A 57,671-nucleotide genomic window follows, 5' to 3' on the forward strand; every position below is an offset into this window, starting at 1 on the left:
CGGGGGGGGGGGTGGGGGGGGCGGGGGCCGCCCCGGGGGGGGGGGCCCCCCCCCCCCCCCCCGGGGGGGGGCCCCCCCCCCCCCCCCCCCGCCGCGGTGTTGGGATTGATGACGCAGATGCGCATCGTGTGTCGTACTCCTAGAGGGCCGACGGCTCGAGCTTGCCGTCTTTCGCGGTGGAGAGCACCGGCGGCTCTTCGCCGGTGTCGTAGATGAAGCTCTTGGGCGCGAAGGTCATGCCCAGCCAGTAGACGACCGCCCCGGCCGCGGCGCCCATGAACCAGGTGAAGCTGGCCTGATACGCGGTGCCCCAGATGACGAAGCTGATCGGCAGGATGGACGCGACGACGACCGAGATGATCGCCACCGGGTTCCATCCGTTGCGGTAGGAGTAGGACTTGCCGGGGTCCATGCTGAAGAGGTCGTCGACTTCGATCTTCTGTTTCTTGATGAGATAGAAGTCGACGATCAGGATGCCGAACAGCGGGCCGATCACCGCTCCCAGGGTGTCCATCGTGTAATGAATTGCCGTCGGGTTGTTGAACAGGTTCCAGGGGGTGATCAGGACCGACCCGACTGCGGCGATCATGCCGCCGGTGCGCCAGGAGATCTTGGTGGGGGCCACATTCGAGAAGTCGAAGGCGGGCGAGACGAAGTTGGCCACGATGTTGATTCCGATCGTGGCGATGGCGAAGGTCAGCACACCCAGGACCGCGGCGGTGGTGTTGTCGATCCGGTCGACGATGTGCACGGGATCGGTGATGATGTTGCCGTCGTCGTCACGGCCGATCACGGTGGCGCCCGCCGAGACGGTGCACACAACCAGGATCGAGAAGAACAGGAAGTTGACCGGCAGACCCCAGAAGTTGCCCTTCTTGACCTCGCTGAACGTCTTGCCGTAGCGAGAGAAGTCACCGAAGTTCAGCATGGGCCCGGAGAAGTAGGAGACCACCAGTGCGATGGCGCTGATCATCTGGGTGACCGACGACCAGCCGGACAGACCGGGGCCGGTCGACAGATCGAAACTCACATTGTCCCAACCCGCCTCGACGATCAGGTAAGCCGCGAGCGCGATCATCACCACATAGACGGCCGGACCGCAGAAGTCGATGAATTTGCGGATGGTGTCCATTCCGTTCCAGAACACGAACGCCTGCAGAATCCACATCAAGATGAAGCCGGCCCAGCCGAGAATGCTCAGACCCAGGAAGCCATGCTGATCGACATCACCCCAGGGTTCCAGGCCCGGCCAGAACTTGAGCGCGAGCAGACCGAATGCGACCGATGCCAGATATGTCTGAATTCCGTACCAGACCACCGCGATACATCCGCGGATGATGGCCGGTATGTTGGCGCCCTTGACCCCGAACGAGACGCGTGTGGTGACCGGGTAGGGGACCCCGGCGAGTTGCGACGGTTTCGCGACGAGGTTGCACAGGACATTGACGATGACGATGCCGACCACCAGGGCGACGAGCACCTGCCAGGCAGCGATTCCCAACGCGAACAGACTGCCGGCGAAGACATATCCACCGACACTGTGCACATCCGACATCCAGAAGGCAAAGATGTTGTACCAGGTCCACTTCTGTGCTTTCAGTGGCGCGAGGTCGGAATTGGTGAGGTTCTGGTGATACCCGAGTTTGATGACGCTCTCACCGGCCGCGCTTTCATGCGCGGTCACGGTGTCGGCAGATGGTGCTGACATGTGCAATCTCCCTGATGGTGACCGTCAGCGCGGGTCGGGGATGCGCTGATGAGTAAGAAGTTAGGAACGCATTGTTACCCGGCAATTAACGAAGGGATATATTTTCTCCGGTTGGTCCGGCTCTGCCGGAGTGAGGTTCCATGGAGCCTTCCGCTACCGTCCGTAGTCGCGATCTGTGCCGCTCAAAGCGAAATTGTGTGCCACAACGGCGCCGTCCCAACTGGTGGCGACCGTCGTCGATGAGCAAGTCCGTGCCATGCCGACGGCCAATTTGTTCCGACGGTGACTCGACATCAAGATCCACGTCGACGGTGCCTCGGGCGCCATGATCGCACCGTTCTGCCAGCCCGAACTCGAGTGGGACTTCCGTGTGCCACGGGTGGTGTCGATCAACACCTCCGGCCACAAGTACGGGCTGGTCTATCCCGGCCTGGGGTGGATCATCTGGCGCGACAAGGCGGCGCTGCCGGAGAGCATGATCTTTCACTGCAGCTACCTGGGTGGCGACATGCCCACCCTGGCGTTGAACTTCTCCCGCCCCGGTGCGCAGGCGCTGCTGCAGTACTACCAGTTCCTGCGGCTGGGCCGGGAAGGATATCGCCAGGTGCAGCAAGGCTCCCTCGACGTCGCGCAGTACCTGTCGTCCGCGATCGCCGAGATCGGCCCCTTCGAACTGGTCAGCAAAGGCGACACCATCCCGGTCTTCGCGTGGAAGTTGAAGGCCGACCACACCGACAAGTGGACGCTGTATGACCTCTCGGATCGGCTGCGGATGAAGGGGTGGCTGGTGCCGGCCTATCCGATGGCCGACGATCTCGCGGACCTGACCCTGCAGCGCATCGTCGTTCGGGCCGGCCTGAGCCGCGACCTGGCCGATGCACTGTTGCGCGATCTCGAAAGTGAGGTCGCGTTCCTGGACAATCTCTCGGCGCCGATGCCGAGCGAGGGGACCGGGTCACACTTTCATCACTGAGCTGGACGTCGGCGCGACCCGGAGCCTGTCCCGGTCGCGCCGACGACTCTTCGACGGAGGAGACCGCCGATGCATCCTCGACACCGCTGCCGACCCCGGGCGACGCGGTTCTTCACCGGTGCCGCGTTCATCCAACTCGTCACCAGCGGGCCGGTCACCGTGGCGGTCGGATATGCGCCGGGAACGATGGTCCGGGCCCAGTGGCTGGCGGCAGCGACTCAGTTCGTCGGGACTTTGCTGTTCAACGTCAGCACCGGGGCGGCGCTCGCCGCGCACTCGATTGCCGCGCAGAAGCATTTGGTGTGGACCCCGAACGCGGAGGGTTCGGTGGCGTTCCTCATCAGCGGGTTCTTCGTGCTGATCGCCTACTCGCACACCGACCGGGCCTGGGCACCGCGCAAGCGCGACTGGTGGTCGGGTCAGATCAACATGTTGGGCTGCATCGCTTTCGGGGTGTCGGCGGTCGGCGCCTACATAACCACGAACGGCGTCACCGTGGACGCAGTGCTGGCGAACCTCGGTACGTTCATCGGCGCGATCTGCTTCTTTGTCGCGTCCGCAATCGTGCTGCCGGAGGCGGACGACACATGACCGATGTCGCCGCAGAACAGGACCAAAGTCCATGTCTGTGTCCACGTCGCGATGGGAGGATCAGACGTCGGTCGGGGACCCGTGAGAAAGGCCGCATGTGACGTGACGGGCTCTGGACTCGACCCAGCGGTCGTCGATCGTTGGCGCCGACTGAACGGACCAGCACACGAATTGGGGAGTCTGCGTTCCCGCCAGGTCCGTACTCGCGGTCGGCACGGCATCGACGCCTATGCCGATCTCGTCGAACTGGAAGCCGACGATCCCGACGAGTTCGAGCAGTTGGCCCTGTGGCGTCCGTTCTCGAAGATCATCGCCTTCAGCATTCTGCAGACGGCCGCGCGGACACGACGTACCAGCGCACGGATTCGTGAGTATCCATCGAACTTTCTGATCGTGGCGTGTCAGACGATCGGACGCACCACCGGGGACGCCAACGGCCACCGGGTGTCGGCCGAACCCGGTCAGATGTCGATCACCGATAGCCGACGGCCGTATGACCTGCGCACCCACGGGGTGACCGATGCCACCGGGATCTGGGTGCCCACAGAGCTGATGGGCGCCGAGATCGCGGGTGGCGCAACAGTATCGCCGATCGCACCCGACACGGTGCTGAGCCGGTCGTGCGCTTCGCTGGTCGTCCGGTTGGCCCGCGATGCCGCCTTCGGTGGCGCCGACATCGACCTCGACACCGAACTCGCGGCCATCGAAGTCGTGCGCGCGACGCTCGAACAGGAGCACGCCGGTGACGATCTACGCGGCAATCCGCTGTTCTTGCGGGAGGCGGTCATCGACCTGATCGAGCGCAACTTCCGCGACCCGGATTTCGGGGTGGACGCCATCGCCCGCCACCTTCACATCAGCAAACGACACCTCTACCGCGGGCTCGAGGGACAGGGACTCTCGCTGCCGGAGATGATCGCCGATCGTCGGCTGGACTGGGCGTGTACGTTGCTTGCGCAACCCGCACGGGTCCGACTCGACGGGGTCGCGCAGGCGGCGGGGTTCACCTCCGCGGCCACCCTGCGCAACAGATTTCGGGCGAAGTTCGGCGTCGGTCCCGCGACATATCGGCGACAGCTGCAGTCAGGTGCACTCGACGGTGGCGAGGTGGATCGATGACCCAGGGGTGTACCGATGACCGGGGCGTACCGATGACCGGGGCGTACAGATGACCGAGGTCTGCGCGGGACCGCGTGGCCACATCGTGCCCGTCGGCTCGCTTCCGCCGTACTTCGCGGATTCGGGCGCCCTCGGGGTGGCACAGCCATCAGGAATTGACCGCGATCGGGTGGATCGCTGGCGATCGGCAGCAGGAGCAGACGATCCCGGTGTGACGATTCGCCGTTTCCGGGGCCGCCGCGGTCTGGCTGAGTTCCTGGGTCCGCTGCGGGTCGTATCGAGGAGTGCCGACGGCTTCGAGGCACTGGTCAGAGTCCATCAGGTGGGTGCGATCACCATTGTCGACGCGCTCGCGATGCCGTGTTCGGTGATTCGCTCGCGGCGTGAAGTCGACCCGGCCGTGGATGCCGAACTCGTGTTGCTGATCACGTCCGCCCCGGGCCGGTTGTCGCTGGCCGGGCGACCCGAGGAAGATTTTCGGGCCGGGCAGCTCATCATTCTCAGCACCGCGGAGCCGGCGACGATGACGGTGGACGACATCTGCGAGACTGTCCAGCTCACGGTGAAGGCCTCCGTGCTCGGTCGGGATGTCGTGCAGGCGTTGCGCCGGTCGCGCCCGGTCTCGCCGGACACGGCACTGGTTCGGGCCGCGACCACTTTTCTCCGACGGTTCGGACAGACCGCAGCAGCAGGGACATCGACCGAGGCCACCGATGTCCTCGCCCAAAGCGCAGCCGTCGGGCTACTGAGATCGGTTCTGGCGCAGCAGGCCTACCGCACGCACAGCGTAGACGACACGAGCCGATCGGTTCGTGAACGCACCCTGCAACTGGTGGAACGACGCTTCGCCGACCCGGACTTCGCGGTGGCGGATGTGGCCCGCGAGCTGCACGTGAGCCGGCGTCAGCTGTATCGCCACTTCGCCGATTCCGGCGAATCGTTGGCGGCGGTTATCGCCGAGCGACGACTCGAGGAGGTGCGGATCCTGCTTGACGCACGGCCGGAGTTGCGCCTCACCGACGTCGCGGCCCGGTCGGGCTTCTCGTCGTCGGCGACGATGCGCAACCGTTTTCGCGCAGCGTTCGGCGTGACGCCGACCGAATACCGGGCCGGGCACACCATCGCAGGTGCCCCGGCCGGCCGTTTCGGTCCCGGCGAGGTGGCCGACCTCTGAGGCTCTCGCCCACCAGCGTCCCGGAGTGATTCAGTCGCCGCCCTGACGGTCACCCGTCGTGGCGGACGTCCAGCGACGCGGCGGTCTCGATGACCGCACTCTCCAGACGCCGATGATGTGTTTGCGCCACCTCCAGCACTGCTTCGGTGTCGCCGGCGACGAACCCCTCGAGCATGTTCGCGTGATCGGTGTTGAGTGCTTCCTGGACGGTGGTGCCCACCGAGCGCATCACCTGGAAGGGCTCGGTGAGATTCCAGGTCGCCTCGAACATGTTGAGCAGACGCGGCATCGCGCACGGTGCGGTCAACTCGCGATGGAACTCGCGCGAGATGTCGTGGAAGGCCTTGCGATCGCTGTATTTGACCGCGGTGACCAGTTCGTCGTGATGGCGTCGGGCACGCTCGATGCCGGCGGCGTCTATACGCGACACGGCTTGTGCCAGTGCAGCCTGCTCGAGAGTGCCCCGCACGAAGTAGATCTCGCGCAGCTCGTCGATGGACAGCTGGCTCACGCGATATCCGGCGTTGCGCTGATGTACCACGAGGCCCTCACCCACCAAGGTCTTGAGGGCCTCGCGCACCGGGATCGGACTCACCTGGAAGGCGTCGGCGAGCTCGCCGGGCGGGAGTTGGATGCCCGGTGGCGCGCCGCCGGACAGGATCAGCCGACGCAGCTCTTCGAGGACGTTCGCACGCGCACTGTCCGAACGGGTTTCGACGAGTTGTGCGATCAGCCGTTCGGTCATCCGGGAGGTCATCGGCGGGCTCCGGTGGCGCGCGAGGGATGTGCGTGAATCCATCCGGCCACGGCTTCGGTGAGGATCTGTTGGTTGTGCCGTTTGACGATCTCGTGCCCTTCGTCGTTGAACAGCAACAGCTCGGCGACCGCGCCGCGCGCACGCAGCTCGTCGACCATCTGTTGGGATTCACTGACCGGGACGTTGGTGTCGTGCGCCCCGTGGATGACCAGCAGGGGTGCGCGGACGTCGTCGATCCGGTGGATCGGGGAGAGGTCGGCGAGCAGTTCGCGGTCGGACTCGGGGTGCCCGTACTTGGTGTAGGCGGCCACCGCGATCCACGGTTCGGTGTTGCGGAAGAACGACTCCAGATCACTCATGCCGCAAATCGCGATCCCGGCGGCGAACATGTCGGGATGAAAGGTCAGACACGCCAGGGTGAGATAGCCACCGTAACTGCGTCCCGCGCAGTACACCGCGTCGGGATCGGCGATGCCGTGGTCGATCAGATATTCGGCACAGTCTGCCGCGTCGTCGATGCCGGCGTAGCGCCCGTAACGGTCGTCGGCGTGAGAGAACAGTCGGCCGTAGCCCGACGATCCGCGCACGTTGGGGGCAAACACGGTGATGCCGGCGTCGACGAGCGGTCCGAACAGGAAGTTGTACTCGGGCCGGGTCTGGCCCTCGGGACCGCCGTGGAAGTACACCAGCGTCGGACCGGGGCCCGATCCGTCGTTCGGTGTTGCCCGAAACAGCCATCCGGACAGAGGCATACCGTCCCGTGCGGAGAACTGCACGAGTTCGGGCCGCAACGCGGCCGACGGTCCGTCGCCGGCGACCACGTCGTCGCGGACCGCAACCACATCGCGGCTGATCGTGTTGATCAGGTGGACGAGTGGAGAGCGCTGCGGGCTGGAGACGGTGACCGCGACGAGTTTGCCGGCGGCGCTGATGGACAGCTCGTGCGCCACCTCGCCGGGCAATCGGATCGGTTCGTGCAGCGTCTGATCGGGCAGGGTGAGGATCTGAAGTTCACTGCGGCCGGCATGATTCCACAGGAGCGCGACGGTGGACTGGTCATGCGACACGGCGAACTCGTCGACGCCGACGTCCGGCCGTTGGGCCAACACCCGGAACCGCACCCCGCGATCGGCCACTTCCACGCCGAGCAGACGCGGGAATTTGGCGTCGAAGTCGCTGACTACCAACGCCTGCACACTGTCGAGATCGCGTTGTTCGTCCTGCGGCGGACCCACGAACACCAGGGACGGATGGTCGAAACCCTGATCGAGGATGTAGCCCTGATCGGTGACCGAGCCGGGATCGTTCGGCAGCAGCGGCGTCATGGCGATGGCGTCCTCGACGGTGTCGATCCGGCGACGGATGAGGACGATGTCGCGATACCCCCGGGGGCCGACCCGCACGAGTGTTGCGCCCTTCCACGAGTCGATGAGGGCCCCGCCGACGCGGACGTCGAGGGTCATCGTCGTGCCCGTACCGGGGTGCACCCGCAGACTGTGGGCGGTGCCATCGGGTTCGGTGGCGGTGATCAGCACCCAATCGGTGTCCCAGCCGACCAGCGACACAGTTCCGAACGAGCGTCCGTCAGGCCTGGTGGCGCCGACCCGATAGGCGGTGTCGTCCTCGGCGTCGGTGGTGACCACCCACACCTGGTGATGCTCGCCGCCGCTGGGTGCGATCTCCACGGCCAGCCAGCGGCTGTCGGTGGAGTGGATCACCCGGCGCACCGGGCCGTTGGCACGAAGTCGCACCCAGCGGAGTTCGCCGACGCCGTCGGTGGACAACGACCGCTGGGCCGCGCGTGGATAGCCGTCGCCGTCGTCGACGATGTAGGCGAAAGCCGACCCGTCCGGAGAGACCGATGCGCCATAGGTGTGCCAGCCCCGGTCGTCGAACCGGACCCGACTGGTCGGTGCGGTGGCCCGCGGGTCGATGGTGGGGCCTGACGCGAACGGCTCGCGAGCGGTCATCGAGCGGTGATCGCTTCCATACTCTGCAACCACATCTCCAGCAGCGCGACCTGCCAGAGTTCGTTGCCGTCGAGGGTGGTACGGATTCCGTTGGGGTCGGCGAAGAGTCGGTCGAGGGCCGCCGGCCGGTACAGACCGCGGTCCACTGCCGAGCTCGACCGCAGCGTGTCGGTGACCAGGTCGAGCAGTCCGCCGTCGAGATGGCGGATTCCCGGTACCGGGAAATAGCCCTTGGTGCGGTCGATCACCGCAGCGGGCAGCAGGGATCGGCTGGCCTGCTTCAGAACTCCCTTTCCGCCGTGGGCCAGCTTGAGGTCGGGCGGACAGGTCGCGGCCAGCTCCACGAACTCGTGATCGAGGAACGGCACTCGGGCCTCCAGACCCCACGCCATCGTCATCGTGTCGACGCGCTTGACCGGGTCGTCGACCAGCATCACGGTGGTGTCGAGCCGCAGTGCGGCGTCGACGGCCGTACGCGCGCCCGGCGCGGACTGGTGGGCCAGCGCGAACTCCCAACTCGGGTCGTAGTCGGCGTCAACGTGATAGCGCTCGTCGAGGATGTCCAGGACAGCGCGATGGCCGCGGTCGAAGAATGCGTTGGCGTAGGCCTTGGTGGTGTCGGAGCGTGGGGTGTCACGCAAAGGTGGATACCAGGAGTATCCGCCCAGGATCTCGTCGGCGCCCTGCCCGGATTGCACCACCTTGATCGACTTGCTGACCTCCTCGGAGAGCAGGTAGAAGGCAACACAATCGTGGCTGACCATCGGCTCGCCCATCGCGGCGACGGTGTCGGGGACCGCCGGCAGCAGGCGGTCGGTGCCGATGTGGATCTTGTTGTGATCGGTGGCGAAGGTGTCGGCGATCAGATCGGAGTAGGCGTACTCGTCGCCGGATTCTCCTCCGGCCGAATCGAACCCGATGCTGAAGGTGGCCAGATCGTGCTGCCCCTGCTCGGCCAGCAGCGCCACCACCAGCGAGGAGTCGACCCCTCCGGACAGCAGGACGCCCACCGGGACGTCGGCGACCATGCGGCGCCGGACCGACGTGCGCAGCGACTCCAGGATCTCGTGCTGCCAGCGCCGTTCGTCCCAGTCGGCTCGATCCGGATGCGGTTCGAAACTCGGTTCCCAGTAGCGTCGTTCGGTGCTGCGCCCGTCCGGTGTGATGGTGCGCACCGTGGCCGGAGGCAGTTTCCGGATGCCGTTGTAGATGGTGTGCGGTGCGGGCACCACCGCGTGGAAGCTGAAGTAGTGATGGAGTGCGACTCGGTCGATCGAGGTATCGACATCACCGGCACGTAACAGCGCTTGCACCGACGAGGCGAACCGTAGCCGTCCGGGGGTCTCGGCGATGTAGAGCGGCTTGATGCCGAGGCGGTCGCGCGCCAGGGTCACCGTGCCGCTGTCGGTGTCGACGACGGCGAAGGCGAACATTCCGATGAGATGGTCGACGCAGTCGGGGCCCCACGCATGGAAGGCCTTGAGGATCACCTCGCTGTCGGCATGGGAGAAGAAGCGGTAGCCCTTGGCCTCGAGTTCGCCGCGTAGTTCGCGATGGTTGTAGATGCAGCCGTTGAACACCAGTGCCAGGGCCAGTTCCGGGTCGACCATCGGCTGGCCGCCGCGTTCGGTGAGGTCGATGATCTTCAACCGCCGATGGCCCAGTGCAACCGAGCCCTTGGCGAACACGCCGGAGCCGTCGGGGCCGCGTCGGGTCATCTCGCAGGTCATCGCGTCAACCGCCGAGATGTCCGGAGAAGTTGCGTCGAACCGGATCTCACCACATACGCCGCACATTTCTGAGTCCTCTCCCATTGCCCCGTCGCCAGGCGCCCTCGCCTGCACAGCCGCCGGTGCGACGTGTCCACTGCGCATCCCCGCCGTCTCAGCCTAGAAGTATGTGGCGGGGGTGGCAGAGTGAACGATCAGTTGTGCGGCGTGACCCATGTGGTGATGTCGCAATGCACCGCCTCGGTGCCGTGCTTGTCGAGCACTCGGACATCGATCACCACATCGGTCCCCTCGACGATGCTCGCGAAGTCAACGTCGGCGGGCAGGGTTGCCTCAGCGGTCAGCCGCGTGGTGGCCTTGGCGAGGTAGCGGGTGGACATCGCCTTGGGTATCCACCGATGGGTGGTCGGGGTGCTGGCCTCCATGAGCATTCCCATCGCCGCCTCGGCGAGGTTGCAGGCGGCGATCGCGTGGAACGTGCCGAGATGGTTGTGCACGCCGAACCAGTTCGGGCCGGTGACCCGGCAGTAGCCGGGTCGCATGTCGGTGACGTAGGGCAGCACCGTGCCGAAGTAGGGCACCCGGGCGACCATGCCCAGCGAGAACAGGGTGTGGCCGACGACGTTGTCGGGCAGCCGGCGACGGAGGCTGTAGGTCGGGGAGTGGGTCATGGAGCTACCTTACCCGTGGGTAAGGTGCAGTTCTGTTCGCCGACAGAACCCTGTTTCGCGTCGACAGAACCCTTTTTCGCGTCGACAGAACCCGGAATCTCGCCGAGCGAACCTTCAGGGGGGCCGGGTCTGGTGGTGGTTGGGGCGGTTCTCTCGGCGAGATTCCGGGTTCTGTCGACCGCCGTGCCAAGGCCTGGTGAGTCGGGTTCCGGAGTGGATTTGAATCTGCGCCCCGGGGTGGTGCATACTGTTCGGGTTGCCTTGACCGGCGGACGCAGGATCACTGCGGCCTCGATCAGGTGAATGACTCCCAGGCCCCGGATTCCGGGCCAGGGCGTGTAACGCGTGCGCTGAATCAGGCGTACGGACACGACACGCCCGACCGCGGGTGCCGGAGCACAGCCGGTTCGCTCAAGTGGCGAGCCAACGTACAACGATAGATGAACAGCGTCGATCCCCGAATCTCACGCGGGTGGTCATGTGTCCAGCGGCGAATTGCGCCGGCTTGTCCTTCGGGGCGGCATCAGGTCACGCGGTGTTTGTCTGTCGAGAACAACTGACGGAAGAGGACACAGCGTGGCGGGACAGAAGATCCGCATCAGGCTCAAGGCCTACGACCACGAGGCGATCGACGCTTCGGCGCGCAAGATCGTGGAAACCGTGACCCGCACCGGGGCACGGGTGGTCGGCCCGGTGCCGTTGCCCACCGAGAAGAACGTCTACTGCGTCATCCGTTCGCCGCACAAGTACAAGGACAGCCGCGAACACTTCGAGATGCGCACCCACAAACGACTCATCGACATCCTCGACCCGACGCCGAAGACGGTCGACGCGCTGATGCGCATCGACCTGCCGGCCAGCGTCGACGTCAACATCCAGTAGGCGGGGGGCGAGAAGAAATCATGAGCAATCAGAGCGCGACCAACCATCAAAGTGCCACACGGGGAATTCTGGGCACCAAGCTCGGGATGACCCAGGTCTTCGACGAGAACAACCGTGTCGTCCCGGTGACGGTCATCCAGGCCGGACCGAACGTCATCACCCAGCTCCGGACCGCCGACCGCGACGGCTACACCGCCGTGCAGCTGGCCTACGGCGCCATCGACCCGCGCAAGGTCAACAAGCCCGTCGCCGGCCAGTACGCCAAGGCCGGTGTCACCCCGCGCCGTCATCTCGCCGAGATCCGCATCGCGGACGTCTCGGAACTCGAGATCGGCCAGGAGCTGACCGCCGAGATCTTCGAGAACGGCACCAAGGTCGACGTCACCGGCACCTCCAAGGGCAAGGGATTCGCCGGCGCGATGAAGCGCCACGGCTTCTCCGGTCTCGGTGCCAGCCACGGCGCGCACCGCGTGCACCGTGCACCCGGCTCGATCGGTGGCTGTGCCACCCCGGGTCGCGTGTTCAAGGGCATGCGGATGGCCGGCCGGATGGGTAACGACACCGTGACCACACAGAACCTGACCGTGCATGCGGTGGACGCCGAAGCCGGTCTGCTGTTGATCAAGGGCGCGATCCCCGGCCGCAAGGGCGGCATCGTGGTGATCCGCGACGCAGTGAAGGGTGGTGCGACCAAGTGAGCACCGAGACAACGACAAAGCTGACGCTGGACGTGAAGACGGCCGACGGCACGACCAACGGCACCGTTGATCTGCCCGCCGAGCTGTTCGACGCACCGGCCAACATCTCGCTGATGCACCAGGTGGTCGTGGCCCAGCAGGCCGCAGGCCGTCAGGGCACCCATGCGACCAAGACCCGTGGTGCGGTCTCCGGCGGCGGCGCCAAGCCGTACCGCCAAAAGGGCACCGGTCGCGCCCGACAGGGTTCGACCCGCGCACCGCAGTTCGCCGGCGGTGGCACCGTGCACGGTCCGCAGCCGCGTGACTACAGCCAGCGCACGCCCAAGAAGATGAAGGCCGCCGCCCTGCGTGGCGCCCTCTCGGACCGGGCCCGCAACGAGCGTATCCACGTGATCACCGAACTGGTGGCCGGGCAGACCCCGTCGACCAAGTCGGCACGTCTGTTCCTCGAGGCACTGAGCGACCGTCGCAAGTTCCTGGTGGTCCTCGGTCGTGAGGACGTGACCGCCTGGAAGAGCGTCGCGAACCTGCAGAACGTTCTGCCGATCGCACCGGATCAGCTCAACACCTACGACGTCCTGGACTCGGACGAGGTGGTGTTCAGCGTCGAGACGCTCAACGCGTTCATCGAGCAGAACACCCAGAAGAAGGAGGCCTGAGATGGCTACGCAGGCAGACCCGCGTGACATCATCCTGGGGCCGGTGATCTCCGAGAAGTCCTACGGGCTCATGGAGGACAACGTGTACACCTTCCTGGTGCACCCGGAGTCGAACAAGACCGAGATCAAGATCGCGGTCGAGAAGATCTTCGACGTCACGGTCACCAGCGTGAACACCGCCAACCGGCAGGGCAAGCGCAAGCGCACCCGCTTCGGCTACGGCAAGCGCAAGGACACCAAGCGCGCGATCGTGACCCTGGCCGCCGACAGCAAGCCCATCGAGATCTTCGGAGGACCGGTCGGCTGACCGGGACTCGCAGAACTGAGGGACTAGAACATGGCTATTCGTAGATACAAGCCGACGACCCCGGGTCGTCGTGGTGCCAGTGGCGCCGACTTCGCCGAGGTCACCCGTGACCATCCGGAGAAGTCGCTGGTTCGCCCGTTGCACGGTCACGGTGGACGTAACGCCCACGGCCGCATCACCACCCGGCACAAGGGTGGCGGTCACAAGCGCGCCTACCGCGTCATCGACTTCCGTCGCAACGACAAAGACGGCATCGACGCCAAGGTCGCACACATCGAGTACGACCCGAACCGCACCGCGCGGATCGCGTTGCTGCACTACGTGGACGGCGAGAAGCGCTACATCATCGCCCCGCGCGGCCTGAACCAGGGCGACGTGGTGGAAAGCGGTGCCGGCGCCGACATCAAGCCCGGCAACAACCTGCCGCTGCGCAACATCCCGACCGGTACCCAGATCCACGCCGTGGAGCTGCGTCCGGGTGGTGGCGCGAAGATGGCCCGTAGCGCCGGTGCCGCCATCCAGCTGCTCGGTAAGGAGGGCACCTACGCGACCCTGCGTATGCCGTCCGGCGAGATCCGTCGTGTCGACGTGCGCTGCCGCGCCACCGTCGGTGAGGTCGGCAACGCCGAGCAGAGCAACATCAACTGGGGCAAGGCCGGCCGTATGCGTTGGAAGGGCAAGCGCCCGACCGTGCGTGGCGTCGTGATGAACCCGGTCGACCACCCGCATGGTGGCGGCGAGGGCAAGACCTCGGGTGGTCGTCACCCGGTGAGCCCGTGGGGCCAGCCTGAGGGCCGGACCCGTAAGAACAAGGCCAGCGACCAGCTGATCGTTCGGCGTCGTCGCACCGGCAAGAACAAGCGATAAGCACAGGAGGGAGTTAGAGAATGCCACGCAGCCTCAAGAAGGGCCCGTTCGTCGACGACCACCTGCTTGCCAAGGTGGACACGCAGAACGAGAAGGGCACCAAGCAGGTCATCAAGACCTGGTCGCGCCGTTCGACCATCATCCCCGACTTCATCGGTCACACCTTCGCCGTCCACGACGGACGCAAGCACGTGCCGGTGTTCGTCTCGGAGTCCATGGTCGGGCACAAGCTGGGCGAGTTCGCCCCCACCCGTACCTTCAAGGGTCACATCAAGGATGACCGGAAAGCGAAGCGCCGGTAATGACTACGCAGACCGATAATCCCACGGCCAAGGCCACCGCACGGTTCGTGCGCGTCACCCCGATGAAGGCACGCCGGGTGCTGGACCTGATCCGCGGCAAGAACGTGGACGAGGCCCTCGACATCCTGCGGTTCGCTCCGCAGTCGGCCTCCGAGCCGGTGTACAAGGTGCTCGCCAGCGCCGTCGCCAACGCGGAGAACAACCTGGACCTCGATCGCCGGAGTCTCGTGGTTGCGACCGCGTTCGCCGACGAGGGCCCCACGCTCAAGCGGTTCCAGCCGCGTGCGCAGGGCCGTGCGTTCCGCATCCGCAAGCGCACCAGCCACATCACCGTCGTCGTCGAGAGCCTTCCCGAGAAGGCCCCCGCCGGCCGCGGACGCTCACGTCAGCCGAAGAAGGGAGCTCAGTAGTGGGCCAGAAAATCAACCCGCACGGCTTCCGTCTGGGCATCACCACCGACTGGAGTTCGCGGTGGTACGCCGACAAGCAGTACGCGGACTACGTGAAAGAGGATGTCGCCATCCGCAAGCTCCTGTCCACGGGACTCGAGCGCGCCGGCATCGCCAAGGTGGAGATCGAGCGCACCCGTGACCGGGTCCGCGTCGACATCCACACCGCCCGTCCGGGCATCGTCATCGGTCGCCGCGGCGCCGAGGCCGACCGGATCCGTGGTGACCTGGAGAAGCTGACCGGCAAGCAGGTACAGCTGAACATCCTCGAGGTGAAGAACGCAGAGTCCGAGGCCCAGCTGGTGGCCCAGGGCGTCGCCGAGCAGCTGAGCAACCGTGTGGCCTTCCGACGCGCGATGCGCAAGGCGATCCAGTCGGCGATGCGTCAGCCGAACGTGAAGGGCATCCGGGTCCAGTGCTCGGGTCGCCTGGGTGGCGCAGAGATGAGCCGCAGTGAGTTCTACCGCGAAGGTCGGGTGCCGCTGCACACGCTGCGCGCCGACATCGACTACGGACTCTATGAAGCCAAGACCACCTTCGGCCGCATCGGCGTGAAGGTGTGGATCTACAAGGGCGACATCGTCGGCGGCAAGCGCGAGCTCAGTGCAGCTGCGCCGGCCACCGAGGACCGTCGTCCCCGCCGGCCCAGCCGGCCCCGTCGCAGCGGTGCTTCGGGCACCACTGCCACGAGCACCGACGCGGGACGCGCGGCGGAGGCTCCGGCAGAGGCGACCGCGGGTGCTGGTGCGGCCACCGAGAAGCAGGAGGGCTGATCATGCTGATCCCCCGTCGGGTCAAGCACCGCAAGCAGCATCACCCCAGCCTGAAGGGCCAGGCCAAGGGCGGCACCAAGGTGACGTTCGGCGATTACGGCATCCAGGCTCTCGAGGGTGCGTACATCACCAACCGGCAGATCGAGTCCGCTCGTATCGCCATCAACCGGCACATCAAGCGTGGCGGCAAGGTGTGGATCAACATCTTCCCGGACCGTCCGCTGACCAAGAAGCCTGCCGAGACCCGTATGGGTTCGGGTAAGGGTTCGCCGGAATGGTGGGTGGCCCCGGTCAAGCCGGGCCGCGTGCTGTTCGAGATGACCTACCCCAACGAGGAGACCGCTCGCGAGGCTTTGCGTCGCGCGCAGCACAAGCTCCCGATCAAGACCCGCATCGTGACCAGAGAGGAGCAGTTCTGATGGCACTCGGAGTGGCTGCGTCTGAGCTGCGCGAGCTCAATGACACCGATCTGGTCGATCGTCTGCGTGAGTCGAAGGAAGAGCTGTTCAACCTTCGTTTCCAGATGGCCACCGGCCAGCTCGACAACAACCGTCGTCTGCGGACCGTGCGTCGCGAGATCGCGCGGATCTACACGGTGATGCGTGAGCGTGAGCTGGGTCTGGCGTCGGGACCGGATGGTGATGACGCATGAGTGAGGACCAGACAGTGAGCGCAAGCCAGAACGTCGCGAGCAACCCGCGTGCGAGCCGCAAAGAGCGGATCGGCTATGTGGTGAGCGACAAGATGCAGAAGACCATCGTGGTCGAGCTGGAAGATCGTACGCGGCATCCGCTGTACGGCAAGATCATCCGGACCACGAGCAAGGTCAAGGCACACGACGAGAACGAGATCGCCGGTATCGGCGACCGCGTGCGGATCATGGAGACCCGCCCGCTGTCGGCGACCAAGCACTGGCGCATCGTCGAGGTGCTGGAGAAGGCCAAGTAGGCCGTTCTCCGACGCGAGACGTACACGCGGCCCGTTCCCCGATGGGGGACGGGCCGCTGTCGTGTTCGGACACCGCTGTGACGCGCGGACCCGCAGAGTCCGCCGGGGTGCGGCATAATCCCGACCATGCTCATCGGCCGGACCGCGGGTGTGTGATGACCGATTCCGCGGTTGCCGTCATCTGTGTGCTGGTGCTGCTGTGGGCGGTGCTGTCGCGGGTGCTGACCCGCCACGACGTCACCGGGCCGCTGCTGTTCGTGCTCGCCGGGTACCTGCTCGCCAACCCGGAGTGGGGTGTGTTGGCGGTCGATGTGGACACCTCCATCGTGCACATCCTGGCCGAGCTGACCCTGGGCCTGGTGCTGTTCACCGACGCCTCCCGCGTCGACGTGGGCCGACTGCGCCGGGCGATACGACTACCGGCGCGGCTGTTGCTGGTGGGTCTGCCGCTGACGATCGCGCTGGGCACCCTCGGCGCCGAAGTCATCTTCGGCGAGTTCGGCTGGGGATTGGCGTTGTTCGTCGGTGCCGCCCTCGCTCCCACGGACGCGGCGCTGAGCGTGCAGGTGATCGACGACGACCGCATCCCACGCCGACTGCGGTTGTCGCTGAACGTGGAGAGCGGACTCAACGACGGGATCGCGACGCCGGTGGTGACCCTGGCCATCGCACTGGGGGCGACGGCGCTCGGCGTCGGTGGTGCCGAGGGCATCACCCTGGGCCAGGCCGGCATCGAGTTGGCGGTCGGGGTGGCCACCGGGGCCGTGGTCGGCGGCATCGCCGCGTGGGCGATCAACGTCTCGGCGCTGCGCGACCTCTCGTCGCCCAAGACCCGGCAGATCGCCGCACTGGCGACCGCGGTCGGCGTGTTCGCGCTGGCGGTCACGATCGATGGCAACGGTTTCATCGCTGCATTCGTTGCGGGAATGACGTTCGGTCATGTGCTCGACCGCGATCGGGCGGAGAGCAGCGCAGACCCTTCCACGCAGGAGTTGGGCCGCCGTCGCAACGAGGACTCCACCGTGCTGGAGGTGCTGCCCGAGCTCGGTGGCGAACTCCTCGCGCTGGTGGTGTGGTTCCTGTTCGGCGCCATTCTGATGCCGCTGGCCTTTCACGTGGTGGAGGCGGGCGATCTCGCACTCATGGCCGGCTACGCGATACTGAGCCTCACCGTGTTCCGCATGATCCCGGTCGCGGTGTCCCTGTGGGGGAGCGGTCTGCCGACCCGCGATGTGCTGATCGTGGGCTGGTTCGGTCCGCGCGGCCTGGCATCGGTGGTGTTCGCACTCCTCGGTGTCGAACAACTCGGCACCGACGGCGGCGCCGGTCCCGCCGTCGCCGCGATCGCGGTGACCGTGCTCGCCAGCGTGGTCCTACACGGAGCGACCGCCGGTCCGGTGGCCCGCCGATACCCTCACGACGGTGGCGCTGACGCATCCGACGCAGGACATGTGCGGCTGCGGCCCAGCGGTGTGCACCGGTGGCGTCGATGACGGATCGACCAGCCGATATCGGCCCTCGTCGGCTCCCGCCGTCCCCGTTGATCTACGAGATCAACACCTGGGTGTGGCTCGCCGAGCTGTCCGACCGAATCGGCTGCACGGGCGCGAGCGAACCGATCACGCTCGCCGACGTCCCGCACGCCACCTGGGACGCCATCGCGGAGTACGGCTTCGACGCCGTCTGGCTGATGGGGGTGTGGCGGCGCAGTGCGGCCGGCGCCCGGATCGCGCGTGGCGATCGCGCCTTGATGGAGTCGTTCGCCGAAGCGGTAGGGGACCTGCAGTCGCAGGACGTCGTCGGCTCACCGTATGCCGTGCGCGACTACACCGTCGATGACCATCTCGGCGGGCCCGCCGGGTTGGTGGCGGCACGGCGCGCACTCGCCGACCGGGGAGTGGCGCTGATCCTGGACTACGTGCCCAATCACGTCGCACTCGACCACCCGTGGGTCGGCACGCATCCGACTTGGTTCATCGGCGGGGATCGGGCCGACCTCGCCGCCGACGACGCGTCGTTCACCGAGATCGACGGCCGGGTCATCGCACACGGCCGCGACCCGTACTTCCCGGCGTGGACCGATGTGGCGCAACTCAACGCGTTCGACCCGGACCTGCGCGCGGCCACCGACGCCGAGCTGTCCCGGATCGCGACGCAATGCGACGGCGTGCGCTGCGACATGGCGATGTTGGTGATGAACGAGGTCTTCGCGTGGACCTGGGGTAACCGAGCGGGCCCGGTGCCCACCGACGACTTCTGGCCCGACATCATCGCCTCGGTGCGCGCCCGACACCCGGGGTTCGTGTTCATCGCCGAGGCCTACTGGGGCACCGAGTCCGCGCTGATCGATCAGGGTTTCGACCACTGTTACGACAAAACGCTCTACGACACACTGCGAGATGAACCGGGCACGCTGGCCCACCGCCCGAACGCCGACGATGGAGATCCCCACACAGGCGTGCGTTTCATCGAGAACCACGACGAGCCGCGCGCTCCGGAGGCCTTCGGCGAACGCGACCGGCAGGCCGCGGTGGTGATCCTCACCGTGCCGGGAGCCCGGTTGATCCACCACGGGCAGCTCACCGGCCGCCGACGTCGCCTTCCCGTCCAACTCGGTTGCAGCCCTGACGAACCGGTCGACGGTGACCGCGCGGTGTTCTACCGTGCCCTGCTCGGCGTCGTCGACGACGACGCGTTCCGGTCGGGCGGGCAACGGTGGTGCGACACCCGGTCTGCACCCGCTCTGCTCGCCTGGACACGGGGCGCACGACGGTGGCTCATCGTGATGAACACTGCGGGTACGGCGACGGCAGGGCGCATCCGGCCGGACTGGTCCGATCCCGATGAGGCGCACCCGGCCGGACAACCCGCACCGGGCACCCGGCTGGTCGACGCGCTCTCCGGCCAACCGCTGCACATCTGCGGCGACGGAGCCGTCGACGTGCGGCTGGGGCCATGGGGGTGGTTGGTGCTGCGCCTCATCGACACCGACACCGACCGCGCTGATGTCGGGTGGGTGCCGTGACGGCGGCAAAGCGTGGCAAGGTCGTCACCGAACCACAGGACCGGGCGACGAGGTGGCCACGGCAATGACGATCGTCTCCACGCCGAAACGCAGGGCATGGTTGCATGCCTGGCGCTTGCGGCTGATCGGGCCGACCGACGACTCCGATCTGGCTCGCATCCGCCGATTCGGCGCCCGGTTCGTCGGTACCGGACTACTGATCTTCCCGGTCGCACTGACGCCGCTGATCGCCTCGGAGTCCGCGTTGACCGACCGGTGGTGGCCACCGGTGAGCGTCCTGCTCGTGACGGTGCCGGCCATGGTCGTCATCATCGCCACCTACCGTCGGCGACCGACCGGACTCACCGTTCTGGCGACGGCCTGCTGCGCCGGCCTGCTGCTGGCCACCCTGTTGTGGTTCGGCGCCTGGACGGGAGCGGTCGCATCCGAGGACACCACCTGGAGCGTGTGGTTGGTGCAGTTCCCCGGGGTGCCGGGTCTACTCCTCGGGCTCAGTGGCCACCCGCGTCTCGCGTTGGCGTACATCGTCATCGCGACGCTGGTGACCCAAACCGCCAATCAACTCGGGCTGGACGGTCAGATCCGCCCGGAGTTGTACCTGGGTTCCCTGCTCACCATCGCGCTGACCGCAGTGTTCCTGGCGGTCGCAGTGGTCACTGTCCGGACGGCGCAGGTCCTCGACGAGACCCGAGCAACGGCGATCGAGGCGGCGGCCGCGTCGTCGGCGGCGGCCGCCGAGGACGCCGAACGCACCCGGTTCGCCACGCTGATCCATGACAAGGTGCTGGCCATCCTGCTCGCCATCGACGTCGGTCGACCATCGTCGGCGCTTGCGGCGCAGGCGTCCTCGGCCGTCCATGAGCTCGACCGTCGCGGCGAGCACCCGACGGCCGGCCCGCTCGACGCCGACGAGTTCGCGCGGCGCATCCGGTTGGCGATCCGATCGACCGGGGTCGAGGTGGACCGTGAGCTGTCGATCGACCCCGACGCGAGTCGGCGCTATCCCGCCGAGGTCGCTGCGGCCCTGATCGATGCGATGGGCGAGGCCATCCGCAACCAGGCGCGCCACGCCGGCGACGACGCCTCCTGCCTGGTCGTAGGTGACCTCGGGGACGCATCGATCAGCCTCGCCGTCGTCGACGACGGCCGGGGATTCGACGAGGCGGATGTGCGACCGGAAAGGTTGGGGTTGGCGATCGGTATCCGCCGGCGGATGGCCTCGGTTCCCGGTGGTTCGGCCGAGGTACGCAGCACGCCTGGACACGGCACCACGGTGATCCTGCGGTGGACCGACGAACCGACCACACACGCGCCGGTGGCGATCGCGGTGCCGGATGGACGGGCCTGACGTGGCGGCCGACGAGGTCGACCCGGCGATCGAGGACACCACCGACCTGTTCGGTCTGCGCTCGCCGTTGGTGGTGCGCGCACTGCTCGCCCTGGCTGTGATCTACCTGGTCGTCACGATCGGCTCCGGCGTCAACATCACGTCGGTGTGGAGCTGGGTCGGCTTCGCCGGTGCCTTCGGGTTGCTGGCCGTCGACCTGGCCGTGCTGACCCGGCTGCGAGGCGACCCGCTACCCGCGCGGGCAGCGGTGGTCGCCGCAGGATTGCTGCTCGCCGGGACCGCACTCGCGTGGTGGTCGGTGCCGGCCGCGACTTTCGCGCCGGTCCAGTGTCTGCCGGCGGCCATCGCGGGCATCGTCGCCCTGGCATTGCTGGTGGTCCGCGGACGGATCGGCACGGCATGGGTCGGTGCCGTCGCGATGAGTCTGTCTGCTGCGACTTGGGCGGCGGCGCGCGGACTCGGATTCACCGCCGGTCTGGTCTTCACCTCGTGGGTCTATCCGGTGATGCTGTTCGCATCGCTGTTCGGCGTGATGCTGCGGCCCATCGCCGAGACGATTGGCACGCTGCGCGCCCGGGCGGTCCGGGACGCGTCGGATTCGGCGGCGACGGTGGCCGCCGCCGAGGAGCGGGAGCGCCAGGTGGCGCTGCTCGACCGGCAGGCGCGACCCCTGCTCATGCAGGTAGCTGCCGAGCACGCATTCACCGTCAACGAGGTGAGGGATGCGCGTCTGGTCGAAGCCGGATTGCGTGACGGCATCCGGGCACCGGCCTGGCAGGCGGCCGCGGTGCGTGCGGCGGTGTGGCAGGCACGACGACGCGGGGTCACGGTGGTGTTGTTCGACGATGGCGGCACGGCCGAGGTCCCGGCCGTGCAGGCGCACCTCGACGACCTGCTCGTGGCCGAACTCGGAGCGATGCGGACCGGCCGGGTGACCGCGCGGGTGATGCCACCCGGGCGACCCACCCGCGCCAGTATCGTGCTCGCTCGCGCAGACGGCGTGCGACGCTACGACTGTGCCCACAACGGACAGATCACCGGCGGGGATGTCGAAAGCCGATGAGGACGGCCGTGCGGTGAACGGCATCGCTCGACTGCAGACCGCCACCCACGGGGTCGGCCGCGGCCAACTGCGCGCCGACGACTCCGACCTGGCGCGGCTCGAACGCGTGGGCACCCGGTTCGTGGGCTGCGGGCTGCTGGCGTTCAGCCTGCTGATGGCGCCGGTCGCGGTGCGCACCATGCACCTCACCGACCTGTGGTGGACGGTACTCAGCGTCGTACTCGTGGTGGGTCCGGCGGTCGCACTCGTGGCGATGTCGTTCCGCGACGAACCCGGCAGGCTCGACTGGCCGGTGGGCGCCTGCGCCGTGGGTTACGTGTTGTCGACGCTGCTGTGGTTCGTGGCGTGGCGGGGCGTACCCGACGGCACCGACCGCTACACCATTTGGCTGATCCAGTTCCCGTCGGTAGCCGCCATCGCGCTGGTGTTGATCGGCCGGACCCGGTGGGCAATCACGCATCTCGTCGTCGCGACGACCCTGGTACATGCGGCCAATCAGATCGGGCTCGACGGTGCGGTGACGCCGCGTGAGTTGTTGAGTGCGCCACTGACCATGGCGCTCAGTGGGGTGTTCATGGCGGTCGCGTACGCGACCGCGCGCAACGTCCGGTCGTTGGACACCCGTCGGGCCGCCACCATCACCGCGGCAGCCGCCACTGCAGCGATGGTGGCGCGCGAATCCGAGCGCGCTCGATTCGCCGCGGTGATCCACGATCGGGTGATCGCCGCGCTGCTGGCGGTCGGGGTGGGGAAGCCCGATCGGCGCCTCGCCGCCCAGGCGGCATCGGCGTTGGCCGAACTCGACCTGGGCGACGAGCGGGACAGTGCCGAGGTGCCCGCGTCGCTGTTCGCGCACCGACTGCAGGCCCTCGCCGACGAGGTGGGGGACGGGGTGGTGGTCGAGTTACGGGTCGTGGACAACGCGGTTGCGTACCCCGCCGAGGCGTTCACCGCGATCAGTGGTGCGGTGGGTGAGGCCTTGCGCAACTGGCGACGACACGCCGGGGTGGGCAGTCGGTGCGTCGTCGACGGTGAGCTGGCCGGCGACGCGGTCTCGATCACCGTGCGCGACGACGGCGTCGGCTTCGACCCGACCGCGTTGGGCAATGAGCGATACGGGGTCGCGGTCGGCATCCGCGGCCGGATGGAGGCCGTGGCCGGTGGGTCGGTCGACGTCGCGGCAGCGCCGGGCGACGGTACCCGCATCCACGTGGGCTGGCGCCGCTCATGACCGGACGCGATGGCGGGTTGCGCGGTGGTCGCCGGACGCCGAAAGGTACCGGAGATCACGACGACGAGCACCCGGCCGATCCCGCCGCAGTCGATCTGTTCGGCCTCGGTTCGGCTGCGGTGATCTGGTCGTTGGGGATATTCGCCTTGGCCTATGTGGTGGTGGCGGTAGGTGCGGGTTGGGAGATCCGGTCGTGGGTGAGCTGGGTCGGTGCGGCGGCGGGACTGGCGGCGTTCGGCGTTGCGGCGGCGTTCGTCGTCGGAGGCCGCGGAGCGCGGACGCCGGCACCGGTCGCCGTGGCGGTGACCGGATTGGTGGTGGGTGCGCTGGCGCTGTCGTTGTGGAGTCTTCCGGTGGAGACCTACCGCACGTTGCAGACGTCGCCACCGGTGTCGGCGCTGACCGTGGTGGCGACGATGCTCGCACTGCATCGGCGCCCGGTGTTCGCCTGGGTGGGTGCGGTGTGCGCCAGTGTGGTCGCCGGGGTGTGGGGTGTCGCGCAGGGGTTCGGCTATCCGGCCGGCGCCGAGATCACGTTCTTCTGTTTCCCGGTGCTGGTGATGGCCACCTTGTTCGTGTTGATGGCACCGCCGATGGAGGTCCGCATCCGAGCGCTGCGCGAGCGGGAGATCGCGCAGGCGCAGACGGAGGCCGCCGCGAGAGCCGGGGCTGCCGAACGTCATGATCAGTTACGTCGTCTCGACCGCGGTGCCCGCCCGATCCTGCAGCGGATGGTCGACCGGCATGCCTTCGGCCCGGACGAGGTGATCGACGCCCGGCTGACCGAGGCACAACTGCGTGACGGCATCCGGGCGCGGGCCTGGGAGTCCGAGGAGGTGCGCAGCGCCGCGTGGCAGGCGCGGCGGCGCGGAGTGACGGTACTGCTGCTCGACGACGGGGCGCTGGACGCGCGCGGCGATACGGAGACCGCCCGCCGACTGCGGCGGCTGCTGGTCGCCGAGCTCCGAGCAGCTCGCGACGGTCAGATCACCGCCCGGGTGCTCCCGCCGGGACGCGAGGTGATCGCATCGGTGGTGGTGAACTCCAGCACCGGGGTCAGTCGTACCGAGTGCCGGTTCGACGGCGCCGTGTGCGTGTTTCCGGGAACCCTCAGCTGAGTTCGGCGTCGAGCCACCTCAGGATGTCCGGCGTGGGCTTGCGTGCGGCGTCGGCGTATTCGGGATGTTTGCCGAGATAGGCCGCCACCATCGGGCACACGCCGACGATGACGATGCCTTCGGCGCGGGTCTGGTCGAGGGCGTGTCGGATCAGGATCGTGCCGAGTCCGCGGCCTCCGAACTCCTCGGCCACCTCGGTGTGGAAGAACACCCGTTGCCGACTGTCGCCGTCAGCGCGATCGCGGTAGGCGGTGAATCCCGCCGGGGCCGGTTCGGATGCGGTGTCGGCGACCGCGATCTCGAAGCGCTGCACGTCAGGCTCGTGGGTGACGGTGACCGCGGCCCCGGTCTTGTCGGTCGTCATGGTGACGACCTTACGGCCTGGCAGTGGGAGGACCGGCCGAAGACGGCCGGTCCGCCGCCCGGAGTTCTCGCCAGGGGCACAGCCGGCACGTGCTCGCGGCGATGACGTGCACCCGCGTGGGGCGACGCGGGCGTCTGGGCCGATTGTCGTCACCGGTACCATCGGGTCCACTGACCTCGATGCGCACCATCCGGGTCCGGGGACGTTGCGGCGCGCCTGCCGCGGGCGCCCAGGGCAACGGATGCACTACCCACACGAGAGGAACGACAGAGCAGATGACCAATCCGTTCGACGACGAGAACGGGCGTTTCTACGTCCTGGTGAACGACGAGAACCAGCATTCGCTGTGGCCGACCTTCGCCGACATCCCGGCAGGCTGGACCGCGGTGTTCGGCGAGGACAGCCGGGCGGCGTGTCTGGAGTATGTCGAGAAGAACTGGACCGATCTGCGTCCGAAGAGCTTGATCGACGCCATGGAGGCCGACCGCGCCGAGCGCGCCGCCGAGTGACACGCCGGTAAGGGCAGCCAAACCAGTAGAAATCCACCGTGCCCCGGTGACATTCGGGGCGTGAGCTGTCATCATTTCCTCAACAGGGAACTGGTCGGGTCTGGAATCGGTGGTTCTCAGGTGCTGCGGAAGCAGGTGAGACATGGTCGGCGAATACGGACCGTGGGAGGCCGCACGTTTGCGTGCGACCAGTGACGAGATCGCGCGCAGGGCTCAAGTCACCCCGACGCTCACAGCGGTGCGGGTGCATGGCGAGTCCGCCACCTACCGCGAGCTCGCCGGTGCACTGGTCCGCTACGGCCGGGTGTCCGACCTCAACGGGCTCGGGGTGGGCTCCACGATCGCTGCGGCGATCCTGCACTGTCTGCCCCGCATCGGCCGACTCGGCGAACCGATGGCGGTGGTACACACCGTGCGTCAGGTGCTCGATTGGCTGGCGCGTGACCTCGACGAAGGTTTCGGCGGTCTTCGCGCCATCGGCTGATGCGATCGGTGGGCCGGGCGACCCGGCGTCGGAAACCGCGCCGGCGTCACCGCGCGGTCGCCGCCTTTCGGTAGCCGCGCAGGGCCGGGTACACGCAGACGGCGATGATCCCGACGGTCCAGATCGTCACCTTGATCAGGTTCTCGGCGATCGGACCGCCGGCCGCCAACGAACGCATCACCTCGATCGTGGGCGTCATCGGCTGGTTCTCCACGATCGGTTGGAGCCAGCCGGGGTAGGCGTCGATGGGGGAGAACCCCGAATTGAAGAACATCAGCACGCTCGACACCAGCGACAGCAGCGGCACGAGCGGGGCCGATGGAGCGGCACTGACCGCGAGTGCCAGGACCAGTGTGGCGTAGGCGACGCCAAACATCAGCGTCACCCCGAAGATCCCGGCGATGGCACCGAACCCGCCGGTGATGTCGAACCCGATGAACGAACCGACCACGATCAGTAGCGCCGTGACGAGCACGATCCGGAACATCTCGCTGAGCAGTCGCGAGGTCAGATCGGCCGCGCGGTTGATGGGCAGCACGTACAGCCGCGACAGCAGACCGGTGCCACGCTCCTGATTGAGTCGGATGCCCGCGGCGACCGATCCGAACATCGCGCTCACCAGGATGACCAACGGAACGGTGCCGTAGGTGCTGTCCTGGCCGGTCGCGCTGCCGATGGCATCACCGAGGACGACCTTGAACATCAGCAGGGTCAGGATGGGGACCAGCACCAACTGCAGGAATGTCGCCTTGTCGTGCACCATCACCGACAGCTGACGCCACGACAGCACCCCGCTCTGGGTGAACCAGGCGCGGATCGTGCCCTCGCCGGGGGTGGCGACCGGTGGCGCCTTCTGCGCAGACGCGGCCCGGTCCTGCTCCGCGCTGGTCTGGTCCTGCACCGGGGTGGTGTGGGGCGCGACGGCGGGGGTGGGCGCGGCACCGGGTGTCCGGGCGGGCACGGCGGTCATCGCACAGCCTTCCGGATGCCGAGTCCGGTCAGGAACACCCCGGCGATCCCGAGTCCCACGCACCACCAGATCGTGGGAGTCAGGATCTCGAGGGTGACCGTGCCGTCGCTCAGCGCTCGCATCGACGTCGCGAACTGCGAGATCGGCTGGTTGCGGACGAACGGCTGTATCCACTCCGGGAACTGGTCCTCGGGGACGAAGCCGGTGGACAGCAGGCCGAGGACGAGGATCGGCAGGGACAGCGCCTGACTGGTCGCCTCGGGGCTGTTCGACAACAGACCCAGGGCGTCGGCGAGGATGGCGATCAGCAGCCCCACGGCAAGCACCACCGCGAACAGTCCCACCGTCTCGAGTACCGAACCCGCCGGTCGCCAGCCCATCACCAAGCTGGTGACCGCCGCGCAGATGACCGAGATCACCAGCAGAGCCCCGTTGGTGCCGAACCGGGCGAGCGTCGGGATCGCGACCGGCATCGGCATCGTCCGGAACCGGGTGTTGATGCCCTTGGTGGTGTCCACGGAGGCGCGCATCGCCGCCGAGGACGCCACGAAGCTCACCGATTGCAGCGAGATGATCGGCATCAGGAACGCGGCGTAATCCATGTCGGGATCGGCGTCCATGATCGACCGCAGTGGCAGGTAGAAGCAGATCGCCAGCAGCACCGGCGCGGCGAAGGCGAAGATGATCTCCCCATTGCGGAAGATCGCGCGCAACCCGCGGATCGTCAGGGCCCACCACTGGGCGGTGGCGTGAGTCCGCGGGCGGGTGATCACCGTCGGCGTCGCGACGGTGTCCGTCGCACCCGCACGCCCGACTCCGGCCGGGTCGACCCGAGCGGTGTTCGCCCGCGCGGTGTGCACTGCGGTCCGAGCGGCTGGGGTGGAGGTCACGCCGGATCGTCCGCGGGTTCGGCAGCCGGGTTGGAACTCGGCGCGCTGGGATCGGTCAACGCGAGGAAGACCTCGTCGAGACTGGGGCGGCGCAGTGCGACATCCGAGAGCCGGATCCCCGCCCCGGTGGTGCGTTGCACGATCTCGACGAGGGTGTCCGCGCCGTCCGGTGCGGGCACCGCGACCGAGGCCGACGATTCGCCGTCGGCTCCGCCATTAGGGGACGCTGGGCCACGTGGGGACGTTGGGTCGCTGGGGGAATCGGTGAGCAGGTCACCGAGGCAATCGCGCAACCGTGGCAGGTCCTCCGGGTCGGCCGGCGTGACGTCGTAATGCGAGGCACCGGTAGCGGCCTTGAGCTCGTCGGCCGTACCCGATGCGATGACACGACCGCGGTCGATCACCACGATGTGGTCGGAGAGCGTATCGGCCTCTTCCAGGTATTGGGTGGTCAGTAGCGTGGTGACGCCCTGGTCGCGCAGCGACTCGACGAGTTTCCACACCTCCTGGCGGCTGCGCGGGTCCAAACCGGTGGTCGGCTCGTCGAGGAAGACAACCTCGGGCTGGGTGACCAGGCCGCACGCGATGTCGATGCGACGCCGCATACCACCGGAATACTCACCGACCCGGCGGCCGGCGGCTCGGGTGAGGTCGAAGGATGTGAGCAATTCGTCGGCGCGGACGCGTGCCGCGGATTTGGACAGCCCCATCAGCCGTCCGAACAGGATGAGGTTGTCGCGGCCGGACAGCGCTTCGTCCAGTGCAGCGAACTGTCCGGTCAACATGATCGAGCGTCGCACGCCCGCAGCGTCGGACACCACGTCATGGCCGGCCACCGTCGCGGTACCGCCATCTGGTTTGAGCAGTGTGCACAGCATGTTGACGGTCGTGGTCTTGCCTGCCCCGTTGGGGCCGAGGAGCGCGAGGATCGAACCCTTGGCGACCGAAAAACTCACCGATTCGACGGCCACGTTCGCGCCGAACCGCTTGTGCAGACCGGTCACCTCGATCGCGGCGGGAGCGGCCGGCGTGAGATCGAGGGAATCGGATTCGGCTGCGGTGTCGGGTTCGGTCGCTGACGGGGACGCGGCCCGGTGCGCGGCCTCGGACCGTCGTGCCGGCTCCGGCACGGACGGCGCAGCGATCGGGGCGCGCTCGGCGCGGTTTTCATCGAGGAGGCCGGTGTCGCTGACGGCGGGATCGCTGACGGCGGGATCGCTCATGTCGGCGATGTGGGAAGTATCACCCGGCGGGGTGAGGATTCGCCATCCATCGGCGACGTCTGGCGCGACCTGGTCCACCGGACCGTCGGCGATCGAACCGTCCCGGGTGGCCGGGTCGGCGGTAGGGGCATCGACGGTGGGCCGGGGGCTGTCGGTGGCCTCGGGTGCAGGCGTGGCGGCCGGGGTCAGCGCCGGAAAGGCGACGGTCGGCGAATCGTCGCCGGTCACTTTCGCGTGCCGTGCCCGGCGGTGGCGGGCTGCGGGCGCAACGCCCTGGTCCGACGGGCCCGAGCCATCGGAATCGCCTGCGTTGCCGTTGGTCCGTGCACGAGTGATCTCGAGGTCACGAGAGGTCAGCAGATCGGCGTCCCGACCGACATCGACGGGTGAACGGGGCGTCGCCGAGGTCGTGGACCTGTGGGACGGCTCGGCCATCGACTACTCCTCTCGGGCCACGTCGGTTGCCGGAGCACACGGCCGGTTGCTGTGGGCGATGGTACCCAAACAATCGACACGCCCTGCGACATTGTCGTCGGGGGATACCAAAACATTACTTTCGGGCAGGTACGGTTCCTACGTTTGGACGACGCGCCGGGGCCGCGCGTAACGATCTGGCGTCCGGATACGAAATCCATCTGTGAGCTTGTCGTTTACCGGCAATTCAGGTGGTTCGGTCTGGGCTCATCCATTCAACCGAATCATGGTGAAGTAGGAATTGAAGGGTGGATAATGACGCACACTGTTGCGAGGGAACACCGTTTCCGCGGAACAGACAGCCCACAACGGTCGTTGCGGTGGACACATCGATCGACGTACGACCGGGCTTGCCGATGAGTCGCTGGATCAGGCTGGCCGACGAACTGGAAGAGAGAGGCGATGGGGTCAGCACATACTGCGCGTGATGCCGACGGCACGGAAGCGACCCCTCTCGAACTCACCGCTGCTCAGCGCGGGATGTGGTTCGCGGAGAACCTCTCCGCCGACTATTCCGTTACCGTTGCTCAGTACCTCGACATCCGCGACGCCGGCCGGGAACTCGACCGCGAGCTGTTCCGTCGGGTCACGGTGGAGAGCGGTCGCGCCCGGGAGTCCGCATTCACCCGGATCGTCGAGGTCAACGGCGTCCCGATGCAGATTGTCGATCAACAGATCGACAATGATCTCGATTTTCTCGATTTTCGCGATCAACCCGATCCGGTCGCCGCCGCGCACCAATGGATGAATGACGATTATCAACGACAAATGGATCTGCGCGGTGACCGGCTGGTGGTGTCAACGCTGATCCGCGTCGCGGATGATCGGTCGTTCTGGTACGTGCGGGCCCACCACATCGCACTCGACGGATATGCCGGACTCATGTCGGTCCTCGACGTCGTCAACCGGTACAACGCGGAGCTTGCGGGCGACGAGTACGCGCCGAAGGCGGGCGCAAGCCTCGCCGACCTCGTCGCCGACGACATCAAGTACCGCGAGGGCACTCGTCGCGCCGCCGATCGGGCGCACTGGGTGGACCGGGTCGCGGATCTGCCCGAGCGGGTCACGCTGGCGCAGCAGTCCGCCGCCGCCACGCTGTCGCCACGCAATCTGGTTGCCGGCGCCCGGATGAGCGTTGCTGCCCAGGATCAGCTCGACCGCGTGGCCACCGAACTCAACACCTCGGCCGCCGTCCTGCTGACGGCCGGTTTCTCGGCCTATCTCGCGCGGATGGCCGGCACCGACGATGTGGTTCTCAGCCTTCCGGTGACCGGCCGCGCCACGGCGAAGATCAAGAATGCCGCCGGGATGCTGGCCAACATGCTGCCGATCCGCGCCCGCGACGTGTCCCGGCTGACGATGCGCGACCTCATCGAGCAGAGCCAGCTCGAACTGACCGGCGCCCTGCGCCATCAGCGATATCGGTTCGAGGACATCCGCATCGATGCCGGGCTGGCCGATGCCAACACGGCGTCCTTCGGACCTATCGTCAATCTGATGTTCTTCGACAAGCCGATCGAGATGGTCGGTGCCGACGTCGAATACCAGATCCTCAGCTCGGGCATCCTGGAGGATCTGCGCCTCAACGTGTACCAGGCCAGCCCCGGCGCACGCCTGGTCGTCGACTTCCACGGCAATCCGCATCTGTACACCGAGGACGAGTTGCGCGGTCATCTCGAGCGGTTCCTGGTGTTCCTCGGACGGGTGTTCGCCGGTCTCGACACCCTGGTGGCCGACGTCGATCTGCTGATGGACGACGAACGTGCGGAGATGCTGGCGCTGGGCAAGGGGCCCGCGCTCGCGCTGCCGGAATCGGTTGATCATCTGCTGACCTCATTCGAGCGTCAGGTCCGCGATCACGGGGACCGCATCGCGGTCGAGTTCGACGATCGGCAGTGGACGTATGCCGAATTCGACCAGTTACGTGCGGTGATCACCGCGCATCTGCTCGCCGAGGGCGTCGGACGCGGCGACCGCGTGGTCGTGTCGGTGGGCCGCGGCCCGGGGCAGGTGGCGGCGATCTACGCTGTGCTCACGGTGGGGGCCGCCTATGTGCCGGTCGATCCCACCCAGCCCGACGAGCGGCGACGACTCATCGTGGATGCGGTGTCGGCTCCGGTGGTGATCGATGCCGCGCTGCTCTCCGCGATCGGCGTCGATGCGGTGGCCCGTGATGCCGCGGCCGCGCAACCGCCCGCCGTCGCTGCGGTCGGCGGGCGCGACGAGGCCGCCTATGTGTTGTTCACCTCGGGTTCGACGGGTACGCCGAAGGGTGTGCAGGTGTCGCACTCGGCGGTCCTCAACCGGCTCGCCTGGATGCAGGCGAACTATCCGCTCTCCGAGGCGGATCGGGTGCTGTACAAGACCCCCTTCACCTTCGACGTCTCGGTGTGGGAACTGCTGTGGCCGTTGGCCGAAGGCGCGCGGATGGTGATCGCCCGCCCGGACGGACATCGCGATCCCGAATACCTGCTGGACCTGATCACCCGACGTGAGGTCAACGTCGCGCACTTCGTTCCGTCGATGCTGGACGTGTACACCGAGGTGTTGCAGAACGAGGGCCACGAGACCCTGCTGCCGGCCACCGTGCGCCGTGTGTTCACCTCCGGTGAGGCGTTGCCGCGGCTGCTGGCCGATCGGGTGATCGACGGCTCCACCGCCGAACTGGTGAACCTGTACGGCCCAACCGAGGCCGCGGTCGACGTCACCGAGCACCGCGTGGTGGCCGACGACGGTCCGGTGCCGATCGGTCGGCCGGTGGCCAACACCGACACCTACGTCCTCGACACCCGGCTACGTCCGGTGCCCACCGGTGTGGCAGGAGAACTGTATCTCGCCGGCTGCCAGTTGGCCGACGGCTACCTGGGGCGTAGCGATCTGACCTCCGACCGGTTCGTCGCCGACCCCTTCGGTGGCGCGGGCTCGCGCATGTACCGTACCGGCGACCTAGTGCGCTGGGATGCGGCCGGCGAGCTGCAATACCTGGGGCGCACCGATTTCCAGGTGAAGATCCGTGGCCAGCGGATCGAACCCGGTGAGATCGAAGCGGTGCTCGACGCGATGCCAGGTGTGGACGCCACCGCGGTGGTACCCCGTACCGACCTGGGTCCCAGCCCCGTACTGGTGGCCTACCTGCGATCCGACGACGACTCGGTGACCGAGGCTGCGGCGCTGTCGTGGTGTCGCCGCCATCTGCCCTCGCACATGGTGCCGTCGGCGGCCGTGCTGCTCGACCAGTTCCCGGTGGGTACCGCGGGCAAACTCGATCGAAAGAGTCTGCCGGCTCCCGATCTCACCCCGGTCGTCGGTTACGAGGCGCCGCGCACACCGGTCGAGATGACGCTGGCCTCGCTGATCTCCGAGCTGCTCGGGGTGGAGCGAATCGGTTTGCGTGACAACATCTTCGCGCTCGGCGGTGACTCATTGATGGCCGCCCGCCTGGTGTCGCGAGCGCGAGTGGAGCACAACGTCCGGGTCGATCTCACCGACGTGTTCACCTCGGTGGACGTCGGTGAGATCGCCGAACGTTCTCGATCGGGCGGGGCCGACGGCCGGCCGGCGCTCACCCGTGTCGACCCACGCCCGCAGATCATTCCGCTGTCGCACTCGCAGACGCGACTGTGGTTCGTCAACCGGATGGATCCGGGTGCCGGTACCTACAACATGCCGGGCGCGGTACGGCTCGGCGCCGACGTCGATGTCGCGGCCCTGCAGCAGGCGCTCGGCGACCTCATCCAGCGCCACGAGACCCTGCGCACCCGGTTCGGATCCCATGGTGGGGAACCGATTCAGGAGATTCTGGATGCCGCCGAGGCGTCGACATCGGTGGACACCGAGGTGGTCGACGTCGATGGCCGCCTCGACGAGGTGATCGGCGCCGAGGCGGCTCGTGGATTCGACCTCGCACACGAGATCCCCTTCCGGGCAAGGATTCTGCGTGACGGCTCGGGATATGTCGTGGTTGTGGTGCTGCATCACATCGCCGGTGACGGCTTTTCCCTCGTGCCGCTGATCCGAGACCTGTTCGTCGCCTACACCGCCCGGCGCGACGGCGTCGACAACCCGCTGCCGCCGCTGGATGTCCAGTACGCAGACTTCGCGATGTGGCAACACCGCCTGCTCGGCGCCCCCGATGAGCCGACCGAGGTCGCGATCGACGGGCTGGCCTTCTGGGAGCAGGAACTGGCCGGTCTGCCCGGTTTCCTGCCGCTGCCGACCGACCATCCGCGCCCGCATGTGGCCACCGGCAGCGGTGGATACGTGGACATCACCATCGAGCCCGATCTGGTTGCCGGCGTCCGCGCGCTGGCACGTGACCACAACGTGACCCCGTTTTCGGTGCTGCACACGGCATTTGCCATCCTGCTGGCACGGTGGGCCGAGGTGGACGAGGTCGCGATCGGTACTGCCGTCGCCGGACGCGACGAACCCGAGACCAGCGATCTCGTCGGCATGTTCGTCAACACGGTGGTGCTGCGTACCGCGATCGCACCAGGAGACACCACCGCCGAATTGCTCGATCGTGCGCACACCACCCGCACCCGCGCGATGCGGCACGCGACGATCCCGTTCGAGCGGGTCGTCGAGGCCGTGGCGCCGGAGCGGTCGGCTGCCCACACCCCGCTGTTCCAGGTCTCTCTCACCATGCATCCGGGTCAGGCCCGCGCGCTCGAGGAATGGGCCGACTCGGCGGAGATGCTCGACGCCCGTGTGCAGTCGGCCAAGTACGATCTGTCGATCACCGTCACCGATCAGGTCCGCGACGCCGGTCTGGACGTCGAACTCGCCTATGCCGCTGACCTCTTCGACCAGCGGACCATCGAGCGGGTCGCCGATCAGCTGGTCACGGTGCTGCGTGCGATGGTCGCGGCCCCCACCAGGCGGGTCGGCACCATCGACCTGGTGGCCGGCGCGGAGTTCGCCGCACTCACCGAGCGTCCGAAGACCCCGGCGATCCCCGAGACGTTGCGGGATCTGCTGTTCAACGGTGTGGTCCAGGCCAATCCCTCTGGTGTCGCGATCAGCGGCGCCGGTACGATCACCTGGTCCACCCTGGAGGCCGGCACCAACCAACTCGCCCGCGAGCTGATCTCCCGTGGACTCGGTCCGGGTGATGTTGTTGCCCTGTGCATCCCCCGTTCACACCAGTCGGTGATGGCCATGCTGGCGGTCGCCAAATCCGGTGCGGCGTTTGTGAACATCGACCCGGCTCATCCCGCCGGCCGGCTCGCGGAGATCCTCGCCGACAGCGAGGCCGCGCTGGGGCTGACGGTCCTCGAGGTGTCCCGCAAGGCCCCCGACGGGGTCGAGTGGCTGTCGATCGACGACGAGACCATGGAGCTGCAGCTCGCCGGACACAGCGGCGCGCGGGTGCGCACCGACGAACTCATCCGGCCGCCGGTCCTCGATGACCTGGCGTATCTGATCTACACCTCCGGTTCCACCGGTAAGCCAAAGGCCGCCGCGTTGAGTCATCGCGGCCTGGCCACGGTGGTGGCCAATCAGAAGAAGATCCTGCGACTGGATCAGCGGTCTCGGGTGCTTCATGTCGCGTCGCCGAGCTTCGACGCCTCGATCTTCGAGATCCTGATGGCGATGTGCACCGGCGCCGAACTCGTGGTGAGCCCCAACGGCGTCTATGGCGGCGACGAACTCGCGACGGTCATCGACACTCATCAGGTCAGTCACGCCGTGATGACACCATCCGCGCTGGCGACGCTGGAACCGGCTGCGGTGCCCAGTCTGTCGCGGGTCATCAGTGTCGGTGAGGCCTGCCCGCCGGACCTGATGCGCCGATGGGCCCGCGCGGGTCGCGCGTTCTTCAACCTCTACGGTCCCACCGAGGTCACCATCTGGGCGACCGCCGCCGGACCCCTGCACGAGGGGGACGAGGTCACCATCGGCCGTGCGGTCCCCGGAGTCGGTGCGCTGGTACTGGATCCGGCGCTGCGGCCGGTCCCCGCCGGGGTCCCCGGTGAGCTGTACCTGTCGGGCATACAGCTTGCGCAGGCGTATCACGGTCGGCCAGACCTGACCGCGACGCGGTTCGTGGCGAATCCGTTCGGCGACGGCGAGCGCATGTACCGCACCGGTGACCGGGTGGTCCGCACCACGTCCGGCGCGCTACGGTACGTGGGACGCACCGACTTCCAGCTCAAGATCCGCGGCCTGCGGATCGAGCCAGGCGAGGTCGATGCCGCCATCGCGCGGCATCCCATGGTCAGCGAGGTCATCAGCCTGGGAGTGCCGGGGCCCGGCGGCGACGACGTGCTGGTCGCCTACGCGCGTCTGGTCGACGGGGCGACGGCGGACCCCAAGCGCATCCTGGAGCAGGCGGCAGTGCACCTGCCCGCCTACATGGTGCCGCATTCGCTGGTGGTCGTCTCGGAGTTCCGGCTTACCACATCGGGCAAGATCGACCGCAGATCGCTACCGCCGGTGGACTTCTCCGCCACGATCGGGTATCGCGCACCGAGCTCGCAGATGGAGACCGTGGTCGCGGGTATCTTCGGGCAGGTGCTCGGGCAGGATCGGATCAGTGCGGACGCCGACTTCTTCGACCTCGGCGGCAGCTCGTTGTCGGCGACCAAGGTCACCTCGCGGCTGTCGGCCCTGCTCGACCGGCCGGTGCCGGTGAAGTTGCTGTTCGAACGTCCCACCGTCGCAACGCTGGCACAGGCGTTGGCGGCGAGCCCAACCGGTCACGGGGCGCCACCGTTGCTGGCCCGCAGTCGTGCCGAGCTGGTTCGTGTGTCGGGGATGCAGCGCGGGCTGTGGTTGATCAACCGCGCCGACCCGGGATCGGCGGCCTACAACGTCGCGATGGCGTTGCGGTTGACCGGTGATCTCGACGTCGCTGCATTACAGCTGGCCACCGCCGACCTGGTGCGCCGCCACGAGTCGCTGCGCACCACCTACCCGATGATCAACGGGGAGCCGATCCAGGTGATCCTGCCCGCCGATGTCGTCGAGAGCGAGCTGACGGTGCAGGTCCGGGAGGTGGGGTCCGCGCTGGAGGATGCCATCGGTGAGGTGACCGGCGAAGGATTCGACATCACCACCCGGCCGCCGGTACGTGCGGTGTTGCTGCGGTTGTCGACTACCGAGCACATTCTGGTCTTCGTCATCCACCACATCAGCGCCGACGGTGCGTCGATGTCGCCGCTGGCGCGCGATCTGATGACGGCGTACGCGGCACGCAACACCGGGGCCGAACCCGCGTGGAAGCCGCTCCCGGTGCAGTACGCCGACTTCAGCCTGTGGCTGTCGGAACGTCTCGCGGTGACCGATGGCGAGGGCACCACCGAGGAAGAGCGTCAGCTGGCCTATTGGGATGATCGCCTGGCCGGTGTCCCGGAGCGACTGGATCTGCCGCATGACCACCCGCGGCCGAAGTCGCCCACCTTCCGTGGCGCTGCGGTTGACCTGGAAATCCCCGCCGCAGTGGTTGCGCAGCTCGAAATGGTTGCGCGCCAACACCATACGACATCATTCATGGTGATCCACGCTGCCTTCGCGGTGTTGCTGAACCGGATGTCGGGTGCCACCGACCTGGTGATCGGTACGCCGTTCGCGGGCCGCGGCGAGCAGAGCCTCGACGACGTGGTGGGTATGTTCGTCAACACCCTGGCCCTGCGTTCCCGCATCGACCCGTCCGAGCCCTTCGTGGACTTGCTGGCGCGAGTCCGCAACGAGGACCTCGCCGACATGTCGCACACCGACGTGGCCTTCGACAACATCGTGGCGCGCGCTCTGCCCAAGCCTCCGACGTCGTACAACCCGATCTATCAGGTGATGTTGGCCTTCCAGGATGTCGAATTCCCCACCCTGCAGTTCGACCGGTTGACGGTCGCACCCATCGGGGAGGAACTGACCTCGGCGAAGGTGGATCTGCAGCTGACCCTGTTCCCCAACGACCCTGAGCGCGACAGTCGCGGTGGCGGGATGCGGGCGCAATTCCTCTACGCCACAGACCTGTTCGACCCGAGTACCATCGAGCGGCTGGCGGCACGGTACGTGCAGGTGCTGGATTCGGTCACCACCGATCCGGACCTCCATGTCGGCGACGTCAGTATCCGTCTCGACGATGAGCTCCTCGCCAGCGCGGTCGACGACACCGTGGCCGAGGTGGCGCTCGCCGATCTCGTGGCGCAGGCGTCGGCCGCCGACCCCGCCGCATCGGCGGTCGCCGGGCCACCCGCGCTGAGCTTCGGTGATCTCGACATCATGATGCAGGCGATGAGTCCCACTGCGCCCGACGCGGACTCGGCGTTGACGATGGCGGCGATGACGTTGATACCCGGCCTCGCGGAGGCCGGACCCGAAGAGTTCGACGCGGTTCTCTACGAGTTGCGCGAACGTGCCGGGAGGGTAGTGGCCCAGGGCGACCATGCGACAGATTCCACTGAGTCGGAAGGCAGCGAACGAACGTGACAGGGATCGGTGTGGACGCGGTGGACATTTCTGCTGTATGGGGAAGACGACCACCGACGCGAGACCTGATCACCATCGCGGCGCAGCTCGCACCGCAGTCCGTCGCGCTCGACGCCAACGGAGCCGAGGTGTCCTTCGCCGACCTGTTCATGCGGGTGTCGGCGACGGCCGCGGTGTTCGAGGCGCGCGGGATGGACACCGAGGCCGCGGTCAGCGCCATCGTCACCGCTCTGATACCCAAGGACGGACTCGATCCGGCGGGGATCGCGGCGGCGATCCGATCGGCCACCGACGGCATCCGGGAACGCGCGTGTGCGATCGCCGGCACCACCGATTGGCAGTCGCTACCGGGTATCTTCCGGTCGGCGGTGCACCGTCACCCCGATCGGGTCGCGGTCACCGACCTCGACGACGGTGCGCTGACCTACAGGGAACTCGACGATCGTTCCGACCGCGTCGCAGCCGGACTGCTGGCCGCCGGCGTGTCGGCGGGTGCCGTGGTGGGTCTGGCGACGCCGCGCACGGTGGACGTCATGGTCGCGATCCTGGGCATTCTCAAGGCCGGCGCAGCCTATCTGCCGCTGGACACCTCTCATCCCGCCGACCGGCTGACGTTCATCGTCGAGGATGCGGGCCCGACACTGGTCATCACCGATCACGACGGTCGCCAAGCACTGGGCTTCCTCGACGTTGCGCGGCACACCATCTCCGATCTGATCGAACACCCACACGCCGGTGCGGCCGAGCTTCCCGCAGTCGTGGACGACCGCACCGCCGCGTATATGATCTTCACCTCCGGCTCCACCGGTCGACCCAAAGGTGTTGTGGTGGAACACCGCAGCGTCGTGGCGCTGATGGCGGCCGCGCAACAGCACTATGGCTTCACCGAGAACGACGTGTGGACGATGTTCCACTCCTATGCCTTTGACGTATCGGTGTTCGAGATGTGGGGTCCGCTGCTGTTCGGCGGACGTCTGGTGGTCGTGGACTTCCTCACCACCCGCAGCCCCGATGAGTTCGCCCGCCTGCTGACCACCGAAGCCGCGACCGTCGTCTCCCAGACCCCGTCGGCCTACTATCAGCTGGCCGCCGCCGTCCGCCCAGGTGCGCCCAACGACCTGGCCGACAGTGTCCGCTACATGGTGTTCGCCGGTGAGGCACTGGATTTCGCTCAGGTCAAGCGGTGGTACGCCGACCGTCTCGCCAGTGAAGGCAGGGTCGGGCCGGTATTGGTCAACATGTACGGCATCACCGAGACGACGGTCCACTCGACTTTCCGGGCCTTGGACCCCGACTTCGTGGAGACAGCCAAGGGCTCCGATGTCGGCACCGGGCTGCCCAACCTGACGATCCACCTGCTCGACGATCGTCTGCGGCCCGTGCCCGACGGTGTGCCCGGCGAGATCTATGTGAGCGGCACCCAGGTCACCCGTGGCTACCTCGGCCGTCCCGGTCTGTCATCGATCCGGTTCGTGGCCGATCCGTTCGCCGCAGACGGATCCCGGATGTACCGGTCCGGCGATCTGGCGATCTCCCGCGACGGAACCCTCGAGTATCTGGGCCGCTCCGACGCGCAGGTCAAACTCCGTGGCTTCCGGATCGAGCTCGGCGAGGTCGAGACCGCGCTGTTGAGCACCGACGGAGTCGATGCCGCCGCAGTCGCGGTGAAACGTCGCGACAACGGCGACGAGCTGTTGGTCGGCTATGTCGTACTCGAGGCGGACGACGCCGCCACACCGTCGGATGTGCGGATCGCGGCGGCGGCGTCGCTGCCCGGCTACATGGTGCCCGACGTCGTGATGGTGCTCGACCAGTTGCCGTTGACGGTCAACGGCAAACTCGACCGGCGGGGACTGCCGGAACCGCAGATCACCGGCGCCGCAGAGTATGTCGCGCCGAGTACGGAGACCGAGAAGATCCTCGCCGAGATCGCTGCCGACGTGCTGGGGCTCGAGCGGATCAGTGTCGCCGAGTCCATCTTCGATCTCGGCGGAAACTCCCTGGCGGCCGCGCGTATCGTCGGCCGCGCCGGCGAGGCGTTCAACGTCGAACTCTCGGTGCGTGATGTGTTCGACATGCCCTCGGTGCGCGGATTGGCCGAGACGATCGGTGGCCGTAGCGTGGGCGTAGCCCCGGTGCTGGCCGTAGAGCCTAGGCCGCAACGGATTCCGTTGTCGTTCGCGCAGCTGCGGATGTGGTTCATCAACCAGTTCGACACGGCGGCGTCGACGTACAACATCCCGATGCTGCTGCGGTTGACCGGGCCGGTCGATGCCGACGCACTACGTGTCGCGCTGACCGACGTGGTGATCCGTCACGAGGTTCTGCGCACCGTGTTCCCCACGGTTGACGGCGTGCCGGTGCAGGTCATCTCGCCGGCCGACGAGGTGACCGATCGGCTGGACTGGGCGATCGTGAGATCGCAGGCCGATCTCGCGGCCGCGATCGGCGCCGGGTTCGACGTCACCGAGCAGTGGTCGTTGCGGGCGCGGCTGTGGCAGGTCGCCGAAGACGAATTCGTCTTCGGCCTCGTGGTCCATCACATCGCCGCCGACGGCGAGTCGATGGGGCCACTGGTGGCAGACCTGGTGACCGCCTATGCGGCGCGCGTGGCCACGGTCGAACCGGAGTTCGTCCCCCTCGATGTCCAGTTCGCCGACTTCGCGATCTGGCAGCACGAGGTCCTCGGTTCCGCCGACGATGTGGACTCGGTGGTCGCACGGCAGTTGTCGTACTGGGACACCCAACTGCGCGGACTCCCTGACGTCCTGGAGTTGCCGACCGACCGGCCGCGGCCGGTGGTGGCCACCCAGCACGGCGCGCAAGTTGGATTCGAGGTTCCCGGCTGGGTCGTGGACCGGATCGGCGTGATCTCCCGCGAGTACGGTGTGACCCCGTTCATGGTGGTGCACGCCGGTCTCGCCGTGTTGTTGGCGCGGCTGTCGGCGTCGGACGACATCGCCGTCGGCACACCGATAGCCGGTCGCGGCCAACGCGTCCTCGACCCGCTGGTGGGGATGTTCGTCAACACCTTGGTGTTGCGCTCGCAGATCGACTCGTCGATGTCGTTCGCCGAACTGCTCGATTCGGTGCGTGCCACGGACCTGGAGGCCTTCGCGCATGCCGACGTGCCGTTCGAGACGGTCGTCGAACACCTGCAACCGGTTCGGTCGGAGTCCTTCGCGCCGCTGACCCAGGTGCTGCTGTCGTTCGACCAGTCCGTGCTCGCCGAGTTCTCCACCGGTGTCCTCGCCGACGATGTCGCGGGTGTGGCGGTGAGTTCGGTTCCGGTCGAGGAGATCCCGGCGAAAGTCGACCTCACCGTCGGTGTCACCGATGCCGGCGATCGCTGGCAGGGCACCTTGATCTACGCGGTCGACCTGTTCGATGCCGACACCGCCGACCACATGGCCGCCCAGTTCGTCCGGATCCTCGATCAGCTCACCGCCGACCCCGCTGTGGCCGTGGGAGATGTCGCGCTGCTCGGTGAGGACGAGGCGGCGGCGCTGCTTCCGGTCGCCGGAGCGGTGGGCGCGCCGGCGCGGCATCTCGCGGAGGTGTTCGCAGAGGTTGCCGCTCGCCATCCGCAGCGTCCGGCGGTAACCGATGACACCGGCGCCGCGCTGACCTACGCACAACTCGACGAACGCTCGAATCAACTGGCCCGCTGGCTGATCTCGCGTGGCGTCGGGACCGAGTCGCTGGTGGCGCTCGCCGTCGGACGTTCCGCCGAACTGCTGGTCGCGATGTGGGCGGTGGCCAAGACCGGCGCCGGCTATCTGCCGATCGACCCCGACTACCCGGCCGAGCGCATCGAACACATGCTGACCGACTCGCAGGTGCGCATCGGCCTGACCACGGCGCGGGTGCACGATCGGCTGCCGGCCGGTCCCGAGTGGTCCACCGTCGAACAGCTCGGTGCCGCAGGGGTTCTCGACACTCTCGACTCCGCGCCGCTGCGTGCCGACGAACTGTCGGCCGCGCGGCATCTCGACGCCACGGCCTACGTCATCTACACCTCCGGGTCCACCGGCGTACCCAAGGGGGTGTCGGTCACCTATCGCGGCATCCACAACTTCGCCACCGCCGAGGTCGTCCGTTTCGGTACCGGGCCGTCGTCGCGCATCCTGGGCTTCGCCTCCCCGAGTTTCGACGCCTCCATCCTCGAGTGGTTGCTGGCGTCGGTGGCCGGTGGTGCGCTGATCTACCGGCCCGACGGCGTACTCGGTGGGGACATGCTGGCGGCGTTCATCACCGAGCAACGACTCACCCATGTCTTCCTGACCCCGACGGTGCTCTCCACGCTGGAACCCGGGTCGGTTCCCGGCCTGCAGGTGTTGATGTCGGGCGGCGAGGCGGTCTCGCAGTCCCTGGTGGACCGGTGGTCTGACCGACTGCGGTTCTTCAATGCGTACGGCCCCACCGAGGCGTCGGTGGCGGTGGCGATGAGTGCTCCGCTGCGGGCCGGCCGGCCGGTGCACATCGGTGGCCCGGTCGACGGTGTGGGACTGATGGTGCTCGACGAACGGCTGCACGCCGTGCCCGTCGGCGTGGCGGGCGATCTGTACGCCGGTGGGGTGGCCCTCGCACGTGGTTACCTCGACCGACGCCGGCTCACCGCCGAGCGGTTCGTCGCCGATCCCTACGGCGCGCCCGGCGAGCGCATGTACCGCACCGGCGACGTGGTCCGGTGGAGCCGCGACGAATCCGGTGATCTGGTGCTGGAATACGTCGGCCGCAGTGACGATCAGGTCAAGCTCCGCGGCCTGCGCATCGAACTCGGCGAGATCGAGGCGGTCCTGGCGTCGCATCCGGCGGTGTCCTCGGCGGTTGTGATCGGCGTGGGCGGTTCGGTGGCCTCGGCACTGGCCGGGTACGTGGTGGCCGACCCGGCTGCCACGGATCCCGGCGTCGACGTCGCCGCGCTGCGTGGCTTCATCGCCGAACGTCTGCCGGCGCACATGGTGCCGGCCAGCCTCCAGATCCTCGACTCGTTGCCGTTGACGCCGGCCGGGAAGCTCGACAAACGCGCCCTCCCGGACCCGCAGATCGACACCGATACAACGGACTACGTCGCTCCCGGGTCATCGCTGGAAGAGCGATTGGCGCAGGTGGTGGCCGGTGTGCTCGGCGTCGATCGGGTCAGTGTCACCGAGTCCTTCTTCGCGTTGGGCGGTGACTCGATCACCTCGATCCAGTTGTCGTCGGCCGCGCGGTCGGCCGGGTTGTCGCTTTCACCGCGCGACATCTTCGAGCACAAGACGGTCCGCGCGATGGCACAGGCGGTCGCCGAGGGCGGCGAGCGCCTGCCCTTGCTGGCCGACCCACACGGCGGGGTCGGCGATATCGCGCTGTCGCCGGTCGTGTCGTGGATGCTCGAATCCTCTGACACCGCAGCCGACTTCGCGGACTTCTCGCAGGCGATCGTACTGATCGCGCCGGAGCGTCTCACCGCCGACGACGTGATGCGTGTGTTGTCGGTCGTCGTCGATGCCCACCCGATGCTCTCGGCGCGGCTGACCGAGGTCGACGGTCACTGGACCTCGACCGCGGGTGTGGGATCGCGTCCGGTGGTGCGCACGACATCCACCCCGGCGACCGACGGATCGGTGGAGCTGCAGTCGGCGATCGAGACCGCGCACGCCGACGCGCTGGCCCGTCTCGATCCGTCCGCAGGCGTCCTGGTCTCCGCGGTGCTGGTGTCGGCCGCCGACACCGCACGGCTGGTGCTCGCCGTCCATCATCTTGGGGTCGATGCGGTGTCGTGGCCCATCCTGATCGAGGACATCATCACCGTGTGGGGGCAACTGCAGTCGGGCAGTGAGCTGCAGGTGCGGCCCGAGGTGACCTCGGCACAGGCCTGGCATGCCGCGATGAGCGAGCAGGCCGACGACCGGGCCGACGAGGTCGCGTACTGGTCGGCCCGGTTGGGTGAGCCCACTGGGTTCGGCGCCTCGTTCGACCGGACCCGGGATCGGTTCTCGACGCTGCGCTCGGTACGGCATCGGGTCGACGCAGAGGTGACCGAGGCGCTGGTCACGGTGGTGCCCGAGGCCTTCGGCGGCCACGTCAACGACGCGCTTCTGGCCGCGCTGGCCCGTGCCGTGCGGTCCTGGCAGCACTCGGTGGGTATCGCCGACGAATCGCCGATCGGCGTGCTGCTCGAGGGGCACGGCCGTTACGAAGAGCTCGTCGCGCAGGGCGACCCCCCGCGCCACGCCGACCTGTCCCGCACGGTCGGCTGGTTCACCACCATCGCTCCGATGGCGCTCGACCCGGGCATTGACGTGGTGCACGCGGTGAAGGCGGCAAAGGAGCAGCGACTGGGACAACCCGACCGCGGGGTCGGGTTCGGCGCGTTGCGCTTCGGCGGGGACGAACGCCTGGCCGGCCGCGCACTGCCGTCGATCGGTTTCAACTTCTTCGGCGCGGGTGGTCGCGCCGGCGCGACCGAGGACCTGGTCGTTGATTTCATGGTGGACCCGGATGCGCCGGCATTGCCCGCAACGGTGTCGGGCGCGATGGCCGCGATGCACGTACTGACGGTGAACGTCGGTACCCGGCAGACCGGCAGTGGCCGGGAACTGTCGGCCGATCTGCTGTTCATCGACGGCATCCTCACCGAGGACGACGTCGCCGGTATCGCGCAACGGTGGTCGGCGGAACTCGCGGCAATCGTCGACGTCGTGGCCCACGGTGACGTCGGCCCGTCACCCTCGGATATCGCGGGTACGTCGGTGACGCAGGAGGATCTGGACCGGATCACCGAACTGCACCCGGGTGCCGCGATCTGGCCGCTGTCACCCCTGCAGAAGGGTCTGTATCTGCAATCGGCGCTCACCGACGCCGCCGACGCGGTGGACGTCTACGTCAGTCAGGCGGTCCTGCGGCTCGGCGGGGACGTCGACGAGGCGCGGCTGCGCGACGCCGTGCAGGCGCTCGTCGCCCATCACCGCGTCCTGCGGTCGGGCTACCTGCGCACCGACGGCGGCGCCGTGGTCGCGGTGATCCCCGACACTGTGGAAGTACCTTGGCGCACCGTCGATCTCGGTGCGGTGGACGAGGCGGACCGGCGTCGGCTGGTCGAGGAACACACCGCGCGCGAGCGCGTGGAGCCGTTCGATCTGGCGCACCCGCCGCTGCTGCGTGTGGTCCTCGTCCGGGATGCGGTCGGGGTGAGTGTGGTGATCACCAACCACCACATCCTGTTCGACGGCTGGTCGGGTCCGCTGGTGTTGGCCGACTTGCTGGCCTTGTACGCCTCCGGTGCCACCTACACCGGTCAGATCGCTTCCGGCGGCAGTGATTTTGCCGACCACCTGCTCCGTCTCGCGACAGCTGACGATGCGGCCGGCCGGGATGCGTGGCGACGAGTTCTCGCGCCCGTCGAGGGCGCCACCCTGGTGGCACCCGGCGTCGAGGCGACCCGGGAGTCATTGCCGCGCAACCATGCGGTTGTGGTCGATGCCGAGCTGACCGCCGCACTCGAGCGCCTCGCGCGGTCCCACGGCGCCACCATGGCCACGGTGCTGCAGTTCGCCTGGGCGCTGCTCGTGTCGCGCCTCACCGGCAACCGGATCGTCACCTTCGGCGAGACGGTCTCGGGACGCCCGGCCGACCTCGACGGGGTCGAGACGATGGTCGGACTGTTCATCAACACCCTGCCCGCGGTCGTCGACGTCGACCCGTCCGCATCGGTCGGGGAGGTGCTGGCCGGGCTCCAGGACGCCAAGATCAGTGTGCTCGACCACCAGCACCTGGGCCTTCCGGAACTGACCGCGCTGGCCGGTGTCGGGCAACTCTTCGACACCTTGACCGTGCACGAGTCCTATCCGGTGGACACCGACTCGCTGTCGACCACCGACGCGGCGGCGACCGGCGGCCTCGACATCCGCGAGGCGCAGGTCAGCGACTCCACGCACTACCCGCTCAACATGATCACGTCACCGATGGGCGAGGAACTGTCCATCACCCTGAAGTATCTGCCAGATGCATTCTCCGATGCGCAGATCGCGGTGTTCGCCGACGCGGTCGTGGCGATCCTGCGACAGGCCGCCGGCGCACCCGAGACGCTGATCGCCGACGTCGATCTGCTGTCCGGGACCGGCGCCGACATCGTCGAGCAGTCCACCGGTGCCGAGGTGAGTGTGCCGGCAGGCACGGTCGCCGACGCCGTGGCCGCGCAGGTCGCCCGGACACCGGACGACGTCGCCCTGATGTTCGGCGACCGCACCGTGACCTACGCCGAACTCGGTGCGCGGACCGCCGTGTTGGCGCGCGAGCTGATCGCGACGGGTGTGGCACCCGGCGTCGCCGTGGGTGTCTCGATGGATCGCTCGGTCGAGATGGTGCTGGCGATCCACGCCGTGGTCGCGGCCGGTGGGCAGTACGTGCCGATCGATCCGGGCGTCCCCGCCGACCGGGTGCAGTACATGGTCGAGACGGCCGGTGTGCGTACCGTGCTCGTCGGCCCGCACGGCGCTCCGGCGTCGGTAGCCGGTCTGGGGCCCTCGGTGCGGGTGATCGAGGTGGACGCCGCAGACGACGTCGACCTGGCGGTCGCGCCGGTGACCGACGCGGACCGACACGCACCGCTGCGGCTCGACGATGCGCTCTACACGCTGTTCACGTCCGGTTCCACCGGCCGTCCGAAGGGTGTGACGGTGTCGCACCGTTCGGTCCTCAATCGGCTGTGGTGGGGCCTCGACGAATACCCGTGGGCGTCGGGGGACCGGGTGGTGCTCAAGACCCCGTTCACCTTCGACGTCTCGGTGCCGGAACTCTTCGCCCCGCTGATGGCCGGCGCGACGGTCGTCGTCGCGCGCGCGGGCGGCCACGCCGACCCGGTCTACATCGCCGATCTGATCACCGGCACGCGTGCCACCTCGGTGCATTTCGTGCCGTCGATGCTGTCGGTGTTCCTCGATGTGGTGCCGGCGGAGAAGATCTCGGCGTTGAGCTCGTTGCGGTGGCTGTTCTGCTCGGGTGAGGCGTTGCCGCCCTCGGTGGTCGCGCGCGCCCACACGTTGCTGCCGCAGGTGCAGATCGTCAACTTGTTCGGGCCCACGGAGGCGGCCGTCGAGGTGGCCTACGTCGACGTCACCGACGCCACCGAGGTGGTGCCCATCGGTGTGCCGGTGTCCAACACCTCGACCCTGGTCCTCGACGCCCGGCTGCGGCCGGTGCCGCCGGGCATCCCGGGAGAGCTGTATCTCGGTGGCGTCCAGGTCGCGCGCGGGTACGCCGCCCGCCCCGGCCTCACCGCGGAGCGGTTCGTCGCCGACCCGTTCGGGGCCGCCGGTTCGCGGTTGTATCGCACCGGTGACCTCGTTCGCTGGAACACCGAGGGCGCCATCGAGTACCTCGGGCGCACCGACTTCCAGGTGAAGTTGCGCGGTCAGCGCATCGAACTCGGTGAGATCGAATCGGTTGTCGCCGCCGCGCCTGCAGTGGTGCACGCGGCCTGCACGGTTGTCGAAACCCCCGGTGGGGGACAGCATCTCGTCGCCTATGTGTCGCCGTCGACGGTCGACGAAGCCGTGGTGCGCGGTGCCGTCGCCGAATCCCTGCCGGAGTACATGCGTCCGACGGTGTGGATGCTGCTCGACGACATCGCGCTCAACAGCGCGGGCAAACTGGACCGTCGGTCGCTGCCGGCCCCGGTCTTCGAGACCGCCACCCACATCGCCCCGGAGACCGACGCGGAACAGGCGGTCGCGACGGTGATCACCGAGGTTCTCGGGCTCGACCGCGTCAGCGTCACCGACTCGTTCTTCGACATCGGCGGCAACTCGTTGTCGGCGATGCGAGTCGCCGCCCGAGTCGGCGACGCGTTCGGCGTCGACGTCTCGGTTCGGGATCTCTTCGAGGCGCCCACAGTGCAGGCGCTGGCCGCGGCGGTCGCCGGGCGGGAGGCGGGACTACCGCCGCTGGTGGCGATCACCCCTCGCCCGTCGCCGATCCCGTTGTCGTTCGCCCAGACCCGGATGTGGTTCATCAACCGCTTCGAGCCGGGCACCCCAACCTACAACATCCCGGTGGTACTGCGCCTGAACGGCAGCCTCGACATCGCGGCGCTGCGCGCGGCGGTCGTCGACACCGTGGTGCGCCACGAGGTTCTGCGCACCACCTTCCCGGCCGTCGACGGGGTGCCGGTGCAGGTCATCGGCCCGGTCGACGACGTCGCCGACCACCTCGACTGGGCACTGGTGGACTCCGAGGGCGACCTCGAGGCCGCGATGACCGCCGGATTCGACGTCACCGTCGATCGGCCGCTGCGTGTCCGGTTGCACAGGGTGGCCGATGGCGAGTACCTGCTCGCCGTGGTGGCCCACCACATCGCGGCCGACGGTGAATCGATGCTGCCGCTGGTCACCGACGTGGTCTCCGCCTACGCGGCGCGGTCGGAGGGGCGGTCGCCCCAGTTCGCGCCGCTGGCAGTGCAATTCGCCGACTACGCGATCTGGCAGCACACCGCGCTCGGGTCACCCGAGCAGGCGGACTCGGCGGTGGCCCGACAGCTGGCCTACTGGACCGAGGCTCTCGGCGGAGCACCCGATGTCCTCGAACTCCCCGCCGACCATGCGCGACCCGCGGTCGCATCCCATGTCGGTGCGCGGGTGGAGTTCGCGTTGCCGGCCACGCTCGGCGATCAGATCACCGACGTCGCCGCACGATTCGGCGTCACCCCGTTCATGGTCGTGCACGCCGGGCTGGCTGCGCTGCTGGGTCGGCTCACCGCACACGACGACATCACGATCGCGACCCCGATCGCCGGCCGCGGTTCGGCGGCGCTCGACCCGCTCGTCGGCATGTTCGTCAACACGCTGATCCTGCGTACCGCGATCGATCCCGCGACCACCTTCGCCGAACTGCTCGACGACGTCCGGGTGACCGACCTGGAGGCCTTCGCGCACGCCGATGTGCCGTTCGAGACGGTCGTCGAAGCGGTCAACCCGACGCGGACGGCGGCCTTCGCCCCACTGGCGCAGGTGATGTTGTCCTTCGATCCGGCGGCGTCGGCGGAGAACACCGACCTGCCGATCGCCGGGTTGTCGGTGCGATCGGTCGAACCCGCTTGGGTGCCTGCCCAGCTCGACCTGTCGGTGACCGTGAGTTCGGCACCGTCGGGAGCGGACTGGACGGGTTCGATCGTCTACGCCACCGACTTGTTCGAATCCGCGACCGTGGCCCGCCTGGCCGCGCGATTCACCGCATTGCTCGATCATCTCCTCACCACACCGGAACTCCCGATCGGCGACGCCGCCATCATCTTCGACGACGAGCAGAGCGCGGTCGCGGAATGGTCGACCGGCGCGGTCGTCGATGTACCCGCTGAGCTGGTGGGAGATGCGGTGTTCGGTCAGGCGCACCACGCCCCCGACGCGACGGCTCTGGCCGTCGACGGGCGAGAGATCTCCTACCGTGAGTTCGCCGACCGAGTTGCGATCCTGGCCCGCGAACTGATCGCCGCCGGTGTCGGACCCGGTGCGGCCGTGGGTGTCTCGCTGGAGCGTTCGGCCGCGATGGTCATCGCGGTCAACGCGGTGCTGGCCGCCGGTGCACACTATGTGCCGATCGACCCCGATGCGCCGCTCGATCGTGCCGAGTACATGATCGACACCGCCGGAGTCGGTGTGGTCATCGTCGACGCCGCCCGGGAGTCGGGTGTCGTCGCAGCCGATGTCCCCGGCATGCGAGTGATCGAGGTCGACGCCGCGGCTGCAGTGGAGTCGATGCAGCCTCCGGTGACCGACCGGGACCGACGCAGCCCGCTGCGACCCGACGACGCCGCCTACACGCTGTTCACCTCGGGTTCCACCGGCCGGCCGAAGGGCGTCACGGTGACCCACCGTGCGCTGGCCAACCGTCTGCGCTGGTGTGTCGACGAATTCGACTGGTCGCCGGCCGATCGGGTGTTGCTCAAGACCCCGTTCACCTTCGACGTGTCTGTGCCCGAATTGTTCGGTCCGCTGATGGTGGGTGCGACCACGGTGATCGCCCGGGCCGGTGGGCACCGGGAACCGGCCTACATCGCCGATCTGATGGCCGCCGAAGCCATCACCTCGGTGCACTTCGTGCCGTCGATGCTGTCGGTGTTCCTCGACGTGGTCCCCGTCGCGCAACTGGCGCAGCTCACCACGCTGCGGTGGCTACTCACCTCGGGTGAGGCACTGCCGCCCGCGGTGGCCCGGCAGACCCATGAGGCGCTGCCGCACACCGCGATCCACAATCTGTACGGTCCCACCGAGGCCACCGTCGACGTCACCTCGACTGACGTCACCGAGGCCGTCGACATCACCATCGGTGGCCCGGTGTGGAACACCTCGACCCGGGTGCTCGACGCGCGCCTGCGTCCGGTGCCGCCGGGGGTGCCTGGCGAGCTCTATATCGGTGGTGTGCAGGTGGCCCGCGGCTATGCGTCCCGTTCGGCGCTGACCGCCGAACGATTCGTCGCCGATCCGTTCGGTCCCCCCGGCGCCCGGCTGTACCGGACGGGTGACCTGGTGCGCTGGAGCACCCGGGCCGGGAGTGGACCGGAGGCGTCCGGCGCCATCGAATATCTGGGCCGCACCGACTTCCAGGTGAAGCTGCGCGGCCAGCGCATCGAACTTGGCGAGATCGAGTCGGTCATCGCGTCCGCACCGGGGGTGGTGCATGCGGCATGTGATGTCGTCGACGCACCGACCGGTCCGCAGCACCTTGTCGCCTACATCGCACCGGCGACGGTGGATCAGGCGGCGGTGCAGGCGGTCGTCGCCGACCGCTTGCCGGAGTACATGCATCCCTCGGTGTGGATGCTGCTCGACGACATCGAACTCAACAGCTCGGGCAAGCTCAACCGGAAGACGTTGCCGGCTCCGGTGTTCGAGATCGGCGAATACGAGGCGCCGGCGTCCGACGCGGAGGCCGCGGTCGCCGCGGTGATCGCCGGAGTGCTCGGTCTCGACCGGGTCAGCGTCGCCGAGTCCTTCTTCGACATCGGCGGCAACTCATTGTCGGCGATGCGTGTCGCGGCGCGAGTCGCCGAGGAACTCGGTGTCGATGTCTCCGTGCGTGACCTGTTCGACACCCCCACGGTCCGGTCGCTGGTGGCGGCGGTGGCCGGGCGTGAACAGACGTTGGCCCCGCTGGTGGCCGGAAAGCGCCCGGACCGCCTGCCGCTGTCGATGGCGCAAGCCCGGATGTGGTTCATCAACCGATTCGACCCGACGTCGGCCGCGTACAACATCCCGATGGCCATGCGGCTCACCGGTGATCTCGATCTCGACATTCTGGTCGCTGCGGTCTCCGACGTGCTCGAACGGCACGAGGTGCTGCGTACTGTCTATCCGCTCGATGCGGACGGTCCATACCAGCAGATCCTCGAGGTGGGTGCAGCGCGTGCGGCGCTGGATTGGTCGGTGGTCGACGATGCGGCCGAACTCACCACGTCGGTCGCGCGAGGCTTCGACGTCACCGAGGACCTGCCGATTCGCGGACGGGTGCGGCGTGTCGGTCCGGACACCGTCGACGTCGTGTTGACGGTCCACCACATCGCCTTCGACGGAGCGTCGACGGCAGTGTTCGTGCGAGATCTGATGGGCGCGTACCTGTCGCGGATCGACGATACGGTGCCGACGGCACCGGCGCCCGCAGTCCAGTACGCCGATTTCGCGCTGTGGCAGCGGGATACGCTTGGTACGGCCGACGACCCGTCGAGCCGGATGGCCGAGCAGCTCGGCTATTGGCGCGAACATCTGCAGTCACTGCCGTCGGTCACCGACCTGCCGATGGATCGGCCCCGACCGGCGGTGATGGAGACCACCGCCGGAGTGGTGACGGTGCAGCTCGACGACGAGCTGGCCGCGAAACTCGACGAGTTCGCCCACGCGCAGGGTGTCACCGGTTTCATGGCATCACATGCGGCGCTGACGATCCTGATCTCGCGATTGGCGTCGACGAGTGATGTGGTGATCGGCACGCCGATCGCCGGACGCACCGACGCCGCACTGGGCGATCTGGTCGGCATGTTCGTAAACACCCTGGTGTTGCGGACGCAGGTCGATCCGGCATCCTCGGTGGCCGACCTCGTGGCCCGCGTGCGTGCCGAGGATCTCGAGGCGTTTGCCCACGCGGACGTCCAGTTCGAGGAACTCATCGACGAACTCGCCCCCACCCGCTCGACGGCGTTCCCGCCGCTGGCGCAGATCGCGTTCAGCCACGTCGACGGCGAGGAGTCGATGACCGCCCTCGAGGGCGCCGGCCTCGTGGTCCAACCGCTGGAACTGCCCGACCAGATCGCCAAATTCGAACTGTCGGTGGGCGTCTCGGACCGCACCGAATCGACCCCGATGAGCGTCGACTTCATCTACGCCCGGTCGATCTTCGACGAAGCGACGATCCGGGGCTTCGCGACCGCCTGGTTGCGGATTCTCGAGGCGATGGTGGCCGATTCCTCGGCCGCCGTGGGCGACATCGACCTACTCGGCGAACGGGAGAGGGCGGCGCTGGCCCCGGTGTCCGGGGGCGCACCCGATGCGCCGCCGATGGTGCTGCGCGAGATCTTCGCCGAAGCCGTCGCCTTACATCCCGACAATGTGGCGGTGCGCGATCCGCGCGGCCACAGCCTCACCTATGCCGAACTCGATGCGCGCGCCAATCAGCTCGCGCGGTGGCTGACCGAGCGCGGCGCCGGGCCGGAGACGCTGGTGGCGGTGGCCATCGAGCGCTCGGCCGAGTTGATGACCGCGATCTGGGCGGTCGCGAAGACCGGCGCGGGCTACCTTCCCATCGATCCGGACTATCCCGCCGACCGGATCGCCTACATGCTGTCCGATTCGGGGACCGAACTCGGTCTGACCACCACGGCCCGGCGGTCGGGCCTGGGCGACACCGTCGACTGGCAGTGCCTGGACGCCGATGACATCGTCGGCGAGGTCGCGACGCACGACACGGCCGCGCTGTCGGCGGCCGAGTGCAACGGGACGCCGGAGGTCGACGCGATTGCCTACGTGATCTACACGTCGGGCTCGACCGGAACGCCGAAGGGTGTCCAGGTCACCAGCCGCGGTCTGGTCGACTTCGCCCACGCGGAGCTGCGCCGGTTCGCCGTCACACCGGATTCGGTGATCCTGGGTTACGCGTCACCGAGTTTCGATGCGTCCATCCTGGAATGGTTGCTGCCGTTGCGGTCGGGAGCCACGCTGGTCTATCGCCCGGCCGATGTCGTCGGCGGCGAGGCGCTCGCGCAGTTCGTTCGCGACCAGCACATCACTCACCTGTTCCTGACGCCGTCGGTGCTGGCCACCATCGACCCCGACGCCGTTCCCGAGCTGCGGTCGGTGGCCTCCGGTGGGGAAGCGGTGCCGCAGGCCATGATCGACCGGTGGGGAGCCCAACACGCGTTCTTCAACGCCTACGGTCCCACCGAGACGACGGTGGCCGTGACGCTCAGCGAGGCGTTGGCCCCGGGGCAGTCGATCACCATCGGCCGACCCATCCCCGGGGTGGGCATGCTCGTGCTGGACTCGCGTCTGAACGTGGTGCCCGTCGGCGTCACCGGCGAGCTGTACGTGGCCGGCGGCGCGCTCGCCCGCGGCTATGTTCGACGACCCGGGTTGACCGCGAAGCGGTTCATCGCCGACCCCTACGGACGCAACGGCGAACGGCTCTACCGGACCGGCGATCTGGTTCGCTGGCGGCCCGGGCCGACCGGTGAACTCGAGCTCGAGTACGTCGGCCGTAGCGACGATCAGGTCAAGCTGCGGGGGCTGCGCATCGAGCTCGGCGAGATCGAGACGGTACTCAACTCGCATCCGGCGGTGGAGTCAGCGGTGGTGATCGGCGTAGGCGGCTCGGTCGCCTCGGCACTCGCGGGCTATGTGGTGCTGCGCGAGACCGCCGGCACCACGGTGGACCCCCACGAGCTGCGGACCTTCGTCGGTCAGGCCCTGCCCTCGCATATGGTGCCGGCGAGTATCGCCGTGCTCGATGCCCTGCCGTTGACCCCGGTCGGCAAGCTCGACAAGCGCGCGCTGCCCGAACCGGTCATCGACATCGCTGCGGATTACGTGGCACCCGAGACCGAGTCGGAGGAATCGGTTGCGGCGGTCTTCGCCGAGGTGCTCGGCGTCGATCGCGTCGGCGCGACCGACAGCTTCTTCGAGGTCGGCGGCAACTCGCTGTCGGCAACGCGGGTGGCTGCCCGGGTCGCCGACGTGTTCGGTGTCGACGTGTCGGTCCGCGACGTGTTCGAGGCGCCGACGGTGCGGGCGCTGGCCGCCGCGGTCGCCGGCCGCGGGGCGGGCCTGCCCCCGGTCGCCGCGGTCTCACCGCGGCCGGAACGGATTCCGGTGTCGTTCGCGCAGCAGCGTATGTGGTTCATCAACCAGTTCGATCCGTCGGCGTCGACCTACAACGTCCCATTGCTGCTACGCCTGACCGGCAGCCTCGACGTGGACGCGCTGCGTGCGGCACTTGCCGACGTGGTGGTGCGCCACGAGGTCCTGCGCACCACGTTCCCGGCGATCGACGGTGTGCCGGTGCAGATCATCGCCCCGGCCGAGGCGGCCACCTCGACCCTGGACTGGGCCGAGGTCGACTCGACCGCCGATCTCGAGACCGCGGTGAGCGCCGGATTCGACGTCACCGAACAGTGGCCACTGCGGGCGCGGCTGCTCCGCGTCGCCGACGACGAATTCGTCTTCGCCATCGTCGCCCATCACATCGCCGCCGACGGCGAGTCGATGGCGCCGTTGGTGGCCGACCTGATGACCGCATACGCGGCACGGGAGGCCGGCGACGCCCCGACGTTCGCCCCGCTCGAGGTACAGTTCGCTGACGTCGCGCTCTGGCAACACCGCGAACTCGGCTCGGTCGGCGATACGAATTCAGTGGTGGGACAACAGCTGTCGTACTGGACACGCAAGCTCAACGGCCTTCCCGATGTGCTCGAGTTGCCCGGCGACCGGCCCCGTCCGGTGGTGGCCTCCCAACGCGGCGATCAGGTGTCGTTCGAGATCCCTGCCGACGTGGTCGAGGCCATCTCGGCGGTCGCCACCGGACGGGGCGTCACCCCGTTCATGGTGGTCCACGCCGGCCTCGCGGTGCTGCTCGCCCGGCTGTCGGCGACCTCCGACATCGCGGTTGGCACCCCGATCGCCGGACGCGGGCAGCGTGCCCTCGACGCACTGGTCGGCATGTTCGTCAACACGCTGGTGTTGCGCGCCGAGATCGATCCGGGCATGACCTTCGCCGCAGTGATCGACCAGGTCCGCGGTACCGATCTCGAGGCGTACGCGCACGCCGACGTGCCGTTCGAGACGCTGGTCGAGCAGTTGGATCCGGTGCGGTCAGAGGCTTTCGCACCGCTGACGCAGATCCTGCTCACGTTCCATCAGTCGACGCTGCCGGAGTTCTCCGCCGATCTCGGCGACTCGGTCGCCGAAGCGTCCAGCATCGCCGGACTGTCCATCGCGCCGATCGAGGCGCCGGAGACACCCGCCAAGGTCGATTTGACCTTCGCGATCGCCGGCGGCACCCAGGGACAACCGTGGCCGGCGCAGATCGTCTACGCCACCGACATGTTCGATGCGGCGACAGTGCGCACCATGGCCGATCGGTTCGTCCGGGTGCTGGCCACCTGCCTGGCCGACGTGCAGGTGCCGGTGGGGGATGTCGCGCTGCTGTCCGATCACGAATCGAGCGCCCTGGCGGCACTTCCGGCGCCCGTGACCGAGACGACGAACACCGACCGCACCCTGGTGGAGCTGTTCGCGGACACCGTCGCCGACCACGCGACGCGGACCGCGGTGACCGCGCAGGACGTGTCGCTGTCCTACGCCGACCTCGATCGCCGCTCCGATGCGGTTGCAGCAGCGTTGGCGGCCCGGGGTGTCCGCGCCGGTGACCTCGTCGGTATCGCCACCGCACGCTCGGTCGACCTCCCGGTGGCGATCCTCGCCGTGCTCAAAGCCGGTGCCGGCTATCTGCCGCTGGACACCACCAACCCGGTGGACCGGTTGGCGTTCATCGTCTCCGACGCGTCGGTGCGCGTGGTGATCACCGACGCGGCGACCTCGGGACACGAGCTGTTCGCCGGTCTGCCCGCCGGCGTGGTGGCCGTCGACGTCGACGAACTCGCCTCGGCCGGGACCGATCTCGCGGTGCCGGTACCCTCGGTGCGGCCGTCCTCGCGGGCCTACGTCATCTACACCTCCGGCTCGACCGGTTTGCCCAAGGGCGTCGAGATCACCCATCGCGACGTCATCACCCTGATGGACACGGCGGCCGGCGACTTCGACTTCCGGCCCACCGATGTGTGGACGATGTTCCATTCCTATGCGTTCGACTTCTCGGTGTGGGAGTTGTGGGGACCGTTCCTGTGTGGGGCGCGGCTGGTGATCGTCGATCGTGCCCTGGCGCGAGACCCCGATGCCTTCGTGGAGCTGCTCGCCGCCGAGGGCGTGACGGTGCTCAACCAGACGCCGTCGGCGTTCTATCAACTCATCGACGCGCGGCGGCGCAACCCGGTCGATCTGCCGTTGCGCTACATCGTGTTCGGGGGTGAGGCGCTGGGCTTCGAGCAGGTGCGGCGCTGGTTCGACGACCATCCCGACGAGACCACCCAATTGGTCAACATGTACGGCATCACCGAGACCACCGTGCACGTGAGTTTCCGTCCGCTCGACCGCGACCTCGTCGCCGCGGGCGACGCATCCCTGATCGGGCGGCCCCTGCACTCGCTGGCGATCCACATCCTCGACGAGCGGTTGCATCCGGTGCCGCCCGGCGTCGTCGGCGAGATGTACGTCACCGGTGGGCAGCTGGCGCAGGGCTATCTGGGCCGGCCGGGACTCTCGGCGACCCGGTTCGTAGCCAATCCCTTCGATCGCAGCGGTGCCCGCATGTACCGGACGGGTGACCTCGCCCGTCGCATCGGCGACGACATCGAGTACCTCGGTCGCGGTGACGCGCAGGTGCAGTTGCGTGGATTCCGCATCGAGTTCGGTGAGATCGAGGCCGCGCTGCTCGGTGTCGACGGGATCACCGCGGGTGCCGCCAATGTCGTCGAACTCCCGGGGCGTGGTGAACAGCTCATCGGCTACGTCGTCGCCGAACCGGGCGCCGACGTCGACGCGGCGCGGGTGCGCGACGCGGTTGCCCGGGCGGTACCCGGCTACATGGTGCCCAGCATCGTGGTCCCGGTGACCGCGCTGCCGTTGACGGCCAACGGCAAGCTCGATCGTCGGGCGCTTCCGGTGCCCGAACTCGACGGCGCCGGTGACGATTACGTGGCGCCGGAGACCTCCACCGAGGAAACACTCGCGCGTGTCGTGGCGGGCGTGCTCGGTGTCGATCGGGTGAGTGTGGCCGAGTCGTTCTTCGCGCTCGGCGGCGACTCGATCCTCGCGATCCAGCTCTCGTCTGCCGCCCGTGCCGCCGGGTTCTCGGTGTCCCCGCGAGATGTCTTCGAACACAAGACGGTTCGGGCCATGGCGCATGCGGTGGCGGCGGGCGGAGACCGGCTGCCGCTGTTGAGCGAGCCTGCCGGTGAGCAGGTCGCGATCCCGCCGGTGGCGGCCTGGATGCTCGAGTTGTCGCAGAGCGGGGCGGACTTCGCCGACTTCTCCCAGTCGACGGTGCTCATCGCACCCGATGGACTCGACCTCCCGACGCTGACCGCCGTGCTGGATGCGGTGACGCGTGCCCATCCGATGCTGTCGGCGACGTTGCGCCACACCGACGACGGCTGGGCGTATGCGCTTGGCGAGGGCATCGGATGTGTCGTCGACGAGGCGACCACGGCCGCGGCGCCCGGCTCCGCCGAGTACGAGGAGGTATTGCGCACCGCGCATGCCGCAGCACTGCGCCGGCTCGACCCGGCCGCCGGAGTGATCGTGTCCGCGGTCCTGGTCGTCGGCGACGGCGGTGCCCGTGTGGTCCTGGCCATCCATCACCTCGGTGTCGATGCGGTCTCC

The 57,671-nt window shown here is 68.0% G+C and carries 33 protein-coding genes and 1 pseudogene (1 of these 34 running past the window's edge); 25 read left to right on the forward strand and 9 right to left on the reverse strand.

From position 1 onward, the window contains the following. Nucleotides 1-139 precede the first annotated feature (139 nt). Nucleotides 140-1,708, reverse strand: a complete 1,569-nt coding sequence (locus L1892_RS20600) for an NCS1 family nucleobase:cation symporter-1 (protein WP_235725538.1) — start codon at nucleotides 1,706-1,708, stop codon at nucleotides 140-142. Nucleotides 1,709-1,994: 286 nt separating this feature from the next. On the opposite strand from L1892_RS20600, the pseudogene L1892_RS20605 reads away from it, so the two are divergent. From L1892_RS20605 to L1892_RS20620, 4 genes and pseudogenes are all read left to right on the forward strand, one after another. Continuing rightward, nucleotides 1,995-2,681 (forward strand): annotated as a pseudogene (locus L1892_RS20605) (pyridoxal-dependent decarboxylase); the annotation flags it as partial. A 69-nt stretch (nucleotides 2,682-2,750) separates the two neighbouring features. Further along, nucleotides 2,751-3,272, forward strand: a complete 522-nt coding sequence (locus L1892_RS20610; RefSeq protein WP_235725539.1) for a hypothetical protein — start codon at nucleotides 2,751-2,753, stop codon at nucleotides 3,270-3,272. A 102-nt stretch (nucleotides 3,273-3,374) separates the two neighbouring features. Beyond that, on the forward strand, nucleotides 3,375-4,391 hold the full coding sequence (locus L1892_RS20615; RefSeq protein ID WP_235725541.1) for a helix-turn-helix domain-containing protein: 1,017 nt from the start codon (nucleotides 3,375-3,377) through the stop codon (nucleotides 4,389-4,391). Between the two features lie 49 nt (nucleotides 4,392-4,440). After that, entirely contained in the window at nucleotides 4,441-5,565 is a 1,125-nt protein-coding gene (locus tag L1892_RS20620; RefSeq protein ID WP_235725542.1) for an AraC family transcriptional regulator, read from the forward strand. Between the two features lie 49 nt (nucleotides 5,566-5,614). Here the strand turns inward: L1892_RS20620 and L1892_RS20625 are convergent, their stop codons facing one another. The 4 genes from L1892_RS20625 to L1892_RS20640 form a co-directional block, all read right to left on the reverse strand. Further along, nucleotides 5,615-6,322: a GntR family transcriptional regulator gene (locus L1892_RS20625; RefSeq protein WP_372475343.1), complete on the reverse strand. Its 708-nt coding sequence runs from the start codon at nucleotides 6,320-6,322 to the stop codon at nucleotides 5,615-5,617. After that, nucleotides 6,319-8,292: a S9 family peptidase gene (locus tag L1892_RS20630; protein WP_235725546.1), complete on the reverse strand. Its 1,974-nt coding sequence runs from the start codon at nucleotides 8,290-8,292 to the stop codon at nucleotides 6,319-6,321. The genes L1892_RS20625 and L1892_RS20630 overlap by 4 nt, the downstream gene beginning before the upstream one ends. Then, entirely contained in the window at nucleotides 8,289-10,088 is a 1,800-nt protein-coding gene (locus tag L1892_RS20635; RefSeq protein WP_235725547.1) for an N-acetylglutaminylglutamine amidotransferase, read from the reverse strand. Before L1892_RS20635 ends, L1892_RS20630 begins: the two co-directional genes overlap by 4 nt. A 128-nt stretch (nucleotides 10,089-10,216) precedes the next feature. Next, entirely contained in the window at nucleotides 10,217-10,693 is a 477-nt protein-coding gene (locus L1892_RS20640; RefSeq protein WP_235725548.1) for a hotdog fold domain-containing protein, read from the reverse strand. Nucleotides 10,694-11,269: 576 nt separating this feature from the next. On the opposite strand from L1892_RS20640, the gene rpsJ reads away from it, so the two are divergent. From rpsJ to L1892_RS20725, 17 genes are all read left to right on the forward strand, one after another. Beyond that, the gene (rpsJ, locus tag L1892_RS20645; RefSeq protein WP_003938093.1) at nucleotides 11,270-11,575 is read left to right on the forward strand and encodes a 30S ribosomal protein S10; all 306 of its coding nucleotides are present in this window, start codon (nucleotides 11,270-11,272) and stop codon (nucleotides 11,573-11,575) included. Between the two features lie 20 nt (nucleotides 11,576-11,595). Then, complete coding sequence (gene rplC / locus L1892_RS20650; RefSeq protein WP_235725549.1) at nucleotides 11,596-12,273, forward strand: 50S ribosomal protein L3; 678 nt, start codon at nucleotides 11,596-11,598, stop codon at nucleotides 12,271-12,273. Continuing rightward, nucleotides 12,270-12,932: a 50S ribosomal protein L4 gene (rplD, locus tag L1892_RS20655; protein ID WP_235725550.1), complete on the forward strand. Its 663-nt coding sequence runs from the start codon at nucleotides 12,270-12,272 to the stop codon at nucleotides 12,930-12,932. The genes rplC and rplD overlap by 4 nt, the downstream gene beginning before the upstream one ends. Nucleotide 12,933: 1 nt before the next feature. After that, nucleotides 12,934-13,239: a 50S ribosomal protein L23 gene (gene rplW, locus L1892_RS20660; protein ID WP_235725551.1), complete on the forward strand. Its 306-nt coding sequence runs from the start codon at nucleotides 12,934-12,936 to the stop codon at nucleotides 13,237-13,239. 30 nt (nucleotides 13,240-13,269) lie between these two features. Beyond that, nucleotides 13,270-14,106 (forward strand): 50S ribosomal protein L2, encoded by an 837-nt coding sequence (rplB, locus tag L1892_RS20665; RefSeq protein WP_235725553.1) that lies wholly within the window; start codon nucleotides 13,270-13,272, stop codon nucleotides 14,104-14,106. A gap of 20 nt (nucleotides 14,107-14,126) precedes the next feature. Then, nucleotides 14,127-14,408 (forward strand): 30S ribosomal protein S19, encoded by a 282-nt coding sequence (rpsS, locus tag L1892_RS20670; RefSeq protein ID WP_005170311.1) that lies wholly within the window; start codon nucleotides 14,127-14,129, stop codon nucleotides 14,406-14,408. Further along, nucleotides 14,408-14,818: a 50S ribosomal protein L22 gene (rplV, locus tag L1892_RS20675; RefSeq protein WP_235725554.1), complete on the forward strand. Its 411-nt coding sequence runs from the start codon at nucleotides 14,408-14,410 to the stop codon at nucleotides 14,816-14,818. Before rpsS ends, rplV begins: the two co-directional genes overlap by 1 nt. After that, nucleotides 14,818-15,630, forward strand: a complete 813-nt coding sequence (gene rpsC, locus L1892_RS20680) for a 30S ribosomal protein S3 (RefSeq protein WP_160900623.1) — start codon at nucleotides 14,818-14,820, stop codon at nucleotides 15,628-15,630. Before rplV ends, rpsC begins: the two co-directional genes overlap by 1 nt. Nucleotides 15,631-15,632: 2 nt before the next feature. Next, nucleotides 15,633-16,049, forward strand: coding sequence for a 50S ribosomal protein L16 (gene rplP, locus L1892_RS20685; RefSeq protein WP_086534385.1), 417 nt, complete (start codon nucleotides 15,633-15,635; stop codon nucleotides 16,047-16,049). Then, nucleotides 16,049-16,282, forward strand: a complete 234-nt coding sequence (gene rpmC, locus L1892_RS20690) for a 50S ribosomal protein L29 (protein ID WP_235725556.1) — start codon at nucleotides 16,049-16,051, stop codon at nucleotides 16,280-16,282. Before rplP ends, rpmC begins: the two co-directional genes overlap by 1 nt. Further along, nucleotides 16,279-16,578, forward strand: coding sequence for a 30S ribosomal protein S17 (gene rpsQ, locus L1892_RS20695; RefSeq protein WP_235725558.1), 300 nt, complete (start codon nucleotides 16,279-16,281; stop codon nucleotides 16,576-16,578). Before rpmC ends, rpsQ begins: the two co-directional genes overlap by 4 nt. Before the next feature lie 155 nt (nucleotides 16,579-16,733). Further along, a complete protein-coding gene (locus L1892_RS20700) occupies nucleotides 16,734-18,071 on the forward strand; it encodes a cation:proton antiporter (RefSeq protein WP_235725561.1) in 1,338 nt (445 codons plus the stop codon). Next, on the forward strand, nucleotides 18,068-19,603 hold the full coding sequence (locus L1892_RS20705) for an alpha-amylase family protein (RefSeq protein WP_235725562.1): 1,536 nt from the start codon (nucleotides 18,068-18,070) through the stop codon (nucleotides 19,601-19,603). The genes L1892_RS20700 and L1892_RS20705 overlap by 4 nt, the downstream gene beginning before the upstream one ends. Nucleotides 19,604-19,667: 64 nt before the next feature. Continuing rightward, a complete protein-coding gene (locus L1892_RS20710; RefSeq protein WP_235725564.1) occupies nucleotides 19,668-20,951 on the forward strand; it encodes a sensor histidine kinase in 1,284 nt (427 codons plus the stop codon). Then, nucleotides 20,938-22,014, forward strand: a complete 1,077-nt coding sequence (locus L1892_RS20715; RefSeq protein ID WP_235725566.1) for a DUF8320 family protein — start codon at nucleotides 20,938-20,940, stop codon at nucleotides 22,012-22,014. The genes L1892_RS20710 and L1892_RS20715 overlap by 14 nt, the downstream gene beginning before the upstream one ends. Next, nucleotides 21,968-23,245, forward strand: a complete 1,278-nt coding sequence (locus tag L1892_RS20720) for a sensor histidine kinase (protein WP_235725568.1) — start codon at nucleotides 21,968-21,970, stop codon at nucleotides 23,243-23,245. The genes L1892_RS20715 and L1892_RS20720 overlap by 47 nt, the downstream gene beginning before the upstream one ends. Next, the gene (locus L1892_RS20725) at nucleotides 23,242-24,363 is read left to right on the forward strand and encodes a DUF8320 family protein (protein ID WP_235725570.1); all 1,122 of its coding nucleotides are present in this window, start codon (nucleotides 23,242-23,244) and stop codon (nucleotides 24,361-24,363) included. Before L1892_RS20720 ends, L1892_RS20725 begins: the two co-directional genes overlap by 4 nt. Here L1892_RS20725 and L1892_RS20730 read toward each other — a convergent pair. Next, nucleotides 24,356-24,727, reverse strand: a complete 372-nt coding sequence (locus L1892_RS20730) for a GNAT family N-acetyltransferase (RefSeq protein WP_235725572.1) — start codon at nucleotides 24,725-24,727, stop codon at nucleotides 24,356-24,358. The genes L1892_RS20725 and L1892_RS20730 overlap by 8 nt on opposite strands. A 275-nt stretch (nucleotides 24,728-25,002) precedes the next feature. Here L1892_RS20730 and L1892_RS20735 point away from each other — a divergent pair, with 275 nt between their 5' ends. Together L1892_RS20735 and L1892_RS20740 are read left to right on the forward strand one after the other, a co-directional pair. Beyond that, on the forward strand, nucleotides 25,003-25,236 hold the full coding sequence (locus L1892_RS20735) for an MbtH family protein (protein WP_235725573.1): 234 nt from the start codon (nucleotides 25,003-25,005) through the stop codon (nucleotides 25,234-25,236). Nucleotides 25,237-25,378: 142 nt separating this feature from the next. Continuing rightward, the gene (locus L1892_RS20740; RefSeq protein WP_235725575.1) at nucleotides 25,379-25,720 is read left to right on the forward strand and encodes a hypothetical protein; all 342 of its coding nucleotides are present in this window, start codon (nucleotides 25,379-25,381) and stop codon (nucleotides 25,718-25,720) included. A gap of 46 nt (nucleotides 25,721-25,766) precedes the next feature. Here the strand turns inward: L1892_RS20740 and L1892_RS20745 are convergent, their stop codons facing one another. The 3 genes from L1892_RS20745 to L1892_RS20755 all read right to left on the reverse strand — a co-directional run bounded on the left by L1892_RS20745 (nucleotide 25,767) and on the right by L1892_RS20755 (nucleotide 29,238). Then, nucleotides 25,767-26,690: an ABC transporter permease gene (locus L1892_RS20745; protein WP_235725577.1), complete on the reverse strand. Its 924-nt coding sequence runs from the start codon at nucleotides 26,688-26,690 to the stop codon at nucleotides 25,767-25,769. Continuing rightward, nucleotides 26,687-27,463: an ABC transporter permease gene (locus tag L1892_RS20750; RefSeq protein WP_235725617.1), complete on the reverse strand. Its 777-nt coding sequence runs from the start codon at nucleotides 27,461-27,463 to the stop codon at nucleotides 26,687-26,689. Before L1892_RS20750 ends, L1892_RS20745 begins: the two co-directional genes overlap by 4 nt. Before the next feature lie 113 nt (nucleotides 27,464-27,576). Further along, nucleotides 27,577-29,238 (reverse strand): efflux ABC transporter ATPase subunit, DrrA-related, encoded by a 1,662-nt coding sequence (locus L1892_RS20755; RefSeq protein ID WP_235725585.1) that lies wholly within the window; start codon nucleotides 29,236-29,238, stop codon nucleotides 27,577-27,579. Between the two features lie 441 nt (nucleotides 29,239-29,679). Between L1892_RS20755 and L1892_RS20760 the strand changes: the two genes are divergently transcribed. Both L1892_RS20760 and L1892_RS20765 read left to right on the forward strand, forming a co-directional pair. Beyond that, the gene (locus L1892_RS20760) at nucleotides 29,680-37,710 is read left to right on the forward strand and encodes a non-ribosomal peptide synthetase (RefSeq protein WP_235725591.1); all 8,031 of its coding nucleotides are present in this window, start codon (nucleotides 29,680-29,682) and stop codon (nucleotides 37,708-37,710) included. Continuing rightward, nucleotides 37,707-57,671, forward strand: the 5' portion of a protein-coding gene (locus tag L1892_RS20765; protein WP_235725593.1) for a non-ribosomal peptide synthase/polyketide synthase. It continues 5,013 nt past the right edge of the window; only the first 19,965 of its 24,978 coding nucleotides appear in the window; the start codon lies at nucleotides 37,707-37,709; the stop codon falls past the right edge of the window. The genes L1892_RS20760 and L1892_RS20765 overlap by 4 nt, the downstream gene beginning before the upstream one ends.

Origin of the sequence: Gordonia tangerina, assembly GCF_021556435.1 — a bacterium.
Classification (GTDB): Bacteria; Actinomycetota; Actinomycetes; order Mycobacteriales; family Mycobacteriaceae; genus Gordonia; species Gordonia tangerina.

What these genes read in the sequence shown, in the direction of transcription:
- L1892_RS20600 (WP_235725538.1), bottom strand. Translation starts at nt 1,708, where the DNA reads ATGTCAGCACCATCTGCCGACACCGTGACCGCGCATGAAAGCGCGGCC.
- L1892_RS20610 (WP_235725539.1), top strand. Translation starts at nt 2,751, where the DNA reads ATGCATCCTCGACACCGCTGCCGACCCCGGGCGACGCGGTTCTTCACC.
- L1892_RS20620 (WP_235725542.1), top strand. Translation starts at nt 4,441, where the DNA reads ATGACCGAGGTCTGCGCGGGACCGCGTGGCCACATCGTGCCCGTCGGC.
- L1892_RS20625 (WP_372475343.1), bottom strand. Translation starts at nt 6,322, where the DNA reads ATGACCTCCCGGATGACCGAACGGCTGATCGCACAACTCGTCGAAACC.
- L1892_RS20630 (WP_235725546.1), bottom strand. Translation starts at nt 8,292, where the DNA reads ATGACCGCTCGCGAGCCGTTCGCGTCAGGCCCCACCATCGACCCGCGG.
- L1892_RS20635 (WP_235725547.1), bottom strand. Translation starts at nt 10,088, where the DNA reads ATGTGCGGCGTATGTGGTGAGATCCGGTTCGACGCAACTTCTCCGGAC.
- L1892_RS20640 (WP_235725548.1), bottom strand. Translation starts at nt 10,693, where the DNA reads ATGACCCACTCCCCGACCTACAGCCTCCGTCGCCGGCTGCCCGACAAC.
- rplC (WP_235725549.1), top strand. Translation starts at nt 11,596, where the DNA reads ATGAGCAATCAGAGCGCGACCAACCATCAAAGTGCCACACGGGGAATT.
- rplW (WP_235725551.1), top strand. Translation starts at nt 12,934, where the DNA reads ATGGCTACGCAGGCAGACCCGCGTGACATCATCCTGGGGCCGGTGATC.
- rplB (WP_235725553.1), top strand. Translation starts at nt 13,270, where the DNA reads ATGGCTATTCGTAGATACAAGCCGACGACCCCGGGTCGTCGTGGTGCC.
- rpsS (WP_005170311.1), top strand. Translation starts at nt 14,127, where the DNA reads ATGCCACGCAGCCTCAAGAAGGGCCCGTTCGTCGACGACCACCTGCTT.
- rplV (WP_235725554.1), top strand. Translation starts at nt 14,408, where the DNA reads ATGACTACGCAGACCGATAATCCCACGGCCAAGGCCACCGCACGGTTC.
- rplP (WP_086534385.1), top strand. Translation starts at nt 15,633, where the DNA reads ATGCTGATCCCCCGTCGGGTCAAGCACCGCAAGCAGCATCACCCCAGC.
- rpmC (WP_235725556.1), top strand. Translation starts at nt 16,049, where the DNA reads ATGGCACTCGGAGTGGCTGCGTCTGAGCTGCGCGAGCTCAATGACACC.
- rpsQ (WP_235725558.1), top strand. Translation starts at nt 16,279, where the DNA reads ATGAGTGAGGACCAGACAGTGAGCGCAAGCCAGAACGTCGCGAGCAAC.
- L1892_RS20700 (WP_235725561.1), top strand. Translation starts at nt 16,734, where the DNA reads ATGACCGATTCCGCGGTTGCCGTCATCTGTGTGCTGGTGCTGCTGTGG.
- L1892_RS20705 (WP_235725562.1), top strand. Translation starts at nt 18,068, where the DNA reads ATGACGGATCGACCAGCCGATATCGGCCCTCGTCGGCTCCCGCCGTCC.
- L1892_RS20710 (WP_235725564.1), top strand. Translation starts at nt 19,668, where the DNA reads ATGACGATCGTCTCCACGCCGAAACGCAGGGCATGGTTGCATGCCTGG.
- L1892_RS20715 (WP_235725566.1), top strand. Translation starts at nt 20,938, where the DNA reads ATGGACGGGCCTGACGTGGCGGCCGACGAGGTCGACCCGGCGATCGAG.
- L1892_RS20725 (WP_235725570.1), top strand. Translation starts at nt 23,242, where the DNA reads ATGACCGGACGCGATGGCGGGTTGCGCGGTGGTCGCCGGACGCCGAAA.
- L1892_RS20730 (WP_235725572.1), bottom strand. Translation starts at nt 24,727, where the DNA reads ATGACGACCGACAAGACCGGGGCCGCGGTCACCGTCACCCACGAGCCT.
- L1892_RS20735 (WP_235725573.1), top strand. Translation starts at nt 25,003, where the DNA reads ATGACCAATCCGTTCGACGACGAGAACGGGCGTTTCTACGTCCTGGTG.
- L1892_RS20740 (WP_235725575.1), top strand. Translation starts at nt 25,379, where the DNA reads ATGGTCGGCGAATACGGACCGTGGGAGGCCGCACGTTTGCGTGCGACC.
- L1892_RS20745 (WP_235725577.1), bottom strand. Translation starts at nt 26,690, where the DNA reads ATGACCGCCGTGCCCGCCCGGACACCCGGTGCCGCGCCCACCCCCGCC.
- L1892_RS20755 (WP_235725585.1), bottom strand. Translation starts at nt 29,238, where the DNA reads ATGGCCGAGCCGTCCCACAGGTCCACGACCTCGGCGACGCCCCGTTCA.
- L1892_RS20760 (WP_235725591.1), top strand. Translation starts at nt 29,680, where the DNA reads ATGGGGTCAGCACATACTGCGCGTGATGCCGACGGCACGGAAGCGACC.